The following is a 57671-nucleotide window of genomic DNA, read 5'->3' on the forward strand; positions in this document are numbered from 1 at the left end:
TAATTCATCCGTTCTTTCCAAGAGCGCAACTCACTGTCGCCAGCGGCGTACCGCCCTCGTTGTGGCGCTCATATAGACCTCACTTCCTTCCAGAGTCAACAGCCATTTCCAAAAAAATTCATTTTTTTTTCCTTTTTTTTGGCGATTCAATCTTCGCGTGTGTCAACTCACAATTGCACCGTAAAAATTCGCGCAAAGGAACCGAATTTTGGCTGCGGATTATAATGAAAATGAAGTTCGATTGTTCCAGAAGGGCATTTTCAAGAACGAAAATTCCCGAAAATTTTGTTTTTTTCATAAAAACAGAGAGTTTTTGGCAGAATCAGCGCGTGATTCCCAAGAATCACCTAGTGGCATCCACGAATCAGCCCGACCGGAATGAAATTTCTTCGGGTTTCTGGTGCGAAATGAGAAAGAGCTTTTATATAAGCTATAGACATTCCGGTATTGATTTCGAAAATCCTGCTGACGAAACATAACACCGATACGGTGTCATCGTTTTTATCCCGATTGATATATGTTAAAATTTCGAAACTGTCGTAAAATGTGCTGGCCAACTTATTGAAACCGCAGCCAGTGATGTCGGAGCAATTGATAGGCCTGATATGAATGCTAGGAGCTTATTTGTCTGCCCGTTAATACCGAATAAACCGGCTGGCAAAATCTGCCGCACTGATTAATCGTGGAAAACATCGATTCTCTGGTCAACCCACATCATTATTATTTGCGTGTGAGGCAATTGACCAGATTGTCGGCAAGATTTGCAATCAACTCGGGATAAAGCCCCGCTCCTTCAGGTAAAGATTGCCCCAAAGGATCAAGCATGCCGACTTTGGCGGGCGTACTTTCGATGACAATATCGACCAGCTTATTTGGATATTGTGGTTCGGCGAAAACACACACCGCTTTTTGTTGCAAAATGGTGTTCTTGATTGCGCTTATCCGTTGCGCACCTGGTTGGCGTTCCGGGTCAAGAGCGACCGAACCTATGGCATGAAGACCGAATCGATGTTCAAAATATTGATAGGCGTCATGAAAGACGATAAAGTTCTCGTCACTAACCGGTGCAACAGACTGTTTTATGTTCTGCTCGGTTTCGACAATCACTTTATCATAGGCATTTGCATTATTATGGTAGATCTCTGCGTGATCGGGATCTTTCTTTGCCAAAACGTCGGCCACATAAGCGACAACCTTTCGGGCATTTTCAGGATCAAGCCAGAAATGAAAATCCATGGCATGCGCCGTATCACCCCCATGATGATGCTCATCACCATGGTCTTCAAATAAGCCACCTTCCCTAATTGGAAGGAGTTCTACTCCGGGAGCTGACGAGAGCGCAATCATCCGGTCTTTGACACCGAGATTTTCTATCGGTTTTACAAGAAAAAGCTCCATATCCGGATTTGCTATGAAGATAATATCGGCTTTTGACAATATTTTTGCGTCTGACGGTTTAAGTGCATAGCCATGCTCGGAACCGGCCTGTTTGACAATCAAAGCCGGCGTGCCGAGTTTGCCCATAACCGCTGAAACCAAAGAATGAAGTGGTTTGATGGAAACCACCACTTGCGGCACCGACGACGCTTGCGCGCTTACTCCTGACAAAAAAATCAGCGAACACGCAAACAGCACATAAAAAAGAGACCGAAACAATTTCATCCTGCAAATGTTACTTTATTACATTTGTTACTTTATTACATTACAATTTTGTATTAAGCCTGATGTTGAAAAAATTCAAGGATTTTGCCCATCAAGCTTTGGTGTATGCCGGGTCAAATGACAGCCTTGAAGCGGGCAAATTTTGAATTGGAACGTGATCCGAACCTCGCGAGGTCGGAATTCAACGCGCCAAAACGGCACCGAAGGATGAAACAATGGATAAAGAATGGCTGCTGTCGCTCACCAAAGCAGGCATTGAACGCAATGGTCACTGGCTTGTCCATGATATAGATCTTGATATTTATCGTGGTGAAATTGTTACATTGATCGGTCCGAACGGTTCGGGAAAATCAACCACAGCAAAAATGGCACTGGGGATTTTAAAACCATCCGCGGGCACTGTGAGCAGAAAAGCCGGCTTGCGCATTGGCTATGTACCGCAAAGATTGGCGATCGACCCATCTCTACCTTTGACTGTGCGCCGTTTCATGACATTGACAGCCAAGCTTGATGCCAACGGGTTAAAATCGGTTTTATCCGAAACCGGTGTTGACGATTTGATAAATGCCAATGTAGCCGATCTGTCGGGAGGCGAATTGCAGCGCGTTCTGCTTGCCCGCTCGATTGCGAGAAAGCCTGATCTTCTCGTTCTCGACGAACCTTTGCAAGGGGTCGACTACAATGGAGAAACCGAACTTTACGGGTTGATTGCGAGCCTGCGTACCAAACTTGATTGCGGCATTCTCCTCATTTCCCATGATCTCCATATTGTCATGGCTGCGACCGATCGGGTGATTTGTTTGAACGGCCATATTTGCTGCAGCGGAGCACCGACCGAGGTTGCAAAAAGCGAAGCTTACGGGCGTCTGATCGGCGCTATACCGGAAAACGGTCTGGCACTTTATGAGCATCATCATAACCACCGGCACAATATTCATGGTGCTGTTATCAGCACTTCGGACAACAAGCCGACAAGAAATATCGGAGCCAACGACAATGGTTGACGACTATCTTGTAAGAGCATTTTTGGCAGGAATCGGCGTGGCATTGATGGCCGGGCCACTCGGCTGTTTTATTGTCTGGCAAAAATTGGCCTATTTTGGCGACACCATGGCCCATTCGGCTTTGCTCGGTGTGGCTTTTGCATTGCTTTTCAATATTGATACGGTGCTTGGTGTTTTTCTTGTTGCTGTCATTGTTTCGATTGCACTCTTTATTCTTCAGGCAAAGGAAAAACTTTCGGGCGATTCGCTTTTGGGGATTCTTGCCCATGCAACGCTCGCTATCGGACTTATCCTGATCGGATTTATGACCTGGACCAATATTGACATCAATAGCTACCTGTTCGGGGATATTCTGGCTGTATCCCGCACAGATGTATTGACGGTATGGGTCGGATGCGCGGTCATTCTTATTGTACTTTATCTTTTATGGCGGCCGCTTCTGGCACTGACGATCAATATCGACATGGCAAAGGCTGAAAATATGAAGCCGGAACGCGCCCGCTTCATCTTCATGCTGCTTATGGCCATTGTCATTGCGGTTGCCATCAACATTATCGGCATACTTTTGATAACCGCACTCCTCATTATTCCTGCAGCGACCGCCCGGCGTTTTTCATCAACCCCTGAACAAATGGCCATTCTTGCCTCTCTGATCGGTATTGTCGGAACGGTTCTCGGGCTTTACGCCTCGATCAGGTTTGACAGCCGTTCGGGTCCCAGCGTTGTTGTTGCACTATTTATCCTGTTCATTGGAAGTCGCCTCATTACCGCTTTAATCAGGGAATTTTCCCATGACCGTTAAGCTCACCCGCAACCAGATGCTGGTGCTTTCGGTTCTGGAAAAAGAGCGGGCTCCATTAAGTGCCTATAAGATACTCGATCGACTACGTAGCGAAGGCTTTCGTGCGCCTTTGCAAGTCTATCGGGCACTTCAAAAACTGATTTTGGAAAAACGGGTTCACAAACTTGAAAGTGTCAATGCCTTTATGGCCTGCTCGCACCCTGACCATCAAAAACACGGACTTACGGTTTTTATCATCTGTGAAAAATGTAAACGGGTAACCGAGATCGAAAATCCGGTTCTTGCGGGTGATATTCTAAAAATGACACAAAAAGAAGGCTTTTCTCCCCGTGCGACGACCATAGAAATTCAGGGAATATGCACCAAGTGCAACCTCGAACGGGGGTAATGCGTTTTCGCTTCATCCATTTGATTGACGGTTTTAACCGTTTTGGATAAACACCGCATTCTTTCATCAGATCTGGAAATTTGTACCATGCCAGAATTCTCGAACAGCACGCCTAAAACATTGCCGACAAAACAACGTCCGCACAAGAAGATTGCCATCGTCATAGCCATTATCGCTGCCATTGTAGTTTTGTGGCTGGGGTTTAAGTGGCTTACCGAATGGCGTTTCCTTGTCACAACAGATGACGCCTATGTACAAGGTGACATTGCCTCGATTGCCCCGAAAGTTAACGGCTATATCAATGACATTCCGGTTGAAACCAACCATTATGTCAAGAAAGGCGATGTGCTGTTTCGTCTTGATGATGGCGATTATAAAATTGCCTATGACGAAGCAGAAGCAAAACTTCAAACACAAAGCCGCACACTCGCGCGTATCGAAGCGCAGATTGCCGCTTCCAAAACCTCGCTTGACGAAGCCAATGCACAAAAAGACGCGGCCAATGCAGTCGCCGTCAATGCCGATATTACGTTAAAACGTGCAAAAGAATTGAATGTCGGAAGTTTCGTTGCAAAATCGGCTGTCGATAATGCCCAGTCGGCATATGATCAGGCCATTGCCAATGTTACGCGCGCCAATGCGCAAATTGCTGCGGCTGCTGCCAATATCACGGTTCTCGAAGCGCAACATGACGAGGCGGTAAGCGAAACGAGAAGCCTTGAACTCGCACGCGACAAAGCCCGTCGCGACCTTGATTTTACCGTGTTGCGCGCGCCTTTTGACGGTGTTTTGGGAAATCTTGCCGGTAAAAAAGGTGACTATGTTGTCAATGGACAGCGTTTGGCTGCACTGGTTCCTGTCAATGCGCTTTATATTGACGCCAATTATAAAGAAACCCAACTTCCTTCGATCTATGGCGGTGAAAAAGTGCGCATCTCTGTCGACGGGCTTGATGGCGAAAGCTTTGAAGGCACAGTCGTTTCATTGTCGCCTGCATCGGGCGCTGTTTTTTCACTTTTGCCACCACAAAATGCCACCGGCAATTTTACCAAAATTGTCCAGCGTGTTCCGGTCAGAATTTCGATACCTGAAAATATTCTGGCAACAGGGCGCATTCGTGCCGGCATGAGCGTGGTTGTCAGCGTCGACATGCGCACAAAACCGGAAGGTGCAAAATCATTGGCGACAAAGTGAGGTTTTGATGACCGCTGCCAGTCTCCCCCACATGGAAGAGCATATTGAACCGAAAAAAATCGTGGCCTTCGTGGCCATGGTTTTCGGTATGTTCATGGCAATTCTCGACATCCAGATTGTTTCTGCATCCTTGTCGGAAATACAGGCGGGACTTTCGGCAAGCTCGGATGAAATAGCCTGGGTGCAGACATCCTATCTCATTGCCGAGGTTATCATGATCCCGCTATCGGGATTTTTGGGTCGGTTGTTATCAACGCGTGTGCTTTTTACAATTTCGGCCGCCGGTTTCACCATTGCTTCTGCCCTTTGTGCAACAGCCGGCTCGATTGAACAGATGATTGCCTACCGTGCTCTTCAGGGCTTTATCGGTGGCGGCATGATTCCGAGCGTGTTCGCGGCAGCCTTTACCATTTTCCCGCCTTCAAAACAGCCGATTGTTTCTCCCATTATCGGGTTGGTGGCAACGCTTGCCCCCACAATTGGCCCGACAGTTGGCGGTTATCTGAGCCATGCTTTTTCATGGCATTGGCTGTTTCTTGTCAATGTGCCCTTCGGTATTCTTGTAACCATTGCCTCATGGAAACTCATTGATTTTGATAAAGGCGACAGCTCGCTTTTCCAATCCTTCGACTGGTTCGGTCTGATTACCATGGCGACCTTTCTCGGCTCCCTTGAATATGTGCTTGAAGAAGGTCCGCGCAATGACTGGATGGAAGACGAAATGATCTTCCGTTTTACAATTGTTATGGGTGTTTCTGCCGTTCTGTTTTTCTGGCGTGTCCTGACAGCGAAAAACCCGATCGTCGATCTCAAAGCCTTTGTAAATCTGAATTTTGCACTCGGCTCGATCTTTTCTTTCGTTATGGGTATCGGGCTTTACGGGCTTACCTATCTTTATCCGCTCTATCTTGGCGAAATTCGCGGCTATGACGCCTTGATGATCGGGGAAACGATGTTCGTTTCCGGTTTGATGATGTTTTTTTCCGCTCCCCTTGCCGGTTTTCTTTCGACCAAACTTGACCCGCGTTTAATGATGGGGCTGGGATTTGCCGGTTTTGGCTGGGGCACATGGCTTGTGACCGGAATGACAGCCGACTGGGATTTCTGGGAACTGTTCTGGCCGCAAATTTTGCGCGGAGGCTCGCTCATTTTGTGTATGGTACCAATCAATAATATCGCACTTGGTACACTTTCCGCCGAAAAACTTAAAAACGCATCCGGCCTTTTCAACCTCACCCGTAATCTCGGTGGAGCTGTGGGGCTTGCAATCATCAACACCATTATCATGCGGCGCACCGATTTTCACTATGAGCGACTATCCGAAAGTGTGCAATGGGGAAACCGGCAGGCAGTCAACCTGTTGAACTCTTTGGCGAGCCGACTTGATATGGCAGGCTTGAACCCCAAAGATTCGGCTTTGATGCAGCTTTATAATATTGTTCGCCAGCAAGCGACCGTTATGGCTTTTATTGACGCCTTCTTTATTCTGACCCTCCTCTTCGCAATTTTGACACTTCTGGTCTTTGCTGTGAAAAAGCCGAAGACATTAAGTGGCGCAGTCGGCGGCCACTAACGCGGTAAACATTGGAAAAAAGGCAAAACCCGATCTAGAGTTTTGCTTTTTTTATTCTTCTCGCGTAAATATAATTTATGACAATTACCGCTGAATGGACATTTCCAACCGATATTCTGCTAGCGCCCAAAAGCCTTGCGGCACTTGGCACTGTTTTCGAGAAAACCGGTGTTGAAGCCATAATGGTTTTGACAGATCGTGGCCTTAGCCAATCACCAGCTTTAAAAAAACTGCTCAAACGGATCGATAAACTGAAATTGCCATTCGGTGTTTTTTCTTCGCTTGATGGAACAGCAACGCGTGAAACATTGGAATTGACCGTGCGCCTTTATTTGAGTGGCGGTTTTAATGCAATCCTTGCCTTTGGCGGCGGCGCAACAATGGATCTTGCCAAAATGACCCGCCTGTTTTGTGCTCAAGGTGCCAATGTCAAAACACTTGAAGTTCCCTCCATTTACACAGCACTTCCACCGCTGATCGCACTGCCAACACTTGCCGGAAGCGGAGCCGAAATCAGTGATAATGCCTATTTGATAGATAATGCAAAGAATACCGGTTTTACGTTTTATGACAAACGCTTAACACCGACATTTGTTGTTGCCGATCCGGTTTTGACAGGAACTGCGCCTGCAAGCTTCATTTCCGGCGCCGGCATGAATGCGCTTACCAATGCGATTGATAACTGGTGCATCCCGACATTCAATCCTGTTTCGGATGCTCTGGCACTCGAAACAGTCCGTCTCATCTTTAATCATTTGCCGAAAGCAGTGAGCGACCCTTCAAATAATGAAGCGCAAATTGCCCTTTTGTCGGCCTCGCTCACAGGTGCGCTTGCAGCAAAAAAAGGCTTAAAAATTACCAGTGCTCTCGCGCGGTCGATAGGGAACCGTTATCAGACCCATTTCGGTATGACAGCAGGTGTGCTTTTGCCCTATGTCATGGCCTATAACCAGTCGGCCATCGGAAATAGAATTGCGACACTTGCCGAGCGCCTCAATATAAAAGGTGGTTTTAACGGCTTTATCCGCCATCTGTTGAATTTACGGAAAGCCGCCAATGTCCCGACAAAATTGGCAGGCCTGACAAAAGATCAGAAAATCAAGGCAAAAGACAAGGCCTTGATTGAAAGTGTTGCGGTCGAAGACCAAGGTTCCGACGAAACTTCTGTTCGACTCACCAAAAAAACCGCGCTTGCCATTTTGAATGCGGCAATTGCCGGAAAAATGAATCGCAAAAAATAGATAATCCGCTTTTCCCCGCAATCGGAACCTGAATCAAAAAATTCTTTTTTGATTTTTGACTTTTTCACTTGGCCCACATGTGCGCACAAGAAAATCCGTCATTAAAAAATTAGCGCAATATGGTGCACTCGGCTTTGATTGCCTGCCCCTCAAAAACTATCATCCTCTAGCACGACTATTATCGCTTTTCGACCAGTCAGTCTGAAGCCCTGCTCCGGAAACTTATTCAACGTTAAAAACCGGATGAACAAGAAAATAGCAGGGCATTTTTCGATTTTTTAAAAAAGGTTGGAAAAGTTTGTCGTCCGTTGCTTGATGATAATCATCAAGATCTTTTCTCCATAAACGACATCCTTATTTCAAATATCTGAGATAAGCACGAATAAAGCCGAATGATAAAAAAACGCCCGCAGAAAACTACGGGCGCAAATTGCTGCTTACATCGGGTTTTGACCTATCAGATGACATAAGACCGGATCGGCTCGAAACCGTTAAAAGCTACAGAAGCATAAGTTGTCGTATAAGCACCAGTTCCTTCAATCAGGATTTCATCACCGACAGTGAGTGAAATCGGCAAAGGATAAGGTGTTTTTTCATACATGACATCGGCGGAATCACAGGTTGGGCCGGCAAGCACACAAGGTACCTTTTCGTCACTATCCTTGGCTGTTTCAATCGGATAGCGGATGGCTTCATCCATTGTCTCTGCAAGGCCGTTGAATTTACCGACATCAAGATAAACCCAACGCAACTTGTCGTTTTCCGATTTTTTGGAAACCAGCACAACTTCCGAGCGGATAACACCGGCATTGCCGACCATACCGCGACCCGGTTCGATGATTGTTTCAGGAATACGATTGCCAAAATGTTTCGAAAGGCTATCAAAAATTGCCAAGCCATAAGCCTGTGCCGAAGGTACGTCTTTCAAATAGCGTGTCGGGAAACCACCGCCCATATTGACAAGTTTCAATACAATGCCTTCCTTGGCCAGTGTTCTGAAAACTTTGGAAGCATCTGACAAAGCACGATCCCAAGCTTTCAGATTTGTCTGCTGTGAGCCGACATGGAAAGAAACGCCATAAGCTTGCAATCCCAATTCGTGGGCACGGCGCAAAACCGAAACAGCCATTTCCGGAACACAACCGAATTTGCGTGAAAGCGGCCATTCGGCACCTTCACCATCTGTCAAAACGCGACAGAAAACACGCGCACCGGGAGCAGCACGGGCAACTTTTTCAACTTCTTCGACACAGTCGACTGCATAAAGTGAAACACCCAATTCATAAGCGCGGGCAATATCGCGCTCTTTCTTGATGGTGTTGCCGAAAGAAATACGATCCGGTGTTGCACCGGCATCAAGCACCATTTCGATTTCGGCGACAGTGGCTGTATCGAAAGACGAACCAAGCGACACCAACAAACGTAGTATTTCCGGTGCCGGATTGGCTTTTACTGCATAAAAAATGCGTGATTGGGGAAGTGCTTTGACAAAGCCTTCATAGTTTTCACGCACCACATCAAGATCCAGAATCATGCACGGGCCTTCAGGGCGTCGTGTTGCGAGGAAATCACGAATACGTTGAGTTGCCATTTCGGTTCTCCTTAGGAAACCTTTCGGGTTCCCCAAATCTTGCTTCTCGTGGCATCAGTCACGATCAGCCCATGGACAAAGTGCAAGGCCTATATTCGTTTCAACCGGTTATTGGAGGTACCGGAAAAAACTCCATAAAACTTGCGGCGATGGAACAGCGCGCTAACGCATTGCTCCGCTTTGTCTGCCTTTTGATTGGAATAACGAAAACCGCATCCGCACGGAAGGCAATGAGGTGTGCCTCTTCAGTAATTTCGACTTTTGGACAGCCGAAAGACACCAGAAAGGCCCGCACCGTCGTTGCTTCAAGATGTCCCCATTCTTCCGGTTGGCCGTAAGAATGACTGGAGCGGTTAGGTCCAGGTACCGTACCGGTTTTTCTCACCATTCGAGGACCGGCGGACACCCACAGGCACGTGCGACTTTGGGCAAAGATGCATATAAGCGCAATGGGCTCACCTTTCAATATTTTTTTTGGACTTCAGACAATTTTATTTAGGCTCGTTCCAATATTGGACATTCTGTTGTTTGCAATAAAAAAACCGGTAGCGCCAATGACGAAAAACAGAAGTTTTTCTTCCGGAAAACCAGCCATTTTCAAAAGACAAATGTTTCTGCTATTGAAAGTGAGCCTCCAAGTTTTTTTAAAAAGAAAACAGCTTTCGGGCACATCGTTTCGGGAAGGGGTAAAACTCTTGGGACTATTAACGAGAATACGGGGTTTTATAGAAGTGGTCGAAGCCGGCGGTTTTTCAACCGCTGCGCGCAAGACACACAAATCGAAAGCGCTCCTTTCAAAACATGTTCATGAACTTGAAGACGAATTGGGCGTGGTCCTTTTGAACCGGACAACCCGCCAATTATCTTTAACAGAAGCGGGCCATGCTTATTATGTTCGTGCTTTGGAGATTATCAAGGAACTTGACGATCTCAATGACACAATTACCGATTCCAGCAAGACCCGACGCGGGCGCATAAAAATCGGTACATCGCGCACCTTTGCCGATGCGCCGATCGGTCAATCACTCATCGATTTTCTATCAGCTTATCCGGATATTTACCTTGATATCAGCCTTGATGACCGGTTCGTCGATTTGGTCAATGAAGGTTTTGATCTCGCAATCCGCATTACCGACATGCAGGACTCCTCCCTCATTCAACGAAAACTCATGGATATCCGTTCGGTTGTCGTTGCCTCTCCCAAACTTCTGGAAAACACTTTTGTTCCTGAAACACCGCGCGATTTGAAATCGCTTCCCTGCCTTGTCGACAGAAACAACCTCAATTCAGACCATTGGTTATTCAAAGATCGTGACGGAAGCCCTTTTTCTGTTGCCGTTTCCGGACGCATGGCGGCAAACGGTCCTGTCATTACAAAGCGGGCCGCCATTGCCGGTATAGGCTTTGCCAAAATTCCGCGTTTTATAGCCGAAGAAGAATTGCGGAACGGCCTTATCAAAACTGTTCTTGATGATTTTATGACAGACGGTGCAGGCCTTTATATTGTCTATCCGCAAAAGCGCTATTTACCGGCAAAAGTGCGCATGTTCATCGACTATCTGGTCGAATGGTTCAAAACCTATGAACAAAAAGGAAAAACAAAAACCGGCGCTTCCAACTTGTAAAACACGCCCTTCCTTGAAAGTTTTCTGCTCGCGGCAACCGACAATAAAAAGGACAAAAAAACTAGCGTAAAAAGCTTACAATCGCCTGTTCGATATGCTGTTCAAGATCTTTTGGAAGTCCGAGTTTAGCCATAAGATTATCAAGATATTGACGATTATCCGGCTTATCCGGATCAAGTGTCATACGGGAGGCCACATAAAGTTCGGTCTTTTGTTCGTCTGTATTCACATTGCTGACGAGATTGTCGAGATCAACCGGCTTGTTCAATTCATCCATCAAAAACCCCGCCGTTTTCTGGTCAATTCCCGAACTCGCAATCTTGTTTTGTATCAGATCGCGCTCTTTATCATCGACATGGCCGTCGGCTTTGGCTGCCGTTATCATTGCCCGAACCAATGTCAGGGCAAAATCGCCATTATGGTCGGCACCGGTTTGACCGATTTCTGTCATATCCACTTTGGAATTGGCATTTTCGTCGTGTTTTTCGAAGTTTTTCAATGCATCGAAGGCAACACTGGCAATTGCTGCCAAGCCGCCACCTTTTATCAAACCTTCAAGAATATTGCCTTTTTCGTTGCCACCAAAGAGCCCGCCTATGAGATCGACGACCGAGAAGGTCGAAGATGGTACGGAAGAAGCCGGTTTGTTTGTACTGTTTTTGGAAGCGGTATTATCGGGGGTCAGCAAATCTTTAAAAATCTGTTTGGTGTCAATCATCGTCGTCTCCGTTTTGTGAAACTCCCGCTTCTTTGATGAAAAGAGATAGCGCCCGCTAGCACTATTACAAGCTTTTCCAAAAGCGAAAATGATGCGAAAATACCAAAGAATATTCCCCCTGACCGTCGCGATAAAACGGCAATATTTTTCCGTTATGTCATGACCGGCTTTCTGAACATTATTTCAAAAAATCGGATAAGCCCCGATATTTCATTTTTCAAAACGACCTCGTTGCCTGTCTTGTTAAATGCGCCGGTTTTCGAGCCCCGGCTTGAACTATTGAACTTTTCCCGCCCCGTCCTTTTCGCGATAGTTTTTTAAAGCAGCCTCTTAAACTTTAAAAAAACGGATATTGTTTTTTGAATTTTTAATGATGGATCGTTTCAATCTTCTCTTTTCATTGTGGTTCCGATACCTTTTTGAGAACATTCCCGCTTTTTGACAAAGCCGACAGGAAACTTGTCCGAACACTCTTTTCTAAAGCTTGGCTTACGTTTATAAGAATTGAAAAAGCTTTTTGGAGAACGATAATGTCTCAGAAGACCGAACGTCTTTTACCTATTCTGCTTGGACAAAGTGTTATTCCGGTTCTTGTTATTGAACGATTGGGAGATGCAGTGCCGGTTGCACGCGCCCTTGTCGAAGGGGGACTGAAGGCTATCGAGATCACATTGCGCACCCCCGCAGCGCTTGATGCCATTCATGCAGTTTCGGAAGATGTGCCTGATGCCATTGTCGGAGCCGGTACGATTTTGAATAGCGATCAATATGTATCGGCTGAAAGTGCGGGAGCAAAATTTATTGTGAGCCCCGGATTAACCGGCGAACTTATCGACGCTGCCGAGGATAGCGATATTCCGCTTCTTCCCGGAGCAGTGACACCAAGCGAATTGATGGGCGCACTCGAAGAAGGCTACCAATGTTTGAAATTTTTCCCTGCAACGGCAGCCGGCGGCATTGATTTTGTCAAATCACTTGCTTCCCCCTTTGCCGAGGTCAAATTTTGCCCGACAGGCGGTATTTCGCAAAATAACGCCGCCGATTGGCTGAAACTGCCCAATGTTGTGTGCATTGGCGGCTCGTGGGTTGCACCGAAAAAACTGATTGATGCCGGTGATTTTAAAGCCATTACCGAACTTGCAAAGAACGCATCAAAGCTGGCTGCCTGAAAAACCGGTAGGAAAACAACCGGCCAAGCTCATTAAAATATAAGAGCTTGGCAAAGAAATATAAAAACTAACTCGCCAAAGCGGGCGGAATTGCTAACAAACAGGCAGCCCTTCGTTGAGCCCCCCCCTTGAGCCCTTGAGCCCTTGAGCCCTTGAGCCATTGAGCCATTGAGCCATTGAGCCATTGAGCCATTGAGCCATTGAGCCATTGAGCGCGTCCAAAAGCAGTTTTACTCTTTTGTCAATCGACAAAAGCCCGTTCAACCACATAGGTAGCGGGGGCGTTATTTGCACCTTCAACAAGGCCGAATTCACGACACATAGCAGCACAATCTTTCAGCATTGCCATTGAGCCGCAAATCATCGCGCGATCGGTTTCCGGATCGAGCTTTTTCAAACCGGTACGCTTGAAAAACTCGCCACTGCGCATTGTGTCGGTAATTCGCCCCATATGCTCGGATTGCTCGCGTGTGGTCATGGGGTAGAATTTCAACTGGCTGGAAAATTCGCCAATGAGAGGATCATTTCTTAAGTCCGCAACAAGTTCGCGCGCATAGTCGAGCTCTGCAACAAGCCGTGTTGTCTGGATAAGAATAACTTCTTCGAATTTTTCATAAGTTTCGGGATCACGAATAAGGCTTGCAAAAGGTGCAACACCTGTTCCTGTAGAGAAGAGATAAAGCCGTTTACCCGGTAAAAGCGCATCAAGCACCAGAGTGCCGGTGGCTTTTTTGCGCATCAGCACAGTGTCGCCCACTTTGATTTTTTGCAAATGCTCGGTCAAAGGGCCATTCGGTACCTTGATGGAGAAAAACTCCAATTGTTCGCTCCAGAACGGACTTGCAATGGAATAGGCACGGAAAACCGGCTTTTCGGCATTGGGTAGGCCGATCATCACAAACTCGCCCGACCGGAAACGGAAACTATCCGGCCGGTTCAGGCGGAAACGGAAAAGCCTATCGGTATAATGTTTGACATCCTGCACGGTTAGAGCAAAAACATTTGCCGGTATCGGAAATGAAGACGGCGTGGCAGTCGCGTTCGAGGCTGCATTGTCGACAGGCGTAGTCATCGGAATTCTTCCTTAATAAACTTTAGCAGATAAACTTGACAAATTCAGGCATGATATAATGCCAAACGGTTGATCTGCCAACATCATAAAGCGAAGTTTCTTTATAATAACAAATTTGTTTTCGTCAAATGACAGTTGTAGACAGTCTGTTGTTTATGCAAAATAATTGCTTCAAAGCCGATAGACAAAACGGCTATTGTGACCACATATAGAAAATCGGAAGGCCGTTCGGGAACAAAACCATATTATGACAGAACAACTCAAATTCGGAACAAGCGGCTTGCGCGGTCTGGTGAGCGATTTAACCGATGATATTATCATGCGCTACACACGCGCGTTTTTGCGACATTTGGAAAAAATCGGCAAGATCAACAAAGATACAAGTGTGATCGTCGGCTATGATCTGCGCTCGTCAAGCCCGCATATCAAAAACGTTGTCATAAAAACAATCGAAGATCAGGGCTATTCTGTTATCAATGCCGGTGAAGTGCCAACCCCTGCCCTTGCGCTTTATTCACTCAACTTTCGCTATCCGGCAATTATGGTTACAGGAAGCCACATTCCCGATGACCGCAACGGGTTAAAATTCTATCGTCCCGATGGCGAAATAACCAAGCAAGACGAGCGTGCTATTGTCGGCGAACTTGATAAAACTGCAAAAGAGGACAAAGGCGGACTTTCAGGAAATGACACGCCCTATCACCTTGCCGAAAACTATCAATCCCCTCCTGTCGTTCCGGATGTTCTCGAACTTTACCGGAAACGCTGCCTTTCCATTTTGCCGAAATCGGCACTTCAGGATATGAAAATCGGCGTCTATCAACACAGTTCCATTGTGCGCGATTTTCTCGTTGAAGTTTTATCAGCTCTTGGCGCCAAGACTGTTGCAATCGGTCGGGCTGACCATTTTGTTCCTGTCGATACCGAAGCATTACGCGATTTCGACCGCAAGCTTGCTCTTGATGCGGTGCGCCAATACGGGCTTGACGCACTGGTGTCGACTGATGGTGATGCAGACCGGCCATTAATTGCCGGTTCTGACGGGATATTTCTAAAAGGTGATGTGGTCGGAATGCTCACCGCGAAATATCTTTTTGCCGATGCTGTGGTCACCCCTGTCACCTCCACCTCGGCAGTCGAGACAAGCCATTTTTTCGAACATGTCTACCGCACGTCTGTCGGCTCGCCCTATGTCATTGCAGGCATGAAACAGGCGTTAAGCGATGGCTATCATACGATTGTCGGTTTTGAAGCCAATGGCGGCGTTCTACTGGGAAGCGATATTTCAAGCGAAACCTGCGAATTGAAGAAATTGGCAACACGCGATGCAATGCTGCCTATTCTCGCTTTGTTGGGATTTGCACAATTGCGTGGTTCTTCCGTTCAGGCACTTTCGAGCGGACTTCCCATGCGTTTTACTGCCAGCAACCGTCTTTCCAATATCGACACGGAGAAAGCCAAAGAAATTCTGCATGATCTTGAAGATGCGGCAACACGCATACATTTTTTCCATCCGCTCGGTAACATCAAACATTGGGATATGATTGACGGTTTACGTGTCATTATGGACAATGGTGATATTGTGCATTTCCGCCTTTCCGGCAACGCGCCGGAATTGCGGTGTTACAGCGAAGCGGCCTCGCAAAAACAGGCCGACAAGCTTCTCGAATGGGGGCTTGAAAACATTGCTCGAACCTTGGAGAAAGCATCATGATAAAGGTTATTGCACATTTCTATATCAAGCCCGAATTTGTTGAAAAGACGGAAAGTCTGTTCAAAGAACTTGTTGAAAAATCCCGTAAGGACAAGGGCTGTATTTCCTACGAACTGTTTGAAGTTCAAGGCGATACCGGTCACATGGTTTTCATCGAAACATGGAAAGACAAAAACGCCCTCGACGCACATAGCAAAACCGAACATTTTGTCCGCATTATCGATGAATTGACAATGATGAGCTATAAGGAAGCGCTCGTTACCGTCATGACACAGAAGCTGTGACGATCAAACTAACTTTTTCAAAGACAAAAGCAGCATTTGCAAATCTCATGCTTATGCTGCTTTTTCTTTGTTCCCGAGCTTTGATTTTTACCTCACCTCGACGCGCATCAGGAATGATTATTTCATGAGTTTACGCAGATATTGAGCGGCGGAAATTATTGTCGCTTCAAAACTATTCTCGTTTTCAAATCATCTTTTCATGTGCCGGTTTATTGAAAGAAAAGTCTATTCATCGTCGACCTGTTGCTGTTCGGGCAAAAGCAGATTGAGGATAATTGCCGTAATACCACCGGCAGCAAGGCCGGATTTCATAATATCGGCCATAAATGCCGGAAGATGGCTCACAAAAGCCGGTACTTGCGGCACACCGACACCAACGCTCAAGGCAATTGCAATGATGAGAAGTGCCCGCCGATCAAGCTTGATTGACGAAAGGATATTGATTCCGGAGGCAGCAACTGAGCCGAACATGATCATGGCAGCACCGCCAAGAACCGGTTCCGGCATTGCTTGTATGAGGGCGGCAATTTTCGGAAAAAGGCCGAGAACAACAAGAATAGCAGCAATCCACAAGCCGACATAGCGGCTTGCAACGCCGGTCAACTGGATAATACCGTTATTTTGCGCAAAGACCGAACTTGGAAATGTATTAAAGAAACCGGCAAGAAGCGAATTGGCGCCATTGACAAGTACACCGCCCTTTATCCTCTTCATCCATAACGGCCCCGAAACAGGTTCGCTTGAAATTTTGCTTGTTGCTGTAATGTCGCCAACCGCTTCAAGAGAGGTGACAAGATAGATCATGATGAGCGGAATAAAGAGCGACCACGAAAAAGACAGTCCGAAATGGAGCGGCCTTGGCAAAGCAAAAAGTGCGGAATGTTCAAAACCGGAAAAATCGAGCCTGCCCATAAAGCCCGCCATGGCATAGCCGACAGCAAGGGCAAGAATAATGGCACTGGAGCGCACCCACGTAATCGTCACACGGTTTAAAAGAATGATCAGCGCAAAGACGGTGCATGACAAAGCGAGATTTTGTAAACTGGCAAAACTTCCCTTCTCGCCCAATGACGCATAACCGCCCCCCATACTGATAAGCCCCTCTTTAATAAGGGTAAGGCCAATCAATAAAACCACAATACCGGTGACAAGCGGCGTAATCATACGACTGATAAAGGGAAGAATGCGCGAAACCGACATTTCGATAAAAGAACCGGCAATCACCACACCGAAGACGGCCGACATGACCTCGTTTGCCGGAATACCGCTTGCAACCATGGCCGCAGAACCGGCCGAAAGCGGCCCGACAAAATTGAAACTGGTTCCTTGCACAATCAGCAATCCGGCACCGAAGGGGCCAATTTTTTTGCACTGTACAAAGGTCGCAACGCCCGAAATGATCAGCGACATGGATAAAACCATGGCTGTATCTTCCGGTGATACACCGGCAGCACTACAAATGATAAATCCCGGCGTAATGATCGGCACAATAATTGCCAATAAATGTTGGAGAGCAGCCAAAAACGCGACAGGTGCATGCGGGTGGTCATTCATCTCGAAAACGAGATCACCCGATTTTTTATGCGTTTTATAATTCTCCATCGGCTTTCTCCATCAGCACAATATGATGCGTGAAAATTGAAAGGTAATTTTCAGGTTAACGTTCTAGTTGAGGATTGATAAAGAAAGGTCAAGTCTATTTGACTATGAGCGGCATTTATCCACCAGCAAGCAAGGCCATTTCAATATATAATTCTTAGAACAATCCCGCGATGAGACGATTCTCTCTCAAGATTTAAGCGGGCGCTTCTTGCAAGAAAACATCTTGTTGGCCTTAAAACAACAATTATATGCAATAACGGCATTAAATGAAAAACGGGAATGCTATTTGGACAAAATCCGGATTGGACGAGAAAAATGAATATTGGTGAAGCAGCAAAACAATCGGGTCTTAGTGCAAAAATGATCCGCCATTATGAGGAAACCGGACTTATTTCACCAGCCCATCGGAGTGAAAACGGCTATCGCGTTTATACCGATGAAGATATTCAAACCTTGCGCTTCATCCGCCGCTCGAGATTGCTCGGTTTTTCTTCCGAAGATATCCGCGTTCTCCTCGGCTTATGGAAAGATCATAGCCGTGCTTCAAGCGAAGTTAAAAAACTCGCACTTTCCCATATCAAAACTCTACAGGAAAAAATGGATTCTTTACAGGTGATGATTAATACACTCGACCACCTTGTCCATCACTGCCATGGTGATGACAGGCCGGACTGCCCGATTCTGGAAGATCTTGCAGGGTGCAGTCATTGCCACTGATGAAACTTACCGTTATATTTTTAAAAAAGCTCACTTTTGGCAAATCTGTTCATGCTATTTTCAGCGCGGCAAATCTTGCGAAGCTTAAAAAAATACCATGCTTGTTTGTCACAATTTAGCGATTTTAAAGAAAACACTTTTTATTGTGGCAGAAGAATACTACACATAACATAATAAGAATAAACGGAATTTGAAATGCGCAAAATACTTGAGATCAACGATCTTAAAAAACTCGCCAAACGTCGCGTACCCAAGATGTTTTTTGACTATGCCGATTCCGGAGCATGGACAGAAAGCACTTATCGCGCCAATGAAGAAGACTTCAAAAAAATAAAGCTGCGCCAGCGTGTTCTGGTCGATATGACCAATCGTTCGGTTGAAAGCGAAATGATTGGCCAGAAAGTATCTATGCCGGTTGCTTTGTCACCCACCGGTTTGACAGGCATGCAACATGCCAATGGAGAAATGTTGGCAGCGCAGGCTGCCGAAGAATTCGGCGTGCCTTTCACATTGTCGACAATGAGCATTTGCTCGATTGAAGATGTCGCATCGGTGACAAAAAAACCGTTCTGGTTCCAGCTTTATGTGATGAAAGATCGCGACTTTATCGCCGACCTTATCAATCGTGCAAAAGCAGCCAAATGCGGGGCATTGGTTCTGACACTGGATTTGCAGATTTTAGGACAGCGCCATAAGGATTTGCGCAACAACCTGTCTGCCCCGCCAAAATTCACTTTGAAAAATCTCTGGCAAATGATGACATGCCCGAAATGGTGCATGGAGATGTTGCAGACCAATAGAAGAACATTCCGCAATATTGCGGGACATGCCAAAAACGTAACGGATTTGTCTTCGTTGAGTTTGTGGACAGCCTCGCAATTCGACCCGAAGCTCAACTGGAACGATGTCGAATGGATCAAGAAAATTTGGGGTGGCAAGCTTATCCTGAAAGGCATTCTTGATGTAGAAGATGCCAAAATGGCGGTCAAAACCGGTGCCGATGCCATTCTGGTTTCAAACCATGGTGGCCGCCAGCTTGACGGTGCTCCTTCAACCATTTCGGTTTTGCCTGAAATTGTTGATGCTGTCGGAGATATGATAGAAATCCATGTTGATGGTGGTATCCGTTCCGGTCAGGATGTTTTGAAGGCTTTGGCGCTTGGTGCCAAAGGCACATTTATCGGCCGTCCGTTCCTCTACGGGCTTGGTGCTTTGGGCAAACCCGGTGTCACCAAAGCCTTGGAAATTATCCGTAACGAGCTTGATATTTCCATGGCACTTTGCGGCAAGAAGAAAATTGCCGACCTCACCCATGAGGTCCTTTATGATTTCAGGCCGTCGAAACCGAAACTTTAAGAAAAGCAATATAATGGACTATTCGATAAGCCGGGCAAAATGCCCGGCTTTTTCAATGCTTTTGCTTTGTTAAAAACGGATGATCTACCGGTGTCGATAACAAGCCGATTTCAAAAGATATAAAACATCGCGCCCATATTGCAGAGCTTCTTTTATGATATTTTGCGCCGGTTTTTTGAACAGGATGATAAATTAAAGAAGCAATTCGAGGCTTTTATGCCTTCATAAGCAAACCTTGATAGCCGGATGTTTGGCCTAAGTTCCACAAGGTCAATTCGCGACAAACAGGCCGGTTTTTGACGTATTTAAAAAAGGTGCGACAACCAATACTGATCTTCAACGAACCAAGGCCGATAGTTGTCAAAGGCCGTTGAACATAAATAAATGTCAGAGCCCCCCTCACCGCTGCATCAAAACAGAGCGGATGGAAAAGCTTGAGTGGATGCGCGCAACACCAGGAAGACGTGATAATATTTCCTTGTGAATGGTTTCATAAGCGGCGGCATTTTCTGCTTCCGCGCGCAGCCAATAATCTGCATCCCCCGTCATCAAATAGCATTCCTTGATTTCCGGATGGCGGCGCACAGCCGCCTCGAAACGGTTCAAATATTCTTCCGTTTGTTTTTCAAGTGTAATCTGGATAATGGCAATGAGGCGGTCTTCTCCCTCAACACTTCCCAATATGGCGGTAAACCCGCGAATAACGCCGCTTTCTTCCAATAATTTTACACGCCTCAAACATGCCGAGGGCGAAAGCCCGACTTCGGCAGCAAGATTAGCATTGCTCATGCGCCCGTCACGGCGCAACAGGCGGATGATATTACGATCTATTGCATCAAGGTTTTGCATAATATTTCAATTTGTTGGATTTATGCTCAATATTCAACGATAAATATCTATAATATTTCAAAAATAGATACAACATTCGAATGCCCTTCACATATGATAGGCACAATAAAATGGCAAAAAGCCACGGGAACAATGACGGGGAACAATGCGGGCATCCGGATTTGTAACCGGATTTATCTGGGAAATAATGAAATGGGTGAAATTCAAAACGACAATAAAATTCCGGCATTAGCCTATGGGGCAATTCTCACAATCAATCTTGATGCCATTGTCGAAAATTACAACACCATTAAAAAAATGGTTGCTCCGGCACAAAGTTCTGCCGTTGTCAAAGCTGACTCCTATGGCCTTGGTGCAAAAAAAATAGCGCCTCTACTTTATGAAGCAGGATGCCGGTTTTTCTTTGTAACAGAACTTATCGAGGCACTCCGGCTTAAAGATCAATTGCCGACAGATGCTTCCATTGCTGTTTTGAATGGTATTTTGCCGGGAACGGAAAAAATAACGGCGGAAGCCGGAATCATTCCGGTTCTGAATTCCTGGGAAGCTATTCTTGACTGGCAAAAACTTTGCTTGAATGAAGCAAAGCGTTTTCCCGCAATCATCCAAATAGACACCGGCATGTGTCGGTTGGGGCTTGATCATAGCGAGCTTTACCGCCTTGTCGCCGATCCGTCGATTTTTAACGACGCGGATATAAAACTGGTCATCAGCCATTTGGCCAAAAGTGACGAGGAAAATAGCCCTGCCAATCCTGCCCAGCTTGAAGCCATGAAGAAGGCACTTGAGAAACTTCCCGCTTCAAAAGTTGCGCTTGCTGCTTCGGGCGGAATTTTCTTGAAGGCCGAGTATCATTTCGACATGGTGCGCCCGGGCATTGCCCTTTACGGGGTAGACCCTTTCGGCAAAAGCCCGACTGCAATCAAACCGGTTGTGAGCCTTGACGCCCATGTTATCCAGACACGCCATGTTCCCGCTGGTTCGGCTATCGGCTATGGCGGAACATTTATAACCGAACGACCAAGCACAATCACAACAATATCGGTGGGCTATGCGGATGGTTGGCTAAGGTCACTCGGCAATAAAGGTTCGGTTTTTTTCAAAGGAGAGCGTGTGCCGATTGTTGGCCGCGTTTCGATGGATTCAATCACACTTGATACAACGCATCTTGGTGAAAATGCACCAAAAGCCGGCGATCTTGTCGAACTCATTGGCAAACACCAATCGCTTGACGATGTTGCGCGCGATGCCGGCACAATTCCTTATGAAATTCTAACGTCGCTTAGTCATCGTTATGAGCGCATCTATGTGAAAAACCGCGAGGGAAACAAAAAATGAAAGTGCTTGTTCTGGGAAGTGGTGTCGTTGGCGTAACTTCAGCCTGGTATCTCAATAAAGCAGGCCATGAAGTTACGGTCATTGATCGTGAAGAAGGTCCTGCATTGGAAACAAGCTTTGCCAATGCCGGTCAGGTTTCGTTCGGATATACAACCCCATGGGCACAACCGGGGCTCACCCTCAAAGCATTGAAGATGATGCGGCAGGCCAATCCGCCACTTATTATTCATCCGACTTTCAGCCTCGACCAGATGAAGTGGCTCTTTGCAATGTTTATCAATTGCAATGAAAACCGGTACAAGAAAAACAAAGCCCTGATGGTGCGCGTCTCCGACTATGCCGCCAAATGCCTTCAGGCCTTGCGCGAAGAAACATCTATCCATTACGACGAACGCATGCAGGGCACAATCCAGCTTTTTCGGGACCCTCACCAGCTTGAAGCGGCAAACAAGGATGTCGAAGTTCTCAAAGCCGATGGCATTGCCTTTAAGATGCTTGATAGTGCCGGCTGCGTTGCCGCCGAACCCGGATTGGCACCGTTGAAAGATAAAATCGTTGGTGGATTGCAAACCCCTGAAGATGAAACCGGCGATTGCCAGATGTTTACAACCAAACTTGCAAAGCTCGCGGCCGATAAAGGGGTTGAATTTTCCTATAATACAGTAATCAACAAACTTGATGTCGAAGGCGGTAAAATTACCGGCGTTGAAACGTCACGCGGCTTGATGCAAGCTGATGCCTATCTTGTTTCGATGGGGTCTTTTACGCCTTTTCTTATTCGCGATCTCGGACTTCATGCGCCAATCTATCCGGTAAAAGGCTATTCCATCACTGTGCCGATTACCAATGAGGCGAAAGCGCCGGTTTCCACGGTTATTGACGATATTTACAAAGTTGCTGTTACAAGATTGGGTAACCGTATCCGCGTCGGCGGCATGGCAGAAGTTTCAGGCTATGAAATTAAGCTCAGCGAACCGCGTTTGAAAACCTTGGAAGAAGCTTTGGAAATGATGTTTCCCGGCTCCTATGATAGAGACTTCAAGCCTCAGCTCTGGTCAGGATTACGGCCGGTGACGCCCGATAGTGTGCCCATTATCGGCAAAACAAAATATGAAAACCTGTTTATCAATTCCGGACATGGTACTTTGGGTTGGACAATGTCAACCGGAAGCGGTCATTTGATTGCCGATATTATCAGCGGCAACAAGCCGGAAATTGACCCGACAGGACTGGACATCAGCCGGTATCAATAATTTTTCGAGCAATTGAGCATTAGAAGCGCTGCAACAGCCTTCTTTCAAAAAAAGAGACTGTTGCGGCCTTTTATGTGCGCTCTATCCGGTTTGCCTCTTCTAGTCTCTGAATTGCAGTGCGGGGTTTAAAAGTTTCGTCTTTAGGAGGCTTTTCGTTCTTCCGTTTTTCTGTTCCGGACGGTTGTTTAGGAGAGTATTCCGCCTCGGCTTTTTTAGTGCGTGACCTGTCAATTGCCTTTTAATGGCTTACCCTTCACAGTCTTCCAGAAATTTTATGAAAAATAAACACAGATAGACAGAGCGAAAAGCCCGCTGTTTTCTTCTTTCCGATTTGGCCATTTCACCAATAGTTCTACATCATTACGGCCGACCGAAGATGGTGCGCCAAAACCAAAAAGAATAAAAATCCGAATAGAAAAGCGAATAAAAAACCGGCCGAAGCCGGTTTTTTTTAACGATAATTGGAAAGTGGCGGACAGGAACAAATAAGGTGTCTGTCACCGGCCACATTATCAATGCGTGAAACCGGTGGCCAATATTTATCTGCCGGATCCTGAGCAGGATCAGGAAGTGCCGCAATTTTGCGCGAATAAGCATGTGACCAATTGTCATCAATGGTATCGGCCAGAACATGCGGCGCGTTGACGAGCGGATTATCATCCTTCGGCCAGACGCCCTCACCTACTTTTTTGGCTTCTTCGGAAATGGCAAGAAGGGCGTTGCACAGCCTGTCAATTTCCGATTTCGGCTCGGATTCGGTCGGTTCGATCATCAATGTTCCGGGAACCGGAAACGACATGGTCGGCGCATGAAAACCATAATCGATCAGACGTTTGGCCACATCGTCGACGGTGATGCCGTAATTATCCTTGAGAACACGCGTATCGACAATGCATTCATGCGCAACACGCCCTCTTTTTCCTTTATAAAGAATCGGATAGGCCGCAGAAAGTTGCTCTGCAATGTAGTTGGCATTCAAAATTGCGTTTTCGGTCGCAAGTTTCAGCCCTTCGGCACCCATCATACGGATATACATCCATGTGATTGTGAGAATTGAAGCGCTGCCGAAAGGTGCTGCCGAAACGGCATGACTTGTTGAAAACAGCGCATGACCGGGAACAAATGGTTGAAGATGTTTTGAAACGCCGATCGGCCCGACACCCGGGCCACCGCCGCCATGGGGAATGGCAAAAGTTTTATGCAAATTCATGTGGCAGACATCCGCGCCGACATCAGCCGGACGAGCGAGAGCGACCAGCGCATTGAGATTTGCACCGTCAAAATAGACTTGCCCGCCATTCTCATGGATAATCTTGCAAATCTCTTTGATACTTTCTTCATAAACCCCGTGGGTTGACGGATAGGTAATCATCAAAGCGGCAAGATTGTCTTTGTGTTCGACGGCTTTTTTGCGCAAGTCTTCGACATCGACATCTCCGTCACCAAGACAATCGACCACAACTACTTCCATACCGGCCATATGCGCCGAAGCCGGATTTGTACCATGGGCAGAAGCCGGAATGAGACAGATATTGCGGTTATGTTCGCCGTTTTTGTCATGGTAGCGGCGAATAGCAAGAAGACCGGTATATTCACCTTGTGCGCCGGAATTGGGCTGGAATGAAATGGCGCTAAAACCGGTAATTTCACACAGCCATTTTTCAAGTTCGGAAATAAGCTGCTGATAGCCGCGACTATCGGTCTTCGGTGCAAAGGGGTGAAGATTTGCAACCTTCGGCCAGCTTAAAGGCATCATCTCGGCGGCAGCATTCAGTTTCATGGTGCAGGAGCCGAGCGGAATCATAGCGCGGTCAAGTGCCAGATCTTTATCGGCAAGGCGGCGCAAAAAGCGCATCATTTCGGTTTCCGATTGCACAGCATGGAAAAACGGCTGGCTTAAAAAAGAACCATCGCGTTTTTTGCCCAAGAGTTTCGACGGGGCTTTATCACTAAGCGTTGCACCGAAAAGCTTGGCAAGTGCTTTTGCGTCTTCTTCATTCGAAAGTTCATCAAAATTGATGGAAACGGTATCCTTGTCGATAACGCGTATGAGACGGCCATCACTTTCCGCTTTTTGTTGCAGTTCATCTGCTTTGCCGGCAACATTGACGGTTACGCAATCGAAATAATGGTCACCTGCAAGAGAAAAGCCCGCATCTTTGACACTGTCACCGAACCGGCTTGCTAGATCATGAACGCGATTGGCAATTGCCTGCAAACCTTCCGGACCATGCCAGACTGCAAAAGCTGTTGCCATATTGGCAAGGAGTGCCTGAGCAGTACAAATATTCGATGTTGCTTTGTCGCGGCGGATATGTTGTTCACGCGTTTGCAAAGCAAGACGGTAGGCAACCCGCCCTTTGGTATCAATCGACTGTCCGACAATGCGTCCAGGAATCATACGTGTCAGGGCTTCGGATACCGCCAGATAACCGGCATGCGGTCCACCAAATCCCATTGGCACGCCGAAACGCTGCATCGAGCCCACAACCATATCGGCTCCCCAAAGGGCTGGCGCTTCCATGATTGTCAAAGCCAGAGGGTCAGCCACAACAATAACCAGTGCACCTTTTGCTTTAGCCTTCTTGATGACATCGCTATGATCGATAAAACGTCCCTTTGTGTCAGGCCATGGCAAAACGATTGCCGCTGTCTTGTCAGTAATCTCGCTCTCTAACCCGATCTCGTAACCTTGTGTTTCAGCCCTTGTTTGAGCCACAGCCAAAGTTTGCGGGTGAAGTTCGCCAAATACAGAAATCGCGGTTTTTTTATTGCGCGAAAAGCGCACCGCAACGGCGTTCGCTTCGGCAAGTGATGTCGCCTCATCAAGAAGCGAGGCGGCCGCAATCGGCAAGCCCGTCAATTCACAGACAAGAGTCTGGAAATTGAACAACATTTCAAGCCGCCCCTGACTGATTTCTGCCTGATAGGGCGTATAGGCAGTGTACCAGGCCGAATTTTCAAAAAGATTGCGTAAAATAACCGAGGGAACAAAAGTGCCATAATAGCCCTGTCCGATAAAGCTTTTATGGAGACGGTTCTGTTCCATCATGGCGTGAAGCTCGTGAAGAGCTGCCCCTTCACTTACAGCTTTTGGCAATTGAAGCGGGTGTTGAAGCCTGATTGCGTTCGGCACTGCCTGCTCGACCAGTTCTTCAAGAGAACCAAGCCCCAACTTATGCAGCATTGCCTTTGCCTCTTCGGGCCGCGGCCCGATATGGCGTGATGAAAACGGAAGTTCCTGCATTTTATTATCCAATCATTGCGATATAACCGGCTTCATCCATCAAGCCGTCAAGCTGGCTCGCATCGGAAATTTTCATCTTCCACAACCAGCCTTCTTTTTCTGCCTTCTGGTTAACGAGTGCCGGGTCGTCGCTCAAAGCTTCATTGACTTCGCTAATTGTGCCATCAACCGGTGAAAAAACGTCGGATGCAGCCTTGACCGATTCGACAACAGCAACAGAGTCGCCCTTTTTGACCGTGCTGCCGACTTCCGGCAATTCGACGAAAACAAGGTCGCCAAGCTGCTCCTGAGCATGGTTTGTGATGCCGACCGTTGCAAGATCACCATCAAGACTGATCCATTCATGATCTTCGGTGAAATACAGTTTAACCATGTGTTTTATCCTTTAAAATAACGATGTTCGACAAAGGGAAGTGTGTGGACAACAAGCGGTATTTTCTTACCGCGAACTTCAGTTTCAAGCTCGGTTCCGGCTTTTGCAAGGTCGATTGCAACATAACCCATTGCAACAGGACCATTGAATGACGGGCCGAAACCGCCTGATGTAACGTGACCGACAAGCTTGCCCGACTTGTCAAAAATTTCTGCACCGGCGCGCACCGGCTGGCGTGTTTCAGGCATCAAACCGACACGGCGGCGTGTTGCACCCTTTTTCAATGCTTCAAGAAAAGCCTTGGCACCGAAAAATTCTCCCTTCTCACGCACCGGTTTGGTGACAGCCCAGGTAATTGCCGCTTCAACCGGATTGATTTTTGCGGTGATGTCGTTGCCATGGAGGCACAAGCCCGCTTCAAGTCGCAGACTGTCACGTGCGGCAAGACCTATCCATGTTACGCGCGGGTCGCTCAACAGTTTTTCGGCAAGTGCTTCCGCTTCATTGACGGGAAGGCCGATTTCAAATCCATCCTCGCCAGTATAGCCCGAACGTGTCATAAACCAGTTTTTCTTCGGCTCGAAACCATGCATGAAATGAAGTTCATTTCCCGGTAAACCTGCTTTTTTGATAACATCGAAAGCCTCAGGCCCTTGAAGCGCCAAAAACACGCGTTCAAGCGGTTCGATTGTGCAGTCAAGCCTAAGCGCGCGTTTTTGAAGTTCGGCAATATCGGCGGTCGCATTACCGGCATTGGCAACGACCATAAAACGTTTCTCGCCAAGGCGGGTAACAATGAGATCGTCAAGAATACCCGCCTCTTCATTCAAAAGGTAGTTATAACGCGACTGGCCGATTTGCAGTGCTTCGGCATCAAGTGGCAGGGCTTTTGACAAAAAGTCGGCTGCACCATTACCTTCAACCAGTATCAGTTTCATATGCGAAATATCGAACAAACCCGCATGGGCACGTGTATGCAAATGCTCTTTCATAACGCCGAGCGGGTAAGTGAGCGGCATGTTCCATCCGGCAAAATTGCCGAATTTGGCTCCGGCTTTTTCATGCATGTGAAAAAGCGGCAAAGTTTTAAGGTCTTCTTGAGAGTTGCCCATAAATTGCTCCGAGGTTGCGCCAATAGATACACAATGTATCTATTTCACACCCCTCTGTCTTGAGCCTGAGAGACTTGTGGAAAGCTCTCCCCTCCACTTACACCTTCGGCGCGGGACAAACCCGACTTTCCAGAGCTGTCTTGATCTTTTTACGGTTCCTTGTGCCTGAGAGATTACGGGCTGTTTTCCCCTTCGGCGGCCAAAACACGGTTGACTGTATTTTTACACTCTCCCGCAAAAAGATGGGAAAGGGCTCTATTGACCCCTCCCTGACATGGCACCGGTTCTAGCCGATCTTCAAAGTGAAGTCATCCTCAAAAAATCATTTCCCCCGACTAAGTCAGGATATTTAACCCATATGTTCATAACAATTCCCCATATGGTCATGACAATTTATTGTGATAATAAAGCTAAAACAATTTTGTTTTCTATAAACTCTTAATGATTGATCTTGCTGCCAAGATAAAATCCCAAAGCGGCCGCGAAAAGACAAAAGACGACAGAAATAATAATATTGAAAAAAGCCTCACCGACTGCACCTTTTTTCAAAAGTTCGAAGCTCTGCAAGCTGAAGGAAGAAAAGGTCGTAAAGCCACCGCAAATCCCCACCATGACAAAAAGCCGGATATTCTCGCTCACTGGCCATTTTGCCTCTGCCATTGTGATAACGCCAAAAAATGCGATCACAAAAGACCCGACAATATTGATAAGAATTGTTCCCCATGGCAGATTTTTACTGACCGGAACCATGAGGAGCGATAACCAGTAACGTAAAACTGTGCCCAGTGCGCCGCCAAAAGCCACCCATAACGTTGCAGTCATCAGACAAGCTCCTTAAAGGAAGGAAAACTATTTCAACTCGAGCATCAAAAAACCGACATAAAAATTAAATGCCATAAAATAACATGACGATTTAAAACAGAATGACAACAAAATCAAAATAAGGGACTAAAAATGCCGGCAGGAAAACAGGAATTATTGGATTTTCTAAAAACACTTGGCATTCATGTCAAAACAACAACCCATCCGGCTGTTTTTACCGTCAAAGAAGGCGAGGATATTAAACAAAATATTCCCGGCGCCCATACCAAGAATCTGTTTCTGAAGGACAAGAAGGGGCATTATTTTCTGGTTACACTGGGAGCTTATTCGGTTGTCGATCTTAAACATCTTCATGACAAAATCGGTGCATCGGGGCGCCTTTCCTTTGGTAGCCCTGAAAAACTTTCCGAATATCTCGGCCTTTATCCGGGTGCCGTCAGCGTTTTCGGTTTGATAAATGATAAAGACAATCATGTAACATTCATTCTTGATAAGGCTCTTTACAATCACCCTATTATCAATTGCCACCCGATGACCAACGAGGCAACTACGTCGATTGCGCGAGAAGATCTTGTGAAATTTGTTCGCGCCACAAATCATGAACCGCTTATTATTCAGGTTTCAGAGGAAGAGGGTTGAAATTCATATCCAAAGGCACGATTTTGAGAATAGAAACGAATAGACATTTCGTAAGAAACAGGACTTGATAATGAGTGACAATCCTTTTGCGCCACAAGGCGGGCAAATGAATGCAAATGTAAATCTGGCCAATCAAACAGGCGGGGCAGATAATTCAGTCATCAAGGATACAACTACGGCCGATTTTTCAAAGGATGTCCTTGTCGAATCAAAAAAACAACCTGTTATCGTCGATTTTTGGGCAACATGGTGTAACCCGTGCAAGCAATTGGGGCCTGTCCTTGAAAAAGTAGTCAAGGCAGCAAAAGGCGCTGTCAAACTCGTCAAACTCGATATTGATAAACATCCGGCCATTCCCGGCCAGATGGGAATACGTTCCGTACCTGCCGTCATTGCGTTTGTTGATGGCCACCCTGTTGACGGTTTTATGGGGGCGGTGCCGGAAAGCGAAGTCAAGAAATTTGTTGCAAAACTAACGGGTAACGAAAAAGAAGCAGCAATTGACGAAGCTTTGGAGACAGCCAATGAATTGCGCAAAAGTGGCGATGTGACAGGTGCTGCAACTTTTTATGCGCAAATTCTGAAACAGGCACCTGACAATGTCACCGTTATTGCCGCTTTTGCCGATATGCTTGTCGAACACGGTGAACTCGATCAGGCAAAAGGCATTCTCAAAGCTGTTCCGGATGCCAAAAAGTCCGACCCGGCTATTCGTGCTGTCGAAGCAAAAATTGCTCTTAAAGAGGAAACCGCCAAATTGGGCGACCCGACAGCATTGAAAAAACGCATTGCCGAAAATCCGAAAGATTATCAGGCAGCCTATGACCTTGCTCTTGTTTATAATGCCGAAAACAAGCGCAACGATGCGGCCGATTTGCTGCTCGGTATCATGAAAGCAGATAGAACGTGGAATGATGACGGCGCAAGAAAACAATTATTACAGTTTTTCGAAGCTTGGGGCGCAATGGATCCGGCAACATTGACCGCGCGCAGAAAACTGTCATCATTATTGTTTTCTTGATGGCTTGTCTGCCTGTGACCTTGAAGACTTTATCATTATCGGGATGTTAAAAAATATCTCGTTCAAATTTTTAAAAACCTTTATGGCTCTGGACGATAAAAAACAATGAAAGCTGGAAATGCCCACTATATTCAGGTGAAAGACCTGCCCGACGAAATCGGCCTGTTTCCACTCGAAGGGGTTCTGCTTTTACCGAATGGCTATTTGCCGCTTAATGTTTTCGAGCCGCGTTATCTTGAACTTGTTGAAGATGCAATAAAAGGAAACCGGTTGATCGGCATTATCCAGCCGGAGCCGGAATCAAACAATGCCGAAAAGCCGGAGCTTTATAAAACCGGCTGTATCGGGCGCATCACAAGTTTTGCCGAAACCGGAGATGGCCGGCTGATGATCGGCTTACAAGGTGTTTGTCGTTTCAAACTTCAAAAAGAAATTGCAAGTGACAAACCTTACCGGATTGCAAAAATTACGATTGATGAAAGCGACCTTGTCGAGCAACCGGATGCAGGCGATAAAATCAATCGCGAAGAGCTTCTTGATACTTTTGAAAAATTTCTCGACGCCCATGAAATGGAAGCCGATTGGGATTCGATCATGCAGGCACCGACAGAATCGCTTGTCAATGCGCTTGCTATCATGGCGCCTTTCGGAACTGCCGAAAAACAGGCGCTTCTTGAAGCACCAGATATTGTTGCCCGAGCTGCGACCCTCGTTGCTTTGACAGAACGCTCGCTCATGGAACATAGTGGTGATGATAAACCGCTCAATTGAACGCGGCTCTCGGTTCGAAGGATTGGATATGATCTGATGGTCAAATATACTACCGACCCGAAAATGCTTGAACTTCTGGTCTGTCCGGTAACAGGCGGAGAACTTCATTACGACAAAGAACGGCAGGAACTTATTTCCAAAAAAGCGAAGCTCGCTTTTCCTATTCGTGACGGCATACCGATTATGCTCGCCTCGGAAGCGCGCCCATTGGAAGAAAACGAAATATAATTTTTCTAAAACCTTGTTTCGCTTTCGAAAGACCATGCTATAACGTAGATTGTGGTCACACTATTCCAATCAAGGCGGTTGATCCTTTCTATTATTATAGAGAACGATATTGTTAGAGATTGCTTGGGATTTTGTTGTCCAATCGTTTTGATTATTTGAGAGGGCGCAATCGTTATGGCTTCCAGAAAACTCTTTCTTCTTCCCGGAGATGGTATCGGCGTTGAGTCGATGGCCGAAGTTAAAAAAATCATTACTTATATGGATAAAGAACTCGGGCTTGATTTCGAGTGTGAAGAAGGGCTTGTCGGGGGTGCCGCATATGATGCTTATGGCACAGCAATTTCGGAAGACGATATGAAACGGGCTTTGGCAGCCGATGCCGTGCTTTTTGGTGCTGTTGGTGGCCCGAAATGGGCAAAGGTTCCTTATGAGGTAAGGCCCGAAGCGGGGTTGTTGCGGCTTCGCAAAGATCTCGGTCTGTTTGCCAATTTGCGACCGGCCATTTGCTACCCCTCGCTTGCTTCTGCCTCGTCGCTTAAACGCGAACTTGTTGACGGGCTTGATATATTGATTGTACGCGAGCTCACAGGCGGCGTTTATTTTGGAGAGCCGAAAGAAATTATCGACCTCGGCCATGGGGAAAAACGCGCAATTGATACCCAGATTTACGACACCTATGAGATCGACCGCATTGCAAGAGTTGCTTTTGACCTTGCACGCACCCGCAAAAACAAAGTGACTTCTCTTGAAAAACACAATGTCATGAAAACGGGCATTCTCTGGAACGAAGTCGTTACAGAGGTCCATGACAAGGATTACAAGGATGTAACGCTTGAACATATGTTGGCCGATTCCGGCGGCATGCAATTGGTACGCGCCCCCAAGCAGTTCGATGTTATTGTGACGGACAATCTTTTCGGCGATATTTTCTCCGACATTGCAGCCATGCTTACAGGCTCGCTCGGTATGTTGCCTTCTGCCTCTCTCGGCGAGGAAGACAAGAAGACCGGCAAGCGCCATGCGCTTTATGAACCGGTTCATGGCTCTGCTCCCGACATTGCCGGAAAAGGCATTGCCAATCCTATCGCAATGATCGCGTCACTTGCTATGTGCCTGCGCTATTCTTTCCTCATGGGGGCGGAAGCCGACCGGCTGGAAAAGGCTATTTCTGCCGTTCTTGATGATGGTGTGCGTACAGCCGACATTTATTCGGAAGGCATGAAAAAAGTTTCAACCAGTGAAATGGGGGATGCCATTTTGCAAAAATTCAAAATGATGGCTGCTTGAAACCGGCTTTTCCAAGCGGATTAATGAATAGATTTTCATGAAGAAAACTTGGCCGGATTAACGCCGGTCAAGTTGAAATACTGCTCGAAAACATTCATCAATTTTGTTCTTTGAATAAAGATAAGCCCCGAAAAGCGGTGGGAAAACGCCGCTTTTTGTTCATTTTTAAACGGCTTTATTGCTCTTTAATATTTAAGCCTGAAAAATTTTAAAAACTGATTTTATCGGCATTCAAAACTTCAAAAATTTTTGCCGCTCGATACTTCCTCTTTCAATTGCTTGAAATTCAAGCTTTGTTAGCGGGAAAAATTTTGTCTTTAAAGTCTGATAAAATGACCGATTTGTCTTATGTAACCTGCTAAACCAAAAAGAATTCAACATGAAAAATAACCGATTATTATTGTGTTTCTTGACAGAGGTTGAAAATAAGCTAAAACCAATGCGATCAAGGAGTTTAAAAATGGACTTTTCTCGGTTCCATATCGATCGGTTTTCGAGCTGCAATCGCGGCCTCGATCACTGCTGCGCATCCTTGACAATTATTGGCCACAAAAAAACGACAAAGAAAATTATCTGACGTCCCTTGGCCAACCTGCTCTCTCCCGGGTGCGGCCCGGGGGGTAAGCCTGACGGCCGCCGGGCTTCTTCACAAAACACGGAGAGAGACAGGAGTTCTGATTAAATGGGTTTTAAGGTTGCTGTTGTAGGTGCCACGGGAAACGTTGGACGAGAAATGCTCAACATTCTCGAAGAGCGTGGTTTTCCGGCTGATGAAGTTGTACCACTCGCTTCGCATCGGTCATTGGGAACAGAAGTTTCCTTCGGTGACAAAACATTGAAGACCAAAGTTCTTGATAATTACGATTTTTCTGACACCGATATTTGCCTGATGTCTGCCGGTGGCAATGTTTCCAAAGAATGGGCACCAAAAATTGGTGCGGCCGGCGCTGTCGTTATCGATAATTCTTCGGCCTGGCGTTATGATATTGATGTTCCGCTCATTGTTCCGGAAGTCAATCCGGATGCAATCGAAGGGTTCAAAACACATAATATCATTGCCAATCCGAACTGTTCGACAGCCCAGCTTCTGGTTGCTCTAAAACCTCTGCATGATGCCGCAACTATCAAGCGTGTTGTAGTTTCAACCTATCAATCGGTTTCGGGTGCGGGAAAAGCCGGAATGGACGAACTTTTCGAGCAATCGCGCGCAGTTTTTGTGGCAGACCCTATTACGGTGCGCAAATTCACCAAGCGTATTGCTTTTAACGTTATTCCCCATATCGACGTATTCATGGAAGACGGCTACACCAAAGAAGAATGGAAAATGGTTGCCGAAACCAAGAAAATGCTCGACCCGAAAATCAAGCTTACGGCTACCGCCGTTCGTGTTCCGGTTTTCATCGGCCATGGCGAGGCCGTCAATGTCGAGTTTGAAAAACCCATCAGTGCCGATGAAGCACGCGAAATCCTGCGTAATGCTCCAGGTTGTCAGGTTGTCGACAAGCATGAGGATGGCGGCTATATGACACCTTATGAATCAGCCGGCGAAGATGACACCTTTGTCAGCCGTATCCGCGAGGATATCACGGTTGAAAACGGCCTGTCTTTCTGGGTTGTTGCCGATAATTTGCGCAAAGGTGCAGCGCTTAATGCGGTGCAGATTGCCGAACTTCTGATCGCCCGCAATCTGATTACACCCAAAAAAGCTCAAGCGTAAAAGCTCAGTCAAAGCATATTTGACTTTACGAGCTTAAAAGCCGTTATAAAAAGATAAAAATGCCCCTGTCGGGATTTTCTCGCAGGGGTTTTTTTAACTCAAAAATATCATTCGACAATGAGAGCTACTTTACTTCGGTTTTAAAACATAAAACAGAAATAAGCTGCATCATGAAGCCATGCGTGGGCTTAACGCCTAAAAAACAATAAAGCACTTGGCAGCAATTTTTTTCCGACATTTATGAAAGCGTTTTTCAAGCACACATACGCTCTCATGATTGAATGACTGATTTCGGCAAAAGCGCATATCGCAAAATTCCAGCGACTCATGAAGATGGAGAAAAAATTACAGGAAAACGCAATTTTCAAGCACCGTTTACACCGCAAAAATAATTTTAAAACCATTTTAAATAACAAAATTGCGGCGAATCGGCCTTTTTTACCAAAAGATAGTTTTTTATCTTTGCAACATTCATGATTGTATATAAAACTAAGTAAAGAAAACCATACAGAAATACCGGTCTATCTTCCGGTAATATGTGGAGGCAAAAATGTTACGTGCTGTTGCACAGGCTATACTAGATTGTGCCGGTTATATCACTGCACTTTTTATTCCTGAAGACGCAACGAATTTTGACTTCATCCGCATGGGCGTCGCATTAGTGATGTTGATTTTCTTCTCGATCCTGTGCTGGCTGCTGCCCCAACTTTTCCATCATGGCAAGCGCTCTCACTGATATACGAAAAAATTATTTTCATTTATTTGGTTTTTATAAAAAAATCATCCTGCCACATAACCGATAACTATTGAAAATGTTGCTTGGTTTTTATACCACTTCCGGTAAAACTGATCGGCATATTGGTTAAAAAATCTTGGGCCCTGTTAGAACCGGCATTCAGAATTTTTAAAACCAATGAATGAACGGAAATTTTTCAGCCTATGTTTTGAGATGAAACATTCTGAAAAGAACATGAAGGGTTTCAATAATGTTTCTTGATAAAATCAAAAGACGTACAGTTCTCGGACTTGCTTTTTCTTTTGCCACTTTTGCAAGTGTTTCAACTTTTGCACCGGTTCTCGCTCATGCCGAAGATAAAACAAGTATCAAGCTTGGAACAATGGAAGGTGAAGAATCGGAAGTTTGGAAGGTTGCCGCTCAGGAAGCCAAAAAACAGGGCCTCAACATTGATCTCGTTTTTTTCTCCGATTATGCCTTGCCGAATGAAGCGGTCAATGCCGGTGATATTGACGCAAATTCATTCCAGCATAAACCCTATCTCGACGCACAAATCGAACAGCGCGGTTACAAGCTTTCGGTCGTAGGCTATACAGTGCTTTTCCCGATGGGCGTCTATTCCCATAAAATCAAAGACTTGAAACATCTTCGTGACGGTGCTGTCGTCGGCGTTCCCAACGACCCGTCAAATGGCGGTCGCGCCTTGCGGCTTTTGAACGATATGGGTTTTATCAAGCTCAAAGACCCGAACAATGTTCTTGCCTCCAAACTCGATATTGTCGAAAACCCCAAAAAACTCGAAATTCGCGAGCTTGATGCCGGTATGCTCGGTCGTGCCATTGACGATTTCGACATTGCCATTGTCAATACCAACTGGGCTTTGACCACTGGCCTCAAACCCGATAAAGATGCGATTGCTTGGGAAAAGTCCGAAAACAATCCCTATAACAATATTATTGTCGTACGCACCGCCGATAAAGACGAGCCATGGGTGAAAAAACTCGTTGCTGCCTATAATTCGGAACCGGTTCGCGCAAAAATCAAGGAAGTGTTTGGCGTAACTGCCCAGCCATTATGGTAAATTCGAAAATGGGTTCAGCATCCGAACCAATCATATCACTTAAAAATATCAGCCGCCGTTTTTCCCAAACGGCGGCCGTTGACCATTTGTCACTCGATATTGAAAAAGGCGAAATTCTTGGAATTATCGGGCGCAGCGGCGCCGGTAAATCCACGCTTATTCGCTGTCTCAATGGTCTTGAACGCATTGATGAAGGACAAATCTTCTTTGAAGGTCATGACGTTTCGCATTTGAGCGAAAGCGAATGGGCACCCTATCGTCAACGCATCAGCATGATTTTCCAGCATTTCAACCTGTTGTCATCGAAACGTGTGATCGACAATATCGCATTGCCGCTAAAGCTTGCCGGTGTGCCGAAAGAAAAACGCCGCGAACGGGCGATGGAACTTATCGAACTTGTGAGCCTCAAAGGGAAAGAACAACATTTTCCGGCCGAGCTTTCCGGTGGGCAAAAACAGCGCGTCGGCATTGCCAGAGCCTTGGCTGCAAATCCGAAAGTGCTCCTATCCGACGAGGCAACCTCGGCACTCGATCCTGAAACAACCCAATCCATCCTCGAATTGATTGCCGATATCAATAAAAGGCTCAATCTCACAGTTGTTCTGATTACCCATGAAATGGAAGTTGTAAGCTCCATTGCCAACCGCGTTGTTGTGCTGAACAAGGGTAAAATTGTCGAAGAAGGTCGGGTAAGAGATATTTTTGCCTCTCCGCAAGATGACACCACTATTGCGATGCTGCGCATTGTTACACCGCAATTACCTGCCGAATTTGCCAAAAGGTTGAAGCCCGAAGGAGATGAAGCCGTAATTGAGCTCAATATTGCAGGTGACGTGGCAAGAGAGCCGTTCCTGCACCTCATCGAATATGAAAGCGGGCTGATTCCGCGTATTCTTCACGGCGGCATTGATACCATTCAGGGTGAACCGGTCGGACGTTTCTTTCTAGGCCTTCCGGCAAAAGACAAAGACAAACTTGACAAGGCGGTTTCCTGGCTTATCAAGCATGGACGCTATTGCGAGGTTCTCGGTTATGTATGATGTACTTTCAAAAGAATTGCCGAAAGCAATTATAGACACCATCATCATGACGGTGAGTTCCTCGCTTATGGCGCTCATTCTGGGGCTGCCGATCGGCCTTATCCTTTATATGACCGCCAAAGGGAGCCTGTTTCCCAAAGAAAATCTCAACCGGTTACTGAGCTTCCTCGTCAATTGTGTGCGCGCCATTCCGTTTATCATTTTCGCTTTTTACCTTCTTCCCGTGACGCGCATTGTTGTCGGCACCGGTGTCGGCATCAAATCTGTTATCTTTGTGCTGATATTATCGGCGACACCACTTTATGCGCGTTTGGCAGAACTGTCATTTCGCGGGGTTGACAAGGGACTTGTCGAAGCTATCCGCTCGATGGGCGCTTCACGCATGCAAATTGTTACCAATGTCATTGTACCGGAATCATTTTCAAGCCTTGTTACCGGCTTTACTGTGATGGTTATTTCAATTATCAGTGCAACGTCGCTTGCCGGTTTTCTGGGGGGTGGCGGTCTTGGTGACATGGCGATCCGCTATGGTTACCAGCGCTATAATCCGGAGATTATGAACATCGTTATCGGTGTTCTGATTGTCATGAATCTGGTCGTGCAATCCTGTGGTGACCGGTTGGCCCGCAAGCTTGACCACTCGAAACGTTAGCCATTTCACTTGAAACAGGGGAAACAATGATGAAAAATAATAAAAGCCGGATAACAAATTTTGTGTCTGTGGCTCCAATTGCCACTTTAATTGCCACTTCCATGCTGCTTTCTGGCTGTGGCGGACGCGACGCCCATCCGGTTGCTTTAACCAATCCGAACGACAGTGTCATGGATTGTGCAGGTATTTCACGAGAATTCTACGCCAATGAACGCCAGATTAAAGCTGTCATCCATGAGCGCACAAATGCACAAGGAAAGAATGTTGCATTAGGGGCAGCCGGTATTTTCTTCTTTCCTGCATGGTTTTTCATGGATCCGAAATCGCCGGAAAGAGTGGAAATCGATGCATTGCGCAATCGTAACGGCGTGTTACAGGACATTGCCCACACCAAAAACTGTGCTCCCATGCAATCGGAATTGACGGAAGCCTATAAGCAACTGGACAGCCAAAAAGCGGCCAAATCCCAAAAGAAATAAACGGAAAACAATTTGGTTAAAAATAAAAGGCCGGTTAAACCGGCTTTTTGTTTTTAGTGCGCTCATATTTGTTCACGATTGCCCTTGATGGTTTGCTATCGGAATGCAACAAAATGGGCAAAAGAACAACCACCGGCTTTATAAATAGAAATTCGGTTTTCCCGAAACGATATCCGTTTTCATCGTGGCTTGAAAAATTTCGCGAGCGCGCACAAGCGCCGGAGACACGCTTAAGCGCACCTATCCGCCTTTCCGGTTTCTTTAGTATTTATCCCGATTGTCGCTTTCAAGTCTTTTGACATGAAAACGCTTTCATTAACCTATCCCCTCGCAAGCTCTGATAAAGAAGACAAATGCCTTTGGGCACAAAAGCCGGAAGGCACAGCCCTTGCCCATGATGATTCAGGCCTCGCCCGATCATAAAAAGCCTTGTCCGATATCGTTTTATTGCTGTATTCAAAACGGGTAATTTCTGTCAAACCACGTTTATTCAACGTTCGGCAAAGAGTGCATCTTCGCAAATTTTCGCATCTGCTCATCAACATTTGATAGCATTTGCTTAAATTTAATGGCGTTTGCGCAATGCTTCTGCAAGAGCCGAACCGAAACTACCCTCTTCCGAAACCGGCTTTTTATTTTTCACCTGATGCGGATGATTGCGTTGCGAATTTTCCGAAGAAGCAGTTTTTGCACGACTATCCGGATTATCGGGATGTTTTTTCATACTTAGCGAGATGCGTTTGCGTACGCTATCGACATCAAGCACTGTCACAGAAACAATATCTCCGGCTTTCACAACTTTATGCGGATCACTCACATAAGTGTCGGCAAGTTGTGAAATATGGACAAGCCCGTCCTGATGCACGCCAATATCAACAAATGCACCAAAATTGGCGACATTGGTGACTGTCCCTTCAAGCTTCATGCCCGGTTTGAGGTCCGAAATCTCGTCAACACCTTCGGCAAAAGTTGCGGTTTTGAATTCCGGCCGCGGATCACGTCCGGGTTTTTCCAATTCGCTCAAAATATCTTTAATGGTCGGCAAGCCGAACCGCTCGTCAATAAATGTTTTCGGGTCAAGTTTTTTCAAAGCAGCGCTATCGCCCATCAATGACCGCAAGTCACGGCCACACGCGGCGACAATTTTTCGTGCAACACTATAGGCCTCCGGATGAACTGCCGAAGCGTCAAGCGGTTCATCGCCATTTCTAATACGCAAGAAACCCGCACATTGCTCGAATGTTTTTGCACCGAGGCGCGGTACCGACTTCAACCCGTTACGATTTTTGAACGGACCATTTTCATCACGATAAGCAACAATTGCATCGGCCAATGATGCCCCCACCCCTGAAACACGGGCAAGCAGAGATGGCGAAGCGGTGTTAAGGTCAACGCCCACGGCATTCACCGCATCTTCAACAACACCGTCTAAAGCCCGCATCAACTCGAACTGGTCGACATCATGCTGATATTGCCCGACACCGATAGATTTCGGTTCGATTTTAACCAATTCGGCAAGCGGATCCTGCAAACGCCGGGCGATTGAAACTGCCCCGCGCAGTGACACATCAAGATCGGGAAATTCGTTTGCGGCAAGTTCGGAAGCCGAATAGACAGAAGCACCGGCTTCCGAAACAATGACTTTTGTCGGACGGGGCGCTGGCATATGTTTCAACAAATCGCCAACAAGTTTTTCTGTCTCGCGGCTTGCTGTCCCGTTGCCGATAGAAATGAGATCAACCTGATGTTTTTTAATGAGAGCGGCAAGCACCGCCTCTGCACCGCGAACATCATTTTTCGGCGGGAATGGATAGATGGTTGCGGTTTCCTTGAGTTTTCCGGTTTTATCGACCACTGCAACCTTGACACCGGTGCGGATACCCGGATCAAGCCCCATTGTTGCCCGCTCACCCGCCGGTGCAGCCAATAAAAGTGCTTTGAGATTAAGGGCAAAAACAGAAATTGCTTCTTCATCGGCGCGCTCATGCAAATCGCGCATCAAATCAAGCGAAAGATGTAAAGATAGCTTTACCCGCCATGCCCATAAAGCGACACTCACAAGAAAAATATCTCCGGGGAGCTGATTGCCGATTTTGTAGGCCTGTTTAATCAGCTTTATGACCGGTTTTTCGCCATTTGGAATATCCTCGTCGACTTCAATATCGACATTCAGGATTTCTTCGTTACGCCCGCGAAACATTGCCAGTGCGCGATGGCTTGGCACAGTCGACCATTTTTCGCTATGGTCAAAATAATCGGAAAATTTCGCGCCTTCCTGCTCTTTACCGGCAACAACCTTGGCATGGATAAAGGCATGTGATTGCATATAGTGACGTAAATTTCCGATGAGTTCGGCATTTTCCGCCATGGTTTCCGAAATAATATCGCGAGCACCGTCAAGAGCAGCTTTGACATCGGAAATTTTGTCATTGATATAATCTTTGGCAAGAAGCTCCGGTTCTTCGTTCCGATTTTTCAGAATTTCCTCCGCAAGCGGCAATAAGCCGTTTTCTTTGGCAATTTCGGCACGGGTACGCCGCTTTGGTTTGAACGGGAGATAAAGGTCTTCCAATTCGGCCTTCGAGCTTGCTTTTCTTAAAGATTCTTCCAGTTCCGGACTAAGCTTGTTCTGTTCGCGAATTGCTTGAATAATCGCTTCGCGACGTGCTTCCATTTCACGAAGATAAATGAGCCGTTCCGATAACAGGCGCAATTGGCCATCATCAAGGCCACCGGTTACTTCCTTGCGATAGCGGGCAATGAAGGGAATGGTTGCCCCCTCGTCAATGAGGGCGATTGCGGCAGCAACCTGAGATTGACTTGCCTTGATGTCGCCAGCAATTGTTTGGCAGATTGATTGCGCAATTGTCGTCATTCTATTTACCAGATTCTTTCAATTTCAAGGAGAGATTACGGATTGCAAACCAGAACGCAACCGTAATTCCTCCCCTCATAAAAATTAATCAAGCCCTTTTTAATCGGGCCGGTTCACCTTATGTTTAAATTTGCAGCCATTATGAAAGGGGCTTTTCATGACATCACTTTTTGACCCGATCAAGGCAGGAGACCTTGTTCTAAAAAACCGCATTGCCATGGCGCCGTTGACACGCGCTCGCTCGCCCAATGCAACACCCAATGATTTGAACGTTGTCTATTATCGCCAACGTTCGACCGCCGGCCTTATTGTATCTGAAGGTACGGCCATTTCACAACAGGGACAAGGCAATATCGACGTTCCGGGCCTTTACGAAAAAGCCCAGCTTGTCGGCTGGAAAAAAGTAACCGATGCCGTTCATGAAGAAGGCGGCAAAATTGTTGCCCAGCTTTGGCACACGGGACGTATTTCCCACAGTTCATTGCAACCTTCAGGCAAACCGCCTGTTGCCCCTTCTGCCCTGCAGGCAAAAGCCCGAACCTATATTAAAGACAAGAATGGTCAGGGTGAATTTGTACAAACATCGACACCACGTGCATTGGACGCATCCGAGATTCCCGGCATTATCGACGATTATCGTAAAGCCGCCCGCAATGCTGTCGATATTGCCGGTTTTGACGGCGTGGAAATTCACTCGGCCAATGGCTATTTGCTTGACCAGTTCCTGCGCTCCGACTCCAATCACCGCACCGACGAATTTGGCGGGTCGATTGAAAATCGTTGCCGTTTTCCGCTCCTTGTTGCCGAAGCCGTTGCAAAAGAAATCGGCGGTGGCAGAACAGGTATCCGCATTTCTCCGGTAACCCCCGCCAATGATGCCCATGATCCGGACCCGCAGCCGCTTTTTGATTTTTATGTTGATGCTTTGGCTGCCTATGAGCTTTCCTTCATCCACCTGATTGAAGGCGCAACGGGAGGCGACCGCAATTATACGGAAGCCGATTATGCCTTCGACTATAAGCGTTTGAAACACGTCTATCGCGATGCCGGTGGCAATGGCGCGTGGATGGTCAATAATGGCTATACCGCCGAAATGGCTGAAAAAGCTGTCGGGTCGGGCTATGCCGATATTGTGTCTTTCGGCCGTCCGTTTATCGCCAATCCCGATCTTGTTCGCCGTATCAAAGAGCATGCTCCATGGAACGAGGTCGACCAGACAACACTCTATGGCGGCAATGAAAAAGGCTATACCGATTACCCGACTTTGGGTTGACCGGTTCGAGCTGTTCATTAAAAAACCACCTGCGCGCAGCAGGTGGTTTTATTTTTATTAAAAACTTATTCTCCGGCTCTTAGGCAGAAATATCGATAATACCAGCTTCCCCGCTTTCTGAGCCGAATGCCAGCCGATAGCCCTTATCGTCCCAGGCCATGGTTGAAATGGCACCTTTTCCGGGACGGCGCAAAAGTACTTCTTTCGCATCGGCAAAGCGGATGAACAAAATCATGCCGTCATTAAAACCGGCAGCAACAATGTCTTCTTCCGGATGGCAGCACACGCATGTGACCATGGCATCGGCACGGGTGCCAAGTTCAAGGGGTGCTTTTCCCATCGGGCCATCTTTCGCCTGAAACGGCCAGACAATGGCAGCCGGAGCGCCGGAAGTCGCAAGCCATTTGCCTTTCGCACTCCATGACCAGCTCTTGACCTTTGCCGGATAGCCGCTCATGCGCAAATGCTGTTCGTCACTCAACCGCCATCCATGCAAGGCATTTTCCTGCATCGACGAAATGACATAACGGCCATCGGGCGAAAATGTAACGGCAAAATGTGCGCCCTTCCATGTAAGGTCGGTGGGCTTTGTGTCGGCACCTAGCCAATGCAATGTCACACCATTATATCGTGCCACAGCAAATCTTAGACCTTTTGGTGCGAAAGCAAGATCTTCAACACTACGCTCGTGATCAAACTCCTGAAGCCCCTTGCCTCCATCGGCTCCCTTGCCTCCATCAGCCCATGCCGTGCGTGAAAAAGCAAAGGCGTAAGAATTGTCGGGACCGGCTGCAACCGAGGTGATCCACTTTTTTTCATGGCGGGCAAGCTCGCTACACTGAAGAGCACTGGTTGTCCGGCAAATCCGGCCATCTTCACCGCCGGTAATAATCGATTTCTTGTCTCTTGATAAAGCAACAGAGGCAATCCCTTCATGTGCCTCGACCACTTTTTGTTTTTCGCCAAGCAGGGTAATTTCACCATTTGCTGTCACAAAGACCGGCTGGTCATCCAAAAACCCCGCCAACAGGCAATAGCTGTCGAGGTCACAATGTGCAATTGTCGGCATAGGTTCCTCTCAAAACTCAGGCACACTTCTCGAAACCGGCTTTGAGCTTTTCGGCATCAAGTTTACGGCCGATAAAGACCAGACGGCTTTCATGCTTTTCGCCTTCTTTCCATGGTCTCTGGCTGTCGCCTTCCAAAATCATATGGACACCTTGCACAACATAACGGTCTTTATCGCCTTTGAATGCGATAATGCCTTTAAGTCTCAAAATATCCGGCCCCTGTGTTTGGGTAATCTGCTGGATCCACGGGAAAAACTTGCCCGGATCAAGTTCGCCTGCACGTAAAGAAACCGATTTCACCGTTACATCATGAAGGGCTGCTCCATGGACATGCTCGTCCCCGTCATGGTGGTGATGTTCGTGGTCATGATGATGATGGTGGTGATGGTCATGATCGTGATCATGATCGCATTCAGGCCCGCATACATGCTCTTCCTCTTCCTCGTCATGATCGAGAAAATGCGGGTCATTTTCAAGCGCACGGCTTAAATCGAATGCACCGCGATCAAGCACTTCGTTCAAATCGACATTGGAACGTTGGGTGCGAAAGATCACAGCAGAAGGATTGATTGCGCGTATTGTTGCTTCGACATCGGCAAGTTCCTGCGGGGTCACAAGATCGGTCTTGTTCAAAAGGACAACATCGGCAAAAGCAATCTGGTCTTCCGCTTCACGACTGTCTTTCAACTCTAACGGCAAATGTTTTGCGTCGACGAGTGCCACAACAGCATCAAGTTGCGATTTTGCCCTGACATCATCATCCATGAAAAATGTCTGTGCAACAGGAACCGGATCGGCAAGACCGGTGGTTTCGATAATGATACCGTCAAACCGGCCGGGACGTCGCATCAAACCGTCGACAACACGGACAAGGTCGCCGCGCACTGTGCAGCAGATACAACCATTATTCATCTCGTAAATTTCTTCGTCGGATTCGACAATCAGATCATTGTCGATGCCGATCTCGCCGAATTCATTGACAATAACAGCGTAATGTTTGCCGTGATTTTCTGTCAGAATCCGGTTGAGAAGCGTTGTCTTTCCTGCCCCCAGATAACCGGTCAGAACAGTTACCGGAATTTTGCGGGGAGTGTTTTCAGTCTCGCTCATAGCATGACCTTTCAAATGACGGGAATTTTTACTGTTGTCGATATAAGCAATGTCGCTAACAATTTCTAGCTTTGGAAAAGAGGCTTTCTAGGAGAGTTCGTCAATATCAAAAGCGAACATATCCTCAACAAGGCCGCTAAAACCTTCAATTGCATGATCGAATATCGCTTTTCCTGCCTCTTTATTCGCGGCAAGTGCATTTCCGGCCGCACCCAATCTATTGATATCCGCCATTTTCCAGCCGAAAGGAAATGGCCCATAAGCCCGGAGATATTTGAATTTTTCTTGTAATTTTTTTTGCCAGTTGGAAAATTTTTGTGCTTTTTCCATATTGACGGTGTCGGGCGCAAGATAAAGCATGAGTGACGTTTCAATAAAGCCGGCATGAATATCAAGGGCTTTTTCCTCGACCGTCATCAAACCTTCCGGCAGGCCGAAGCGTCCCCAACTGGTCGCTACAGCAAGCATTTTGAAGCGACAACGCAATTCGGTGATAACAATATTCATCAATGGCGAATTGCCACCATGAGCGTTGAGAACGAGAATTTTTTTTATTCCCTTTTTATAACAATCGGCACCAATCGAAATCCAACGGTCAATAGCTTGTGAATATTCCAATGTTTTTGTAAACGGCCGACCTTTATGTTCGATTGAATAGCCGACAGATTCAACCTCCAGTGGAGTCAAACGTTTCGGGGCGGTTGGAAACAAAGATGCAAGACGTTCAGCAAAAGCCCCGGCAATGACAGCATCCGTCGTCGGTGACAAATGAGGACCATGATATTCATGGGCACCCAAAGGCAAAATTGCTATTATTTGATCTTCTTTTTTCACTATTTTAATCCTTATCGAATTATTTTTATTTGGCTATACACAGATTTTGTTGCCCTTACATGTTATAGATAAATTCACCATTTTGTGAAAATTAACGAATCAGGTTGATATACTAGACAAGTGAATCGTTATTTCTTCCAAAAACGTCTTCGGGGAGACAAAGATATAATGCCAGACAAAACTCGGATACCAGCGTTAGAGATCGTCCAATCAACAGCAAGAATGATGAAGACCTTATTGGCTCGTCGTCTTTATGAATTTGGTTTATATGCCGGTCAAGATAGAATAATTTTGTTGTTGGCGATGAAAGACGGGCAATCGCCCGGAAGCCTGGCCAAACGCTTGGGCGTAAAACTTCCTACAGTCACAAAAACGATAGCGCGTCTTCAGGAACAAGGTTTTGTTACCAAACGTGGATCACACAAAGACCAGCGCAAATTTCATATTTTTCTTACGAAAGACGGCCATAACATTGTCGACCTCATCGAAAGGGCACTTGAAGAGACCGAGCGGGAAGTGACCGGTGGTCTTGATGAACAAGAGCAATTTACTTTGCTGACCCTCATGGACAGAATCCATAAAAATCTTGAGCAGCAGCAATCACTTTTAACCGATACATATCGATGAACATGTCGGCCGATGAACATGCCGGCCGATGAACATGCCGACATTATTTTAAAACCGGCTGGCACAAAAACTAATAGTCGAATTTCACTTGATTATCGGGAGGTGGAAAAACAAAATTTTCCACCTCTTTCAAATGATCGACTTTTAAATAATCAATAAAATGGCGAAGCGAATTTTAAAAAATACACTGTTTTCCCTTATTCCAATGAATTGTTCATTGAACAAAACAGTTTAAAATGACTATAGTTTCCTTTAAAATAAACGTTTATCAATCACTCCTGAAGCTTGGCGACTTTTCTCGAACCAATCGGGGAAATTCCCGTTCTTCCGATTTGACGGTTTAAACGCTAAAATTTAATTCATTTTCGAGGAATAAAGAGCATTGGCGCAAAAAATTAAACTTTCCACGATTGCTGATGCGTTAAATGTTTCGACAGCCACAGTTTCGTTGGCACTGCGTGACAGCCCGCTGGTAGCAGATGATACACGTGAAAAAATCAAGGATTACGCCCGTAATATCGGCTATATCTATAACCGCCGTGCAGCAAGTTTGCGCACATCGCGCTCCGGCATTGTGGGGGTTGTTGTCCACGACATTATGAATCCGTTTTTTGCCGAAATATTGCGCTCGATCGAGACGGAACTCGACCGTTCACGGCAAACTTTCATCCTTTCCAACCATTATGACCAGTTGGACAAGCAACGCAATTTTCTGGAAACGCTTCTTCAGCTCGGAGCTGATGGCGTTATCATGTCACCGGCAATCGGAACCCCTGCAAAAGACATTGAAATGGCACAAAATAACGGTTTGCCTGTTGTCTTTGTTGCGCGCCATGTTGAAGGAGTGGACGTACCGGTGTTTCGCGGCGACGATACTTACGGCATTTCTCTTGCCACCAACCATCTCATTTCTCTCGGGCATAAATGCATTGCTATGGTTGGCGGTACAGATTACACCTCGACCGGACATGACCGTTATGAAGGCTATCGCCATGCCATGCAACTTGCCGGACTCGAGGTCAAACCGGAATGGCGCCTTGAAGGACCTCGGACAAAACAGGCAGGTTTCGAGATAGCACCGCAATTTCTGGCTCTCAAAGATAAACCGACTGCTGCCGTCTGTTTCAATGACCTTGCCGCAATCGGCTTGATGAACGGAATTGCCCGTGCTGGCCTTGTTGCAGGGCGGGATATTTCTGTGACCGGCTATGATGATCTTGAGGAAGCCGAAATTGCCACACCCTCGCTCACCACAGTCTGGAACGGTCAGAGGGAAGTGGGAAGGCGTGCAGCGCGTGCTCTCCTTGACCTTTTAAACGGCATCGAAGTCAAAAATGGTCATGATCTCATTAAACCGGAATTGCGCATTCGCCAATCAACCGGTCGCATGGTACCGAGAAAAATCTGAAAACTTTAAATTTTGATATCCTGTCATTCCGGCATCATAAGACGGGTTTCGTTTTTTAACTGTTTTCTCTTTTTCCGAAATGCTTTTTTCAAGACACCTGTTTTTTGAGGGTAGCTGTTTTTTCACAGCTCCGTTTTTTCAAGACGCTGATCTTTATGTTGATGCACTGCCTCGCCGAATGCTTTGAATATTTTGTTTGATGGTATATCGCTTGTTGCCCAATATTCGGGATGCCATTGGACACCAAGTGCAAAGCCTTTTGCATCCTTCACACTGACAGCTTCTATTGTGCCATCGGGAGCTGTCGCTTCGGCAACAAGATGTGGTGCCAGCTTGTTGATTCCCTGTTGGTGAACAGAATTCACCATGATTTCGCCAGTTCCTACAATTTTTGCAAGCACCGTATTTTCGTTCACTCGAACCGGTTGCCTGATGGCAAATTTTTTGTCACTGTCATTTTTATCATTGGCTCTATGATCGAGCTTTCCGGGTATTTTTTGTAGCGCCGGTGAAAGTGTTCCTCCAAGAGCGACATTGAGTTCCTGTATTCCGCGACAAATGGCAAGAAGCGGCAAACCTTGCCTGATTGCTGCATCAATGAGGAAAAAAGATGTTTCGTCTCGGGCAAAATCGAACGGTTCGTGGTCGGCGGTTGCTTTTTCACCATAACGTGCCGGATTTACATTGGATTTTGCGCCGGTGATGAGAACACCATCAACCACCGAAAGGATAGACTGGACATCGGCTCCGGCCCCAAGCGATGGCACGATAAGGGGGGCAACATCGGCCACTTTCGACGCGGCTTCAAGATATTGCTGAGGTGCACCATGCCAGACATAACCGTCAAAAGCGGGGCAATCGGCAGGTACCGCAATAAGCGGTTTTAAATGTTCAGCCATTTGTGTTCCCTTTTATATTATCGGATCAATATTTAAGGAAAACAAGCTTTTGTCAAATGACCGGTTTTCGTTAAGACAGGCACATTTGAAAAAGTTTTTTCCTGAACTATCCACGATAAGACGTGTGAAAAACGAAATTTTAGCAAAAGCACTGGAAATAATGTGCTTTTACCGTTACTACTAAATCGTTTCGATTTTTCTGAAATAATCCGGCATTGTGAATAGGTGGGGAGAAGAGACTGTCGATAGGCAGCCTGTCTTCCCTGAAACTCAAGGAGATAACATTTGGGTCAAACAGTTTTTGTTGCCAAAGAAACAGCCGAAGGGGAAACGCGCGTTGCCGCATCTCCGGAAACTGTCAAAAAGCTTATCAATCTCGGCTATGATGTGTCGGTCGAGAAAGGTGCCGGTCTCCAGTCCTTGATAAGTGACGAGGACTACAAGGAAGCCGGTGCAAAAATCGTTGGTGCGAACGAGGCAAATAAAGCCGACATCATTTTGAAATTGCGCCGTCCGGATGCCAAGGAAATATCCCTCTATAAAAAGGGTGCCAATCTCATCGGCATTCTCGATCCATTCGGCCACGAGGATGATGTCAAGGCCATGGCCAAAGCCGGATTGAATGCTTTTTCGATGGAATTCATGCCGCGCATTACGCGTGCGCAAGTCATGGATGTTCTGTCATCACAGGCAAATCTTGCCGGTTATCAGGCAGTGATTGATGCTGCCGAATATTATGACCGCGCCCTCCCCATGATGATGACTGCCGCCGGTACCGTTCCGGCTGCCAAGGTTTTCGTTATGGGTGCCGGTGTTGCCGGTCTTCAGGCAATTGCCACTGCGCGGCGTCTTGGTGCATCTGTTACGGCAAATGACGTACGTCCTGCGGCAAAAGAGCAGGTCGCTTCACTCGGTGCAAAATTTATCGCCGTCGAGGATGATGAATTCAAAGCTGCTGAAACTGCTGGTGGCTATGCCAAGGAAATGTCGAAGGAATACCAGCAAAAACAGGCGGCTTTGACTGCCGAGCATATTGCCAAACAGGATATCGTCATTACAACCGCGTTGATTCCCGGTCGTCCGGCACCGCGCCTTATCACAAAAGCAATGCTCAAAACCATGCGCCAGGGTTCGGTCGTGGTTGATCTTGCTGTTGAAAGAGGTGGCAATGTCGAAGGCGCCGTTGCCAACAAGGTTGTTGAAGTGGAAGGCGTTAAAATTATCGGCTTTACCAATGTTCCGGGCCGCATTGCCGCTACTGCTTCAAAGCTTTATGCGCGCAATCTTTATGCCTTTGTCGATATCATGACAAACAAGGAGGCGAAGGCATTTACCATCGACCGGAATGACGAACTCGTGAAAGCCACATTGCTTACTTTCGACGGTCATGTTGTTCATCCCCGCTTTGCAGAAGAAGGGGTAAAAAAAGACGCCGATAAAAAACCCGCTCCGGCAAAAAAAGCCGATGAAAAGGGCGAAAAACCGGCAAAGCGTACATCCTCAAAATCTAAAGAACCAGCCGCAAAAGCAGATAAGAAAACAGATGAAAAAGGAGCCAAATAATGTCTAACGAGGCTCTCGACAAAGCCCTTCAAGGTCTCGATCAGGCCATTGCCGCTGTGCGCGAAGCTGGCGGCCAAATTTCCAATAATGCCGTTGATGCCGTTCACAATGCGACAGGCGGTGTTATTGACCCGTTCATTTTCCAGTTTGCGATCTTCGTACTGGCAATTTTTGTCGGCTATTATGTTGTCTGGGCCGTCACACCGGCTCTCCACACACCGCTCATGGCTGTTACCAATGCAATTTCTTCGGTTATCGTCGTTGGTGCGCTGCTTGCTGTCGGCCTTTCGGCTTCAGGTTTCGCAAGCACTTTCGGTTTCATCGCTTTGGTACTTGCAAGCGTCAATATTTTCGGCGGCTTTCTCGTTACCCAGCGCATGCTTGCCATGTACAAGAAAAAAGATAAGTGAGGCTTGAACCTATGAGTGTTAATTTTGCAGCCTTCCTTTATCTCGTCTCCGGTGTTCTGTTCATCATGGCACTGCGCGGACTTTCCCATCCGACAACCAGCCGGAAAGGCAATGCCTATGGCATGGTCGGCATGGCCGTTGCCATCATCACAACATTGCTGCTTGCCCGTCCAAGCTTCGGTGGCCTTGTCCTTATTATTATAGGTCTTGCCATTGGTGGTGCTATCGGTGCAGTCATTGCCCGCCGCATTGCCATGACAGCAATGCCGCAACTTGTTGCCTCTTTCCATTCACTCGTCGGTCTTGCTGCCGTTATGGTGGCCGCCGGTGCACTTTATTCGCCGCATTCATTCGGTATCGGTGAAATCGGCTCCATTCATGGGCGGGCACTTGTTGAAATGGCAATCGGTGTTGCAATCGGTGCGATAACCTTTACCGGTTCCATCATTGCGTTTTTAAAACTTGACGGGCGTATGTCCGGTAAACCGATTATTTTGCCGAACCGTCACTTGATCAATATTGTTCTTGCAGTGGCAATCGTTGTTCTCATCGCCGCACTTGTCGGAACCGAAAGCCATCTGGTTTTCTGGCTTATTGTGCTTTTATCGCTCGTTATCGGGGTCACACTGATTGTGCCGATCGGTGGCGCGGATATGCCGGTTGTTGTTTCCATGCTCAATTCCTATTCGGGATGGGCTGCCGCAGGTATCGGCTTCACGCTCGGAAATATGGCTTTGATCATCACCGGCGCGCTGGTTGGTTCATCGGGGGCTATTCTTTCCTACATTATGTGTAAAGGCATGAACCGCTCGTTCATTTCGGTGATCCTCGGCGGATTTGGTGGTGAAACTGCCGGCCCTGCCGGACATAATGAAGTTGAACGCCGTCCTGTCAAACAGGGTTCGGCAGACGACGCCGCATTCATTATGAAAAACGCCAACAAGGTCATTATCGTACCGGGATATGGTATGGCCGTTGCACAGGCCCAGCATGCACTTCGTGAAATGGCCGACAAGCTCAAAGAAAACGGCGTTGAAGTCAAATATGCCATTCATCCGGTTGCCGGTCGTATGCCCGGTCACATGAATGTGCTGCTTGCCGAAGCCAATGTGCCTTATGACGAAGTTTTCGAGCTTGACGATATCAATTCCGAATTTGCCGAAGCAGATGTTGCTTTTGTCATTGGTGCCAATGACGTGACCAACCCTGCCGCCAAATCGGATCCATCTTCGCCGATTTATGGCATGCCGATTCTCGACGTGTCGAAAGCGGGAACAGTTCTGTTCCTGAAACGTGGTATGGGAACAGGCTATTCGGGCGTTGAAAACGAGCTGTTTTTCCGTGACAACACCATGATGCTTTTTGGCGATGCCAAAAAAATGGTCGAAAGCATTGTCAAAGCCATGGAATAAACCTTAAGATGCCGCCATCAAGGCGGCATCTTTTTAGAGGAACAATCATGGCAAGTTCAGCCAAACAGATGAGAGCGTGGCAAGGTCCGGCACTTTTGAGTTATGGTTATCGTCCGTTTTTTCTGTTTGCAAGTATCTGGGCTGTATTCAGCCTGTTTATCTGGATTTTCCTTTTCTCCGGAAAAGATGTTCTGGCAATCGGGATTGATCCGTTTTCCTGGCATGCCCACAGCTTTCTTTTCGGTTATTTATGGGCTGTCATTGCCGGTTTTTTAATGACTGCCGTTCCCAATTGGACCGGTCGTTTGCCCATTGTCGGCTGGCCGCTTTTGGGCCTCGTATCCGTATGGCTTATCGGACGCATTGCCATGGTGCTTTCATCCGATCTGCCTGCAACAGTAACAGTCGGCCTTGATTTGCTGTTCCCGCTTCTTTTCACCATCGCAATCGGGCGCGAAATTATATATGGAAAAAATTGGCGCAATCTCAAAGTGCTTATTCTGCTTGTACTGCTTTTTTGCGCCAATCTGATTTTTGATTGTGAAGCTTTCAATGGCGTTTATGCTGCCGACGGCTATGGGGCACGTCTTGCTCTTGCCATTGCGGTTTTCCTTATTGCCATTATTGGCGGCCGGATTGTGCCAAGCTTCACACGAAATTGGCTTGCCAAACGCGGGGAAACAAAACTACCGGCTCCACACGGGCGCGTTGACCAAACCATCATGGTTTTTACGGCTATTTGCCTTGTTTTGTGGGTAGTTGTTCCCGATACGAAATTGACCGCCCTATTATGCGGGCTTTGTGGCATTGCCAATCTTTACCGGCTTCAACGTTGGCGGGGTTTGGCAACTTTGAAAGAACCGCTGGTTTTTGTGCTTCATGTCGGCTTTCTGTTTATTCCGTTAGGGTTTATCGCTTTGGCGCTCGGCACATTCGGAATTATTCCGGGAGGGCGCGCACCCGTGCAACATTTATGGATGGCCGGTGGTATCGGCATGATGACAATGGCCGTTATGACACGCGCAAGCCTTGGTCACGCAGGCCGCCCGCTTACAGTTTCCTGGCCTGTTGTTCTGGTTTACCTTGCACTTTTTCTATCGGTCTGGCTGCGGCTTTTTGCCGGCATTGCCAATAACAATCTGCCGACACTTCACCTTGCCGGAACTTTATGGATTCTGGCTTTTTTAGGTTTCGTTGTGCTCTATTGGAATGTGCTTACCAAACCGCGCAAACCCCGCGTTCCGAATTGAAGGTCTTTATCGGGACAAGCAAAACGCAATTTCCCTTTAAAGGGTTTGCCTGATTGAATTTCAAAAGCTTTCACAGCCAAAATAACGGTCTGTCTCTATTTTTGGCTCCGCAATGCGAAGAGACGGGTTCCTATAGATATTTCATAAAACGATCATGCAGGGCTTCTTCTCGCCGTGATTTTCGTGATTGCGCTTGTTGAAGAATGCCTTTTCGTTTGAGTCATGTTGACGGAATTTCTGTTTATCCGGTTCTTAAACCGCCGCGTAATTCCACTTTAAAAACCGCAGTAGCAGCTATAACCTCTCAGCGTGATAAACTTGTGGCGTGAAGAACAAATTACACTTATTCTCGAACGCCCCGCTTCGTTCGCCTTTTCTTCCTTCTTGGCCTTTTTCATTCCAACGAGAATTTGAAACTATGGGAATCTCGGCCGCATGAATCATCGAAGGTAAAGCGGACAAACGGAAAATTGCCGGTCTTTGATGTTGCGTGTCGTTGATAAAGAGAAGTCCGTCTTGTTGGCCAAGGCACATGAGAACTTCAGAAAGTAGATGACGGGTTATGCCTTTCCGTTTCCCCTTTTCGACGGTTGCTATCCGGCAACGTCACGCATCAAGGGCTTTAAAAATTACAATAGCATAGGCCCCTTTTGACGAGAGACGTTGTCTGACGCAAAAAACAAACTCTTGGCTTCACATTTTGCAAAAAATCAGCTTTCCTGTTTGCCAAATACAAAGCCTTATCCAATGGTGGCTATAATCGTATTTTTATCATTTATCAGCCGCGATGTTTTAAAACTCCCGATCAGCCGTAAATGAGTTTATCCTGTTTTTTACGCAAGCGTGCAATCCACTGGTCTTCATTGATTGCAGCATTGTTTGCAGTGATGAGTTCGTTTTTCTTGATCGGTGCGGTGACTGTTGCCCCTTCAAGCAGACCACAGGGAATTGCCTCGTGCTTCCTTGCATCCTCGACTGTCATATTCCATGCGCGATAGGTATAAAGTCCGATAAAATCGAGCTTGTCACCGGGTTTCAAATCTTTTTTGGCAACGGCACACACTTCTGCAACCGGCCGGTCAAGCGGCACCATATCGGCCTTTCCGTAAAGCATGACCCGTGCGCAAGTAAGCGGCACTTCCATAGCTGTGAGATGATAAGGACGATGGAACGTGAAATAAGGCCCTTCACCAATTTTCAAATCTTCCATACGTTCCCAAACACGGGGATGGCGCATTTCTGCAACTACAAAAACTCCCGGTGAAACGCCCCGCCCGATCGAATAATCGACAACGCCGGCTTTTGATAAAACGCCACCATCTTTTTCAGGAATGAGCACCTTGTTCAGGCGATCTATGTCGGCTTTCGGGCCATGCATTCCGGGGCAATCGGGAACAAGGCCGGTTGCATTGGCAATGGCCGTCATTTCGACCATGGTTTTTGAACCATCAATGAATTCGACAAGCATACGCACATTCATATTGCGTTTTTGTGCCTCTTCTTCATAATGATCGGGAATTGCATCAAAATCGAGCGGGTTGTTTTTGCCCTTTCCGGCTGCAACAACATTATGCCCGAGTGCCGAAACAAATTCGATAAGCTCCATGCAGGAAGACGGCTCGTCACCAGCTCCAAGTGTGTAGATAAGGCCGCGTTTTTCGGCTTCATGCTTAAGATAGGGACCAATTGTGACATCTGCCTCGACATTCATCATAACAACGTGTTTGTTGTTTTGTAGCGTTTTATAACCGATTTCCGCGCCTGCCTCGGGATAGCCTGTCGCGTCGACGATAACATCGACAAGCTCGTTTTTTAGCAACATATCAAGATCGTCGGTGGCGGCAATTTTTCCCTCTTCGATTGCTGCTGTCATTTCCGACGCGTTGGAAACTTCCTTTGCATGCCCCGTTTCATCATAGGCAATTTTTGCCGCATCAAGCACCCGTTCGGGTGTGCGTGTTGAAACCGCTGCAACCTCTATACCATTCATATGGGCGACGCCTGTTAAAAGGTCGGTACCCATTTCCCCGCAACCGACAAGCCCTATGCGGATAGGCTTGCCACTGTCTTCGCGTTTTTTGAGGTCGCGGGCCAAACCGATAAGGGCTACATTGCTTGTCATTTCAAAAAATTCTCCGGTAAAAAACGATCATTCATCAACCCGACAAAATATTTCTATCATCGGGTTTTGCCAGTCGTTCAGCGCATAATCCTTTCTTCAAAGGTCTAATAACAACGCTAAAGAATTGCAAGGCTCGTCATTGATTGACGACAAAGAACGGAGGGTTGGGAGCAGAAAGCCAAGAGCAGAATAACAAAGCTCCACATTTTCCAAACAAAAATTTGCGCGAAAATTATTTGACCTGTATAAGCAGCTTGAATTCATGACATAAGCGGTCTTTCACCAATAAGAGGCAACCGCAAAAATATTGATAAGGAAAAACACTCATGCCCGGCAAAGTGACTGTTGACGATATTCCCGCTTCAATCGGCAAAGAAGTAGGCGTTTCGAATTGGCGTACTGTCACACAGGAAATGATTAACCAGTTTGCCGATGCAACCGATGACCATCAATGGATTCATGTTGACGAAAAACGCGCCAAAGAAACGCCCTTTGGCGGCACAATTGCCCATGGTTTTCTAACCCTTTCGCTGCTATCGACATTGGCTTATGAGGCGCTCCCCGAGCTTGAGGGGACAACAATGGGTATCAATTACGGTTTTGACAAAGTGCGTTTGATGAGCCCCGTCAAAAGCGGTGCAAAAGTTCGCGCCCATTTTGTTTTAAGCGATGCCGAAATTCGCCCGTCGGGCAGAATTGTTTTTCATTACGGTGTCACTCTTGAAATCGAAAATGTGAAAAAACCGGCTTTGACTGCCGACTGGATTACAATTGCCATGGTTCCGCCAAAGGCTTCGTAATTTTTAAGTGGCATAAATTTATATCTACCTATTTATAGCTTTAAGCAGCGCCTATGTGCGGACCTGTTTTTATTTGAACGGCGCCCCCTTGTTCGCCGAAAACAATAGCCGGATCCGTTTGAACAATAGGTCTTTTCCGGCCTTGCAAAGGTGAAGCACTGCGGTCTCGAAACGACAATCAGGTTTGCCGTCTTGCAACACCACTCTCCAAAAAGGTTTTTGATCAATCCGGTGACAGCGGGCATTTGCCAATATTTTCTTCCATTTTGCGGTTTTTCTTGCTGATTTATCCCTTTTCCGCTTCAACTCTATTGGACCGGATATAGTGTGGGCGGATCTATTGCTGCCGGATAAATTTTTAACAAAGGCGATTATTTTTCAACGATTCATTCCTCGAACCAAAACTGTAGAAGCGAGTCGGTTTTCATTCTATTCATTCTAGATCTGGTCAGCCCCGTCACAATTTTTATTTAAATATCTGTTATGGGGAGAATTATTAGAGCAATGACGACAATTTTAACGTCATTTTCGCGTTGTTTTGCCGGTTTTTATCGAAAAACGTGAATAGAAAAATAAAAAGACAGCTATTTTTTTAAAAAACACAGCTTTTGGAAAACCAATATAGACAAGCGAACTGTTTTTATGGTATTGGCACCACAATCATTTAAAACCTTACCTGAAAAGGCTTGGTCGTTTTGGGGTATTCCCACTTAACAGAGATAGTAAAAACAAAGCAGGATTAAACGTGCAAGTACTCGTTCGCGATAATAATGTTGACCAGGCGCTCCGTGCGCTCAAAAAGAAAATGCAACGTGAAGGCATCTTCCGTGAAATGAAGATGCGCGGCCATTATGAAAAGCCGTCGGAAAAGCGTGCCCGTGAAAAGGCCGAGGCTGTTCGGCGTGCTCGTAAGTTGGCACGTAAGCGTGCACAACGTGAAGGTTTGGTGAGCGGGCGCGGTTCTGCTCATTGATATTCGGAATTTTGCTGAAATTTTTTGCCAGATTTGTAGAGTTTTCTCTCGTATGGTTTAATTTGTTTCAGGAAAGACCAATTTATGCGAAACTGAATTTCGCCTGACTTCAAGTGGAGATGCGCCGTGCATTTCCACTTTTTTGTTATATCCAAGTCGTCAGACATGACGCATTTGACCCCGTGGAATTGTCTGTATCAGGATCGTGCCCGATGAAAAAATTGAAACTATCAGCAGTCTTTCTTTTTGCGGCTATCGCCTTGGCCGGTTGTACGTCTTCCAGCGGTGTTCTTGATCCTGAAGATGTTGCCCAGGGCTCGCATGAGAATATCTCTTCTCTGACAGCCGTTATTAAAGCCAATCCACGCGACCCTGACGGTTACAATGTGCGCGGCTCGGCTTATGGGCGCGCAGGTCGAAACAAAGAAGCCATTGCCGATTTTACGTCCGCTATAGCGCTCGACTCCAATTTCTATAAAGCCTATGCCAATCGTGCTTTGATTTATCGCAATACAGGAAATATGTCGGCTGCTATTGCCGATTATAACCGTGCTTTGGCAATCAACCCGAATTATGATGTTGCGTTGATCGGGCGCGGCAATGTCTATCGTTTGAGTGGCAAGCTTGATCTTGCCTATAATGATTTCAACAGTGCCATTCAGGCTGGCACAACCGACGGACGTGCATG

Annotated in this window: 54 protein-coding genes and 1 riboswitch (1 of these 55 running past the window's edge); of the genes, 37 read left to right on the forward strand and 17 right to left on the reverse strand. The window is 46.7% G+C overall.

The features are described 5' to 3' along the window. Positions 1-479: hypothetical protein (locus H3S83_RS11450; protein ID WP_210327944.1), on the forward strand; the 479-nt coding region annotated here is incomplete at its 5' end. 241 nt (positions 480-720) lie between these two features. Here the strand turns inward: H3S83_RS11450 and H3S83_RS10180 are convergent. Beyond that, entirely contained in the window at positions 721-1662 is a 942-nt protein-coding gene (locus H3S83_RS10180; RefSeq protein WP_198239717.1) for a zinc ABC transporter substrate-binding protein, read from the reverse strand. A gap of 215 nt (positions 1663-1877) precedes the next feature. On the opposite strand from H3S83_RS10180, the gene H3S83_RS10185 reads away from it, so the two are divergent. The 6 genes from H3S83_RS10185 to H3S83_RS10210 all read left to right on the forward strand — a co-directional run bounded on the left by H3S83_RS10185 (position 1878) and on the right by H3S83_RS10210 (position 7864). Then, the gene (locus tag H3S83_RS10185; protein ID WP_198239718.1) at positions 1878-2666 is read left to right on the forward strand and encodes a metal ABC transporter ATP-binding protein; all 789 of its coding nucleotides are present in this window, start codon (positions 1878-1880) and stop codon (positions 2664-2666) included. Further along, the gene (locus tag H3S83_RS10190; RefSeq protein WP_198235381.1) at positions 2659-3468 is read left to right on the forward strand and encodes a metal ABC transporter permease; all 810 of its coding nucleotides are present in this window, start codon (positions 2659-2661) and stop codon (positions 3466-3468) included. The genes H3S83_RS10185 and H3S83_RS10190 overlap by 8 nt, the downstream gene beginning before the upstream one ends. Next, the gene (locus H3S83_RS10195; protein ID WP_198239719.1) at positions 3458-3856 is read left to right on the forward strand and encodes a Fur family transcriptional regulator; all 399 of its coding nucleotides are present in this window, start codon (positions 3458-3460) and stop codon (positions 3854-3856) included. Before H3S83_RS10190 ends, H3S83_RS10195 begins: the two co-directional genes overlap by 11 nt. 87 nt (positions 3857-3943) lie before the next feature. Further along, the gene (locus H3S83_RS10200; RefSeq protein WP_077972689.1) at positions 3944-5050 is read left to right on the forward strand and encodes an HlyD family secretion protein; all 1107 of its coding nucleotides are present in this window, start codon (positions 3944-3946) and stop codon (positions 5048-5050) included. Positions 5051-5057: 7 nt separating this feature from the next. Next, positions 5058-6623, forward strand: coding sequence for a DHA2 family efflux MFS transporter permease subunit (locus H3S83_RS10205; RefSeq protein WP_198239720.1), 1566 nt, complete (start codon positions 5058-5060; stop codon positions 6621-6623). A gap of 77 nt (positions 6624-6700) precedes the next feature. Beyond that, positions 6701-7864 (forward strand): iron-containing alcohol dehydrogenase, encoded by a 1164-nt coding sequence (locus tag H3S83_RS10210; RefSeq protein ID WP_198225909.1) that lies wholly within the window; start codon positions 6701-6703, stop codon positions 7862-7864. A 457-nt stretch (positions 7865-8321) separates the two neighbouring features. Here the strand turns inward: H3S83_RS10210 and H3S83_RS10215 are convergent, their stop codons facing one another. Then, positions 8322-9455, reverse strand: a complete 1134-nt coding sequence (locus H3S83_RS10215) for a type III PLP-dependent enzyme (protein ID WP_078040014.1) — start codon at positions 9453-9455, stop codon at positions 8322-8324. Between the two features lie 100 nt (positions 9456-9555). After that, positions 9556-9843, reverse strand: coding sequence for a hypothetical protein (locus tag H3S83_RS10220; protein ID WP_149867481.1), 288 nt, complete (start codon positions 9841-9843; stop codon positions 9556-9558). 307 nt (positions 9844-10150) lie between these two features. Between H3S83_RS10220 and H3S83_RS10225 the strand changes: the two genes are divergently transcribed. Beyond that, positions 10151-11080, forward strand: a complete 930-nt coding sequence (locus tag H3S83_RS10225) for a LysR family transcriptional regulator (protein ID WP_198239721.1) — start codon at positions 10151-10153, stop codon at positions 11078-11080. A 61-nt stretch (positions 11081-11141) separates the two neighbouring features. On the opposite strand, the gene H3S83_RS10230 is transcribed toward H3S83_RS10225, so the two are convergent. Beyond that, a complete protein-coding gene (locus H3S83_RS10230) occupies positions 11142-11798 on the reverse strand; it encodes a tellurite resistance TerB family protein (RefSeq protein ID WP_198239722.1) in 657 nt (218 codons plus the stop codon). Positions 11799-12328: 530 nt separating this feature from the next. On the opposite strand from H3S83_RS10230, the gene H3S83_RS10235 reads away from it, so the two are divergent. Next, positions 12329-12967: a 2-dehydro-3-deoxy-phosphogluconate aldolase gene (locus H3S83_RS10235; RefSeq protein WP_198225906.1), complete on the forward strand. Its 639-nt coding sequence runs from the start codon at positions 12329-12331 to the stop codon at positions 12965-12967. A gap of 241 nt (positions 12968-13208) precedes the next feature. Here H3S83_RS10235 and H3S83_RS10240 read toward each other — a convergent pair whose 3' ends face one another. Continuing rightward, entirely contained in the window at positions 13209-14039 is an 831-nt protein-coding gene (locus H3S83_RS10240; RefSeq protein ID WP_075914997.1) for a ferredoxin--NADP reductase, read from the reverse strand. 247 nt (positions 14040-14286) lie between these two features. Between H3S83_RS10240 and H3S83_RS10245 the strand changes: the two genes are divergently transcribed. Together H3S83_RS10245 and H3S83_RS10250 are read left to right on the forward strand one after the other, a co-directional pair. Further along, a complete protein-coding gene (locus tag H3S83_RS10245; protein ID WP_198239723.1) occupies positions 14287-15753 on the forward strand; it encodes a phosphomannomutase in 1467 nt (488 codons plus the stop codon). Then, positions 15750-16037, forward strand: a complete 288-nt coding sequence (locus H3S83_RS10250; RefSeq protein WP_198239724.1) for a putative quinol monooxygenase — start codon at positions 15750-15752, stop codon at positions 16035-16037. Before H3S83_RS10245 ends, H3S83_RS10250 begins: the two co-directional genes overlap by 4 nt. Positions 16038-16262: 225 nt before the next feature. Here H3S83_RS10250 and H3S83_RS10255 read toward each other — a convergent pair whose 3' ends face one another. After that, positions 16263-17639 carry a nucleobase:cation symporter-2 family protein gene (locus H3S83_RS10255; protein WP_078040020.1) on the reverse strand — a complete coding sequence of 459 codons (1377 nt, stop codon included), beginning with the start codon at positions 17637-17639 and terminating at the stop codon, positions 16263-16265. A 315-nt stretch (positions 17640-17954) separates the two neighbouring features. On the opposite strand from H3S83_RS10255, the gene cueR reads away from it, so the two are divergent. After that, on the forward strand, positions 17955-18356 hold the full coding sequence (cueR, locus tag H3S83_RS10260) for a Cu(I)-responsive transcriptional regulator (protein WP_198239725.1): 402 nt from the start codon (positions 17955-17957) through the stop codon (positions 18354-18356). Positions 18357-18551: 195 nt separating this feature from the next. Continuing rightward, positions 18552-19712, forward strand: a complete 1161-nt coding sequence (locus H3S83_RS10265) for an alpha-hydroxy acid oxidase (protein ID WP_198239726.1) — start codon at positions 18552-18554, stop codon at positions 19710-19712. Positions 19713-20111: 399 nt separating this feature from the next. Here H3S83_RS10265 and H3S83_RS10270 read toward each other — a convergent pair whose 3' ends face one another. Next, a complete protein-coding gene (locus tag H3S83_RS10270) occupies positions 20112-20561 on the reverse strand; it encodes an Lrp/AsnC family transcriptional regulator (RefSeq protein ID WP_198239727.1) in 450 nt (149 codons plus the stop codon). Positions 20562-20753: 192 nt separating this feature from the next. Here H3S83_RS10270 and alr point away from each other — a divergent pair, with 192 nt between their 5' ends. After that, positions 20754-21899, forward strand: a complete 1146-nt coding sequence (alr, locus tag H3S83_RS10275; protein ID WP_198239849.1) for an alanine racemase — start codon at positions 20754-20756, stop codon at positions 21897-21899. Further along, on the forward strand, positions 21896-23152 hold the full coding sequence (locus tag H3S83_RS10280; RefSeq protein ID WP_198239728.1) for a D-amino acid dehydrogenase: 1257 nt from the start codon (positions 21896-21898) through the stop codon (positions 23150-23152). The genes alr and H3S83_RS10280 overlap by 4 nt, the downstream gene beginning before the upstream one ends. 451 nt (positions 23153-23603) lie before the next feature. Here H3S83_RS10280 and gcvP read toward each other — a convergent pair whose 3' ends face one another. From gcvP to crcB, 4 genes are all read right to left on the reverse strand, one after another. Beyond that, positions 23604-26399 (reverse strand): aminomethyl-transferring glycine dehydrogenase, encoded by a 2796-nt coding sequence (gcvP, locus tag H3S83_RS10285; protein WP_198239729.1) that lies wholly within the window; start codon positions 26397-26399, stop codon positions 23604-23606. A gap of 4 nt (positions 26400-26403) precedes the next feature. Next, positions 26404-26772 carry a glycine cleavage system protein GcvH gene (gene gcvH / locus H3S83_RS10290; RefSeq protein WP_077972727.1) on the reverse strand — a complete coding sequence of 123 codons (369 nt, stop codon included), beginning with the start codon at positions 26770-26772 and terminating at the stop codon, positions 26404-26406. Positions 26773-26777: 5 nt separating this feature from the next. After that, positions 26778-27884, reverse strand: a complete 1107-nt coding sequence (gcvT, locus tag H3S83_RS10295) for a glycine cleavage system aminomethyltransferase GcvT (protein WP_198239730.1) — start codon at positions 27882-27884, stop codon at positions 26778-26780. 44 nt (positions 27885-27928) lie between these two features. Further along, positions 27929-28027, reverse strand: a riboswitch (glycine riboswitch). A 295-nt stretch (positions 28028-28322) separates the two neighbouring features. Then, positions 28323-28706 (reverse strand): fluoride efflux transporter CrcB, encoded by a 384-nt coding sequence (gene crcB, locus H3S83_RS10300; RefSeq protein ID WP_198239731.1) that lies wholly within the window; start codon positions 28704-28706, stop codon positions 28323-28325. A gap of 132 nt (positions 28707-28838) precedes the next feature. Here crcB and H3S83_RS10305 point away from each other — a divergent pair, with 132 nt between their 5' ends. The 12 genes from H3S83_RS10305 (at position 28839) to H3S83_RS11605 (ending at position 38780) form a co-directional block, all read left to right on the forward strand. Then, a complete protein-coding gene (locus tag H3S83_RS10305; RefSeq protein WP_198239732.1) occupies positions 28839-29345 on the forward strand; it encodes a prolyl-tRNA synthetase associated domain-containing protein in 507 nt (168 codons plus the stop codon). A gap of 70 nt (positions 29346-29415) precedes the next feature. Beyond that, the gene (gene trxA / locus H3S83_RS10310) at positions 29416-30366 is read left to right on the forward strand and encodes a thioredoxin (protein ID WP_198239733.1); all 951 of its coding nucleotides are present in this window, start codon (positions 29416-29418) and stop codon (positions 30364-30366) included. 105 nt (positions 30367-30471) lie between these two features. Next, complete coding sequence (locus H3S83_RS10315; RefSeq protein WP_078040029.1) at positions 30472-31137, forward strand: LON peptidase substrate-binding domain-containing protein; 666 nt, start codon at positions 30472-30474, stop codon at positions 31135-31137. Between the two features lie 36 nt (positions 31138-31173). Continuing rightward, the gene (locus tag H3S83_RS10320) at positions 31174-31365 is read left to right on the forward strand and encodes a Trm112 family protein (protein WP_198239734.1); all 192 of its coding nucleotides are present in this window, start codon (positions 31174-31176) and stop codon (positions 31363-31365) included. A 174-nt stretch (positions 31366-31539) separates the two neighbouring features. Further along, the gene (gene leuB / locus H3S83_RS10325) at positions 31540-32652 is read left to right on the forward strand and encodes a 3-isopropylmalate dehydrogenase (RefSeq protein ID WP_198239735.1); all 1113 of its coding nucleotides are present in this window, start codon (positions 31540-31542) and stop codon (positions 32650-32652) included. 682 nt (positions 32653-33334) lie between these two features. Next, positions 33335-34369, forward strand: a complete 1035-nt coding sequence (locus H3S83_RS10330) for an aspartate-semialdehyde dehydrogenase (RefSeq protein WP_198239736.1) — start codon at positions 33335-33337, stop codon at positions 34367-34369. Positions 34370-34919: 550 nt separating this feature from the next. Beyond that, positions 34920-35105, forward strand: coding sequence for a hypothetical protein (locus H3S83_RS10335; protein ID WP_077972743.1), 186 nt, complete (start codon positions 34920-34922; stop codon positions 35103-35105). Between the two features lie 250 nt (positions 35106-35355). Continuing rightward, entirely contained in the window at positions 35356-36186 is an 831-nt protein-coding gene (locus H3S83_RS10340; protein WP_198239737.1) for a MetQ/NlpA family ABC transporter substrate-binding protein, read from the forward strand. After that, a complete protein-coding gene (locus H3S83_RS10345; RefSeq protein ID WP_370540911.1) occupies positions 36180-37226 on the forward strand; it encodes a methionine ABC transporter ATP-binding protein in 1047 nt (348 codons plus the stop codon). Before H3S83_RS10340 ends, H3S83_RS10345 begins: the two co-directional genes overlap by 7 nt. Continuing rightward, positions 37219-37878 (forward strand): methionine ABC transporter permease, encoded by a 660-nt coding sequence (locus tag H3S83_RS10350; RefSeq protein WP_198239738.1) that lies wholly within the window; start codon positions 37219-37221, stop codon positions 37876-37878. Before H3S83_RS10345 ends, H3S83_RS10350 begins: the two co-directional genes overlap by 8 nt. A 26-nt stretch (positions 37879-37904) precedes the next feature. Next, entirely contained in the window at positions 37905-38357 is a 453-nt protein-coding gene (locus H3S83_RS10355; protein WP_078040034.1) for a hypothetical protein, read from the forward strand. Between the two features lie 300 nt (positions 38358-38657). Next, entirely contained in the window at positions 38658-38780 is a 123-nt protein-coding gene (locus H3S83_RS11605; protein ID WP_255520581.1) for a hypothetical protein, read from the forward strand. A 142-nt stretch (positions 38781-38922) separates the two neighbouring features. On the opposite strand, the gene H3S83_RS10360 is transcribed toward H3S83_RS11605, so the two are convergent. Next, the gene (locus tag H3S83_RS10360; protein WP_198239739.1) at positions 38923-41232 is read right to left on the reverse strand and encodes a Tex family protein; all 2310 of its coding nucleotides are present in this window, start codon (positions 41230-41232) and stop codon (positions 38923-38925) included. Positions 41233-41389: 157 nt separating this feature from the next. Here H3S83_RS10360 and H3S83_RS10365 point away from each other — a divergent pair, with 157 nt between their 5' ends. After that, on the forward strand, positions 41390-42505 hold the full coding sequence (locus H3S83_RS10365; RefSeq protein WP_198239740.1) for an alkene reductase: 1116 nt from the start codon (positions 41390-41392) through the stop codon (positions 42503-42505). 79 nt (positions 42506-42584) lie between these two features. On the opposite strand, the gene H3S83_RS10370 is transcribed toward H3S83_RS10365, so the two are convergent. From H3S83_RS10370 to H3S83_RS10380, 3 genes are all read right to left on the reverse strand, one after another. Beyond that, positions 42585-43574, reverse strand: a complete 990-nt coding sequence (locus tag H3S83_RS10370; RefSeq protein ID WP_077972753.1) for a WD40 repeat domain-containing protein — start codon at positions 43572-43574, stop codon at positions 42585-42587. 16 nt (positions 43575-43590) lie between these two features. Further along, positions 43591-44685, reverse strand: coding sequence for a GTP-binding protein (locus H3S83_RS10375; protein WP_198239741.1), 1095 nt, complete (start codon positions 44683-44685; stop codon positions 43591-43593). A gap of 87 nt (positions 44686-44772) precedes the next feature. Beyond that, the gene (locus H3S83_RS10380) at positions 44773-45519 is read right to left on the reverse strand and encodes a creatininase family protein (protein ID WP_198239742.1); all 747 of its coding nucleotides are present in this window, start codon (positions 45517-45519) and stop codon (positions 44773-44775) included. 168 nt (positions 45520-45687) lie between these two features. On the opposite strand from H3S83_RS10380, the gene H3S83_RS10385 reads away from it, so the two are divergent. Together H3S83_RS10385 and H3S83_RS10390 are read left to right on the forward strand one after the other, a co-directional pair. Continuing rightward, positions 45688-46146 (forward strand): MarR family winged helix-turn-helix transcriptional regulator, encoded by a 459-nt coding sequence (locus H3S83_RS10385; RefSeq protein WP_077972764.1) that lies wholly within the window; start codon positions 45688-45690, stop codon positions 46144-46146. Between the two features lie 382 nt (positions 46147-46528). Then, positions 46529-47554, forward strand: a complete 1026-nt coding sequence (locus tag H3S83_RS10390) for a LacI family DNA-binding transcriptional regulator (protein WP_077972766.1) — start codon at positions 46529-46531, stop codon at positions 47552-47554. 122 nt (positions 47555-47676) lie between these two features. Here H3S83_RS10390 and H3S83_RS10395 read toward each other — a convergent pair whose 3' ends face one another. Further along, on the reverse strand, positions 47677-48453 hold the full coding sequence (locus tag H3S83_RS10395) for a gamma-glutamyl-gamma-aminobutyrate hydrolase family protein (RefSeq protein ID WP_198239743.1): 777 nt from the start codon (positions 48451-48453) through the stop codon (positions 47677-47679). Between the two features lie 285 nt (positions 48454-48738). On the opposite strand from H3S83_RS10395, the gene H3S83_RS10400 reads away from it, so the two are divergent. From H3S83_RS10400 to H3S83_RS10415, 4 genes are read left to right on the forward strand one after another with little or no spacing between them, the layout of a single operon-like run. Then, positions 48739-50016: a Re/Si-specific NAD(P)(+) transhydrogenase subunit alpha gene (locus H3S83_RS10400; RefSeq protein WP_198239744.1), complete on the forward strand. Its 1278-nt coding sequence runs from the start codon at positions 48739-48741 to the stop codon at positions 50014-50016. Continuing rightward, the gene (locus H3S83_RS10405; RefSeq protein WP_198239745.1) at positions 50016-50426 is read left to right on the forward strand and encodes a proton-translocating transhydrogenase family protein; all 411 of its coding nucleotides are present in this window, start codon (positions 50016-50018) and stop codon (positions 50424-50426) included. Before H3S83_RS10400 ends, H3S83_RS10405 begins: the two co-directional genes overlap by 1 nt. A gap of 11 nt (positions 50427-50437) precedes the next feature. Further along, entirely contained in the window at positions 50438-51838 is a 1401-nt protein-coding gene (locus H3S83_RS10410; protein WP_198239746.1) for an NAD(P)(+) transhydrogenase (Re/Si-specific) subunit beta, read from the forward strand. Positions 51839-51885: 47 nt separating this feature from the next. Then, positions 51886-53088, forward strand: coding sequence for an NnrS family protein (locus H3S83_RS10415; RefSeq protein WP_198239747.1), 1203 nt, complete (start codon positions 51886-51888; stop codon positions 53086-53088). An 805-nt stretch (positions 53089-53893) separates the two neighbouring features. Here H3S83_RS10415 and H3S83_RS10420 read toward each other — a convergent pair. After that, positions 53894-55210, reverse strand: coding sequence for an NAD(P)H-dependent oxidoreductase (locus H3S83_RS10420; protein ID WP_198239748.1), 1317 nt, complete (start codon positions 55208-55210; stop codon positions 53894-53896). A 326-nt stretch (positions 55211-55536) separates the two neighbouring features. On the opposite strand from H3S83_RS10420, the gene H3S83_RS10425 reads away from it, so the two are divergent. From H3S83_RS10425 to H3S83_RS10435, 3 genes are all read left to right on the forward strand, one after another. Then, positions 55537-56010 (forward strand): MaoC family dehydratase, encoded by a 474-nt coding sequence (locus H3S83_RS10425; RefSeq protein WP_198235417.1) that lies wholly within the window; start codon positions 55537-55539, stop codon positions 56008-56010. A gap of 745 nt (positions 56011-56755) precedes the next feature. Beyond that, positions 56756-56983 (forward strand): 30S ribosomal protein S21, encoded by a 228-nt coding sequence (gene rpsU, locus H3S83_RS10430; RefSeq protein ID WP_077972783.1) that lies wholly within the window; start codon positions 56756-56758, stop codon positions 56981-56983. A 212-nt stretch (positions 56984-57195) separates the two neighbouring features. Beyond that, positions 57196-57671: the 5' portion of a tetratricopeptide repeat protein gene (locus tag H3S83_RS10435; RefSeq protein WP_198225880.1), read on the forward strand. 334 nt of this gene lie beyond the right edge of the window; only the first 476 of its 810 coding nucleotides appear in the window; the start codon lies at positions 57196-57198; its stop codon lies off the right edge, out of view.

Source organism: Bartonella sp. W8122, from assembly GCF_016102485.1.
Classification (GTDB): Bacteria; Pseudomonadota; Alphaproteobacteria; order Rhizobiales; family Rhizobiaceae; genus Bartonella; species Bartonella apihabitans.

Bases quoted from the DNA above. Each gene is read 5' to 3' on its own strand.
- H3S83_RS10395 (WP_198239743.1), bottom strand. From the start codon at position 48,453: ATGGCTGAACATTTAAAACCGCTTATTGCGGTACCTGCCGATTGCCCC.
- H3S83_RS10220 (WP_149867481.1), bottom strand. From the start codon at position 9,843: ATGGTGAGAAAAACCGGTACGGTACCTGGACCTAACCGCTCCAGTCAT.
- H3S83_RS10280 (WP_198239728.1), top strand. From the start codon at position 21,896: ATGAAAGTGCTTGTTCTGGGAAGTGGTGTCGTTGGCGTAACTTCAGCC.
- H3S83_RS10255 (WP_078040020.1), bottom strand. From the start codon at position 17,639: ATGGAGAATTATAAAACGCATAAAAAATCGGGTGATCTCGTTTTCGAG.
- H3S83_RS10425 (WP_198235417.1), top strand. From the start codon at position 55,537: ATGCCCGGCAAAGTGACTGTTGACGATATTCCCGCTTCAATCGGCAAA.
- crcB (WP_198239731.1), bottom strand. From the start codon at position 28,706: ATGACTGCAACGTTATGGGTGGCTTTTGGCGGCGCACTGGGCACAGTT.
- H3S83_RS10410 (WP_198239746.1), top strand. From the start codon at position 50,438: ATGAGTGTTAATTTTGCAGCCTTCCTTTATCTCGTCTCCGGTGTTCTG.
- H3S83_RS10315 (WP_078040029.1), top strand. From the start codon at position 30,472: ATGAAAGCTGGAAATGCCCACTATATTCAGGTGAAAGACCTGCCCGAC.
- H3S83_RS10350 (WP_198239738.1), top strand. From the start codon at position 37,219: ATGTATGATGTACTTTCAAAAGAATTGCCGAAAGCAATTATAGACACC.
- H3S83_RS10190 (WP_198235381.1), top strand. From the start codon at position 2,659: ATGGTTGACGACTATCTTGTAAGAGCATTTTTGGCAGGAATCGGCGTG.
- H3S83_RS10215 (WP_078040014.1), bottom strand. From the start codon at position 9,455: ATGGCAACTCAACGTATTCGTGATTTCCTCGCAACACGACGCCCTGAA.
- H3S83_RS10185 (WP_198239718.1), top strand. From the start codon at position 1,878: ATGGATAAAGAATGGCTGCTGTCGCTCACCAAAGCAGGCATTGAACGC.
- H3S83_RS10385 (WP_077972764.1), top strand. From the start codon at position 45,688: ATGCCAGACAAAACTCGGATACCAGCGTTAGAGATCGTCCAATCAACA.
- H3S83_RS10370 (WP_077972753.1), bottom strand. From the start codon at position 43,574: ATGCCGACAATTGCACATTGTGACCTCGACAGCTATTGCCTGTTGGCG.
- H3S83_RS10415 (WP_198239747.1), top strand. From the start codon at position 51,886: ATGGCAAGTTCAGCCAAACAGATGAGAGCGTGGCAAGGTCCGGCACTT.
- H3S83_RS10180 (WP_198239717.1), bottom strand. From the start codon at position 1,662: ATGAAATTGTTTCGGTCTCTTTTTTATGTGCTGTTTGCGTGTTCGCTG.
- H3S83_RS10210 (WP_198225909.1), top strand. From the start codon at position 6,701: ATGACAATTACCGCTGAATGGACATTTCCAACCGATATTCTGCTAGCG.
- H3S83_RS10245 (WP_198239723.1), top strand. From the start codon at position 14,287: ATGACAGAACAACTCAAATTCGGAACAAGCGGCTTGCGCGGTCTGGTG.
- H3S83_RS10360 (WP_198239739.1), bottom strand. From the start codon at position 41,232: ATGACGACAATTGCGCAATCAATCTGCCAAACAATTGCTGGCGACATC.
- H3S83_RS10405 (WP_198239745.1), top strand. From the start codon at position 50,016: ATGTCTAACGAGGCTCTCGACAAAGCCCTTCAAGGTCTCGATCAGGCC.
- H3S83_RS10230 (WP_198239722.1), bottom strand. From the start codon at position 11,798: ATGATTGACACCAAACAGATTTTTAAAGATTTGCTGACCCCCGATAAT.
- H3S83_RS10205 (WP_198239720.1), top strand. From the start codon at position 5,058: ATGACCGCTGCCAGTCTCCCCCACATGGAAGAGCATATTGAACCGAAA.
- H3S83_RS10265 (WP_198239726.1), top strand. From the start codon at position 18,552: ATGCGCAAAATACTTGAGATCAACGATCTTAAAAAACTCGCCAAACGT.
- H3S83_RS10235 (WP_198225906.1), top strand. From the start codon at position 12,329: ATGTCTCAGAAGACCGAACGTCTTTTACCTATTCTGCTTGGACAAAGT.
- H3S83_RS10335 (WP_077972743.1), top strand. From the start codon at position 34,920: ATGTTACGTGCTGTTGCACAGGCTATACTAGATTGTGCCGGTTATATC.
- H3S83_RS10270 (WP_198239727.1), bottom strand. From the start codon at position 20,561: ATGCAAAACCTTGATGCAATAGATCGTAATATCATCCGCCTGTTGCGC.
- H3S83_RS10305 (WP_198239732.1), top strand. From the start codon at position 28,839: ATGCCGGCAGGAAAACAGGAATTATTGGATTTTCTAAAAACACTTGGC.
- H3S83_RS10195 (WP_198239719.1), top strand. From the start codon at position 3,458: ATGACCGTTAAGCTCACCCGCAACCAGATGCTGGTGCTTTCGGTTCTG.
- alr (WP_198239849.1), top strand. From the start codon at position 20,754: ATGGGTGAAATTCAAAACGACAATAAAATTCCGGCATTAGCCTATGGG.
- H3S83_RS10250 (WP_198239724.1), top strand. From the start codon at position 15,750: ATGATAAAGGTTATTGCACATTTCTATATCAAGCCCGAATTTGTTGAA.
- leuB (WP_198239735.1), top strand. From the start codon at position 31,540: ATGGCTTCCAGAAAACTCTTTCTTCTTCCCGGAGATGGTATCGGCGTT.
- H3S83_RS10330 (WP_198239736.1), top strand. From the start codon at position 33,335: ATGGGTTTTAAGGTTGCTGTTGTAGGTGCCACGGGAAACGTTGGACGA.
- trxA (WP_198239733.1), top strand. From the start codon at position 29,416: ATGAGTGACAATCCTTTTGCGCCACAAGGCGGGCAAATGAATGCAAAT.
- H3S83_RS10375 (WP_198239741.1), bottom strand. From the start codon at position 44,685: ATGAGCGAGACTGAAAACACTCCCCGCAAAATTCCGGTAACTGTTCTG.
- H3S83_RS10420 (WP_198239748.1), bottom strand. From the start codon at position 55,210: ATGACAAGCAATGTAGCCCTTATCGGTTTGGCCCGCGACCTCAAAAAA.
- gcvH (WP_077972727.1), bottom strand. From the start codon at position 26,772: ATGGTTAAACTGTATTTCACCGAAGATCATGAATGGATCAGTCTTGAT.
- H3S83_RS10200 (WP_077972689.1), top strand. From the start codon at position 3,944: ATGCCAGAATTCTCGAACAGCACGCCTAAAACATTGCCGACAAAACAA.
- H3S83_RS11605 (WP_255520581.1), top strand. From the start codon at position 38,658: ATGAAAACGCTTTCATTAACCTATCCCCTCGCAAGCTCTGATAAAGAA.
- H3S83_RS10345 (WP_370540911.1), top strand. From the start codon at position 36,180: ATGGTAAATTCGAAAATGGGTTCAGCATCCGAACCAATCATATCACTT.
- H3S83_RS10320 (WP_198239734.1), top strand. From the start codon at position 31,174: ATGGTCAAATATACTACCGACCCGAAAATGCTTGAACTTCTGGTCTGT.
- H3S83_RS10355 (WP_078040034.1), top strand. From the start codon at position 37,905: ATGATGAAAAATAATAAAAGCCGGATAACAAATTTTGTGTCTGTGGCT.
- H3S83_RS10340 (WP_198239737.1), top strand. From the start codon at position 35,356: ATGTTTCTTGATAAAATCAAAAGACGTACAGTTCTCGGACTTGCTTTT.
- gcvT (WP_198239730.1), bottom strand. From the start codon at position 27,884: ATGGGCAACTCTCAAGAAGACCTTAAAACTTTGCCGCTTTTTCACATG.
- cueR (WP_198239725.1), top strand. From the start codon at position 17,955: ATGAATATTGGTGAAGCAGCAAAACAATCGGGTCTTAGTGCAAAAATG.
- H3S83_RS10240 (WP_075914997.1), bottom strand. From the start codon at position 14,039: ATGACTACGCCTGTCGACAATGCAGCCTCGAACGCGACTGCCACGCCG.
- H3S83_RS10365 (WP_198239740.1), top strand. From the start codon at position 41,390: ATGACATCACTTTTTGACCCGATCAAGGCAGGAGACCTTGTTCTAAAA.
- gcvP (WP_198239729.1), bottom strand. From the start codon at position 26,399: ATGCAGGAACTTCCGTTTTCATCACGCCATATCGGGCCGCGGCCCGAA.